This is a genomic window from Aromatoleum toluolicum, from assembly GCF_012911005.2.
GTDB classification, from domain to species: Bacteria; Pseudomonadota; Gammaproteobacteria; order Burkholderiales; family Rhodocyclaceae; genus Aromatoleum; species Aromatoleum toluolicum.
Genome location: NZ_WTVS01000006.1, coordinates 1 through 56233, shown reverse-complemented (window position 1 = coordinate 56233; position 56233 = coordinate 1). Strand labels below are relative to the sequence as shown.

At 63.6% G+C, this 56233-nt stretch carries 53 protein-coding genes and 4 pseudogenes (1 of these 57 cut by a window edge); 46 read left to right on the top strand and 11 right to left on the bottom strand.

Annotated features, from left to right (window positions below; all coding sequences use genetic code 11):
- From GPA27_RS04440 to GPA27_RS04360, 17 genes are all read left to right on the top strand, one after another.
- Positions 1 to 803 carry the 3' portion of an IS630 family transposase gene (locus GPA27_RS04440; protein ID WP_198149730.1) on the top strand. Its footprint begins 82 nt before the window's first position, so only the last 803 of its 885 coding nucleotides appear in the window; the start codon falls outside the window, past its left edge; the stop codon is at positions 801 to 803.
- A gap of 176 nt (positions 804 to 979) precedes the next feature.
- Positions 980 to 1345 carry an integrative conjugative element protein, RAQPRD family gene (locus GPA27_RS04435; RefSeq protein ID WP_050417905.1) on the top strand — a complete coding sequence of 122 codons (366 nt, stop codon included), beginning with the start codon at positions 980 to 982 and terminating at the stop codon, positions 1343 to 1345.
- Positions 1342 to 1581, top strand: coding sequence for a TIGR03758 family integrating conjugative element protein (locus tag GPA27_RS04430; protein ID WP_050417904.1), 240 nt, complete (start codon positions 1342 to 1344; stop codon positions 1579 to 1581). Before GPA27_RS04435 ends, GPA27_RS04430 begins: the two co-directional genes overlap by 4 nt.
- Positions 1582 to 1604: 23 nt before the next feature.
- Positions 1605 to 1970, top strand: coding sequence for a TIGR03745 family integrating conjugative element membrane protein (locus tag GPA27_RS04425; protein ID WP_050417903.1), 366 nt, complete (start codon positions 1605 to 1607; stop codon positions 1968 to 1970).
- Between the two features lie 12 nt (positions 1971 to 1982).
- Positions 1983 to 2420, top strand: coding sequence for a TIGR03750 family conjugal transfer protein (locus GPA27_RS04420; RefSeq protein WP_050417902.1), 438 nt, complete (start codon positions 1983 to 1985; stop codon positions 2418 to 2420).
- Positions 2417 to 3106, top strand: coding sequence for a PFL_4703 family integrating conjugative element protein (locus GPA27_RS04415; protein ID WP_050417901.1), 690 nt, complete (start codon positions 2417 to 2419; stop codon positions 3104 to 3106). The genes GPA27_RS04420 and GPA27_RS04415 overlap by 4 nt, the downstream gene beginning before the upstream one ends.
- Positions 3103 to 4020, top strand: a complete 918-nt coding sequence (locus tag GPA27_RS04410; RefSeq protein ID WP_050417900.1) for a TIGR03749 family integrating conjugative element protein — start codon at positions 3103 to 3105, stop codon at positions 4018 to 4020. The genes GPA27_RS04415 and GPA27_RS04410 overlap by 4 nt, the downstream gene beginning before the upstream one ends.
- On the top strand, positions 4010 to 5467 hold the full coding sequence (locus GPA27_RS04405) for a TIGR03752 family integrating conjugative element protein (protein WP_050417899.1): 1458 nt from the start codon (positions 4010 to 4012) through the stop codon (positions 5465 to 5467). Before GPA27_RS04410 ends, GPA27_RS04405 begins: the two co-directional genes overlap by 11 nt.
- Entirely contained in the window at positions 5448 to 5882 is a 435-nt protein-coding gene (locus tag GPA27_RS04400) for a TIGR03751 family conjugal transfer lipoprotein (RefSeq protein ID WP_050417898.1), read from the top strand. The genes GPA27_RS04405 and GPA27_RS04400 overlap by 20 nt, the downstream gene beginning before the upstream one ends.
- Positions 5882 to 8752 (top strand): conjugative transfer ATPase, encoded by a 2871-nt coding sequence (locus GPA27_RS04395; RefSeq protein WP_050417897.1) that lies wholly within the window; start codon positions 5882 to 5884, stop codon positions 8750 to 8752. Before GPA27_RS04400 ends, GPA27_RS04395 begins: the two co-directional genes overlap by 1 nt.
- 13 nt (positions 8753 to 8765) lie before the next feature.
- Positions 8766 to 9575, top strand: coding sequence for a DsbA family protein (locus GPA27_RS04390; RefSeq protein WP_050418511.1), 810 nt, complete (start codon positions 8766 to 8768; stop codon positions 9573 to 9575).
- A gap of 194 nt (positions 9576 to 9769) precedes the next feature.
- On the top strand, positions 9770 to 10264 hold the full coding sequence (gene radC, locus GPA27_RS04385) for a RadC family protein (RefSeq protein WP_050417896.1): 495 nt from the start codon (positions 9770 to 9772) through the stop codon (positions 10262 to 10264).
- A gap of 168 nt (positions 10265 to 10432) precedes the next feature.
- The gene (locus tag GPA27_RS04380; protein ID WP_083447103.1) at positions 10433 to 10885 is read left to right on the top strand and encodes a TIGR03757 family integrating conjugative element protein; all 453 of its coding nucleotides are present in this window, start codon (positions 10433 to 10435) and stop codon (positions 10883 to 10885) included.
- Complete coding sequence (locus GPA27_RS04375; protein ID WP_050417894.1) at positions 10882 to 11832, top strand: TIGR03756 family integrating conjugative element protein; 951 nt, start codon at positions 10882 to 10884, stop codon at positions 11830 to 11832. The genes GPA27_RS04380 and GPA27_RS04375 overlap by 4 nt, the downstream gene beginning before the upstream one ends.
- Positions 11833 to 11842: 10 nt before the next feature.
- Positions 11843 to 13243 (top strand): integrating conjugative element protein, encoded by a 1401-nt coding sequence (locus GPA27_RS04370; RefSeq protein ID WP_050417893.1) that lies wholly within the window; start codon positions 11843 to 11845, stop codon positions 13241 to 13243.
- Positions 13240 to 13596: a hypothetical protein gene (locus GPA27_RS04365; protein ID WP_050417892.1), complete on the top strand. Its 357-nt coding sequence runs from the start codon at positions 13240 to 13242 to the stop codon at positions 13594 to 13596. Before GPA27_RS04370 ends, GPA27_RS04365 begins: the two co-directional genes overlap by 4 nt.
- A 15-nt stretch (positions 13597 to 13611) precedes the next feature.
- Entirely contained in the window at positions 13612 to 15141 is a 1530-nt protein-coding gene (locus GPA27_RS04360; RefSeq protein ID WP_050417891.1) for a conjugal transfer protein TraG N-terminal domain-containing protein, read from the top strand.
- A gap of 25 nt (positions 15142 to 15166) precedes the next feature.
- On the opposite strand, the gene GPA27_RS04355 is transcribed toward GPA27_RS04360, so the two are convergent.
- Genes GPA27_RS04355 through GPA27_RS04345 form a run of 3 tightly spaced genes read right to left on the bottom strand, consistent with a single transcriptional unit; the run spans position 15167 to position 16405 of the window.
- A complete protein-coding gene (locus GPA27_RS04355; RefSeq protein ID WP_050417890.1) occupies positions 15167 to 15535 on the bottom strand; it encodes a DUF3742 family protein in 369 nt (122 codons plus the stop codon).
- 19 nt (positions 15536 to 15554) lie between these two features.
- Positions 15555 to 16019: a type II toxin-antitoxin system YhaV family toxin gene (locus GPA27_RS04350; protein WP_050417889.1), complete on the bottom strand. Its 465-nt coding sequence runs from the start codon at positions 16017 to 16019 to the stop codon at positions 15555 to 15557.
- Entirely contained in the window at positions 16019 to 16405 is a 387-nt protein-coding gene (locus tag GPA27_RS04345) for a type II toxin-antitoxin system PrlF family antitoxin (protein ID WP_444541836.1), read from the bottom strand. Before GPA27_RS04345 ends, GPA27_RS04350 begins: the two co-directional genes overlap by 1 nt.
- A 246-nt stretch (positions 16406 to 16651) precedes the next feature.
- Between GPA27_RS04345 and mobH the strand changes: the two genes are divergently transcribed.
- Positions 16652 to 18463 carry a MobH family relaxase gene (gene mobH / locus GPA27_RS04340; protein ID WP_050417887.1) on the top strand — a complete coding sequence of 604 codons (1812 nt, stop codon included), beginning with the start codon at positions 16652 to 16654 and terminating at the stop codon, positions 18461 to 18463.
- Positions 18464 to 18777: 314 nt separating this feature from the next.
- Here mobH and GPA27_RS04335 read toward each other — a convergent pair.
- Positions 18778 to 19907, bottom strand: a pseudogene (locus GPA27_RS04335) (ISAs1 family transposase).
- A 251-nt stretch (positions 19908 to 20158) separates the two neighbouring features.
- Between GPA27_RS04335 and GPA27_RS04330 the strand changes: the two are divergent.
- From GPA27_RS04330 to GPA27_RS04265, 14 genes and pseudogenes are all read left to right on the top strand, one after another.
- Positions 20159 to 20395: pseudogene (locus GPA27_RS04330) on the top strand (transposase); the annotation flags it as partial.
- 89 nt (positions 20396 to 20484) lie between these two features.
- Complete coding sequence (locus GPA27_RS04325) at positions 20485 to 21111, top strand: TetR/AcrR family transcriptional regulator (protein WP_050417886.1); 627 nt, start codon at positions 20485 to 20487, stop codon at positions 21109 to 21111.
- A gap of 89 nt (positions 21112 to 21200) precedes the next feature.
- Positions 21201 to 22061: a DUF2934 domain-containing protein gene (locus tag GPA27_RS04320; RefSeq protein WP_083447102.1), complete on the top strand. Its 861-nt coding sequence runs from the start codon at positions 21201 to 21203 to the stop codon at positions 22059 to 22061.
- Positions 22061 to 23731, top strand: a complete 1671-nt coding sequence (locus GPA27_RS04315; RefSeq protein ID WP_050417885.1) for an ABC1 kinase family protein — start codon at positions 22061 to 22063, stop codon at positions 23729 to 23731. Before GPA27_RS04320 ends, GPA27_RS04315 begins: the two co-directional genes overlap by 1 nt.
- A 2-nt stretch (positions 23732 to 23733) precedes the next feature.
- Complete coding sequence (locus GPA27_RS04310; RefSeq protein ID WP_050417884.1) at positions 23734 to 24681, top strand: patatin-like phospholipase family protein; 948 nt, start codon at positions 23734 to 23736, stop codon at positions 24679 to 24681.
- Positions 24674 to 25453, top strand: coding sequence for a polyprenyl synthetase family protein (locus GPA27_RS04305; protein WP_050417883.1), 780 nt, complete (start codon positions 24674 to 24676; stop codon positions 25451 to 25453). Before GPA27_RS04310 ends, GPA27_RS04305 begins: the two co-directional genes overlap by 8 nt.
- A gap of 62 nt (positions 25454 to 25515) precedes the next feature.
- Positions 25516 to 27984: an MGDG synthase family glycosyltransferase gene (locus GPA27_RS04300; protein ID WP_083447179.1), complete on the top strand. Its 2469-nt coding sequence runs from the start codon at positions 25516 to 25518 to the stop codon at positions 27982 to 27984.
- A gap of 266 nt (positions 27985 to 28250) precedes the next feature.
- A complete protein-coding gene (locus tag GPA27_RS04295; RefSeq protein WP_050417882.1) occupies positions 28251 to 29330 on the top strand; it encodes an efflux RND transporter periplasmic adaptor subunit in 1080 nt (359 codons plus the stop codon).
- Positions 29330 to 32611 carry an efflux RND transporter permease subunit gene (locus tag GPA27_RS04290; protein WP_050417881.1) on the top strand — a complete coding sequence of 1094 codons (3282 nt, stop codon included), beginning with the start codon at positions 29330 to 29332 and terminating at the stop codon, positions 32609 to 32611. The genes GPA27_RS04295 and GPA27_RS04290 overlap by 1 nt, the downstream gene beginning before the upstream one ends.
- A complete protein-coding gene (locus tag GPA27_RS04285; protein WP_050417880.1) occupies positions 32608 to 33912 on the top strand; it encodes a TolC family protein in 1305 nt (434 codons plus the stop codon). The genes GPA27_RS04290 and GPA27_RS04285 overlap by 4 nt, the downstream gene beginning before the upstream one ends.
- Before the next feature lie 13 nt (positions 33913 to 33925).
- Positions 33926 to 35035, top strand: coding sequence for an HlyD family secretion protein (locus GPA27_RS04280; RefSeq protein ID WP_050417879.1), 1110 nt, complete (start codon positions 33926 to 33928; stop codon positions 35033 to 35035).
- Positions 35014 to 36975, top strand: coding sequence for an ATP-binding cassette domain-containing protein (locus GPA27_RS04275; RefSeq protein WP_050417878.1), 1962 nt, complete (start codon positions 35014 to 35016; stop codon positions 36973 to 36975). The genes GPA27_RS04280 and GPA27_RS04275 overlap by 22 nt, the downstream gene beginning before the upstream one ends.
- Positions 36972 to 38126, top strand: a complete 1155-nt coding sequence (locus tag GPA27_RS04270) for an ABC transporter permease (protein WP_050417877.1) — start codon at positions 36972 to 36974, stop codon at positions 38124 to 38126. Before GPA27_RS04275 ends, GPA27_RS04270 begins: the two co-directional genes overlap by 4 nt.
- Before the next feature lie 38 nt (positions 38127 to 38164).
- A complete protein-coding gene (locus GPA27_RS04265) occupies positions 38165 to 39271 on the top strand; it encodes an ABC transporter permease (RefSeq protein ID WP_198149583.1) in 1107 nt (368 codons plus the stop codon).
- Positions 39272 to 39399: 128 nt separating this feature from the next.
- Here GPA27_RS04265 and GPA27_RS04260 read toward each other — a convergent pair whose 3' ends face one another.
- Positions 39400 to 40491, bottom strand: coding sequence for an alkene reductase (locus tag GPA27_RS04260; RefSeq protein WP_232299291.1), 1092 nt, complete (start codon positions 40489 to 40491; stop codon positions 39400 to 39402).
- A 10-nt stretch (positions 40492 to 40501) separates the two neighbouring features.
- Positions 40502 to 40762, bottom strand: coding sequence for a luciferase domain-containing protein (locus GPA27_RS04255; protein WP_050417874.1), 261 nt, complete (start codon positions 40760 to 40762; stop codon positions 40502 to 40504).
- A gap of 344 nt (positions 40763 to 41106) precedes the next feature.
- Between GPA27_RS04255 and GPA27_RS04250 the strand changes: the two genes are divergently transcribed.
- On the top strand, positions 41107 to 41289 hold the full coding sequence (locus GPA27_RS04250; protein WP_050417873.1) for a hypothetical protein: 183 nt from the start codon (positions 41107 to 41109) through the stop codon (positions 41287 to 41289).
- 372 nt (positions 41290 to 41661) lie between these two features.
- Here GPA27_RS04250 and GPA27_RS04245 read toward each other — a convergent pair whose 3' ends face one another.
- Positions 41662 to 42447, bottom strand: a complete 786-nt coding sequence (locus tag GPA27_RS04245) for an NAD(P)H-binding protein (protein WP_169138093.1) — start codon at positions 42445 to 42447, stop codon at positions 41662 to 41664.
- A 78-nt stretch (positions 42448 to 42525) separates the two neighbouring features.
- Between GPA27_RS04245 and GPA27_RS04240 the strand changes: the two genes are divergently transcribed.
- Complete coding sequence (locus tag GPA27_RS04240) at positions 42526 to 42936, top strand: winged helix-turn-helix transcriptional regulator (protein ID WP_076600364.1); 411 nt, start codon at positions 42526 to 42528, stop codon at positions 42934 to 42936.
- A gap of 35 nt (positions 42937 to 42971) precedes the next feature.
- Here GPA27_RS04240 and GPA27_RS04235 read toward each other — a convergent pair.
- The 4 genes and pseudogenes from GPA27_RS04235 to GPA27_RS04220 form a co-directional block, all read right to left on the bottom strand.
- Positions 42972 to 43209: pseudogene (locus tag GPA27_RS04235) on the bottom strand (transposase domain-containing protein); the annotation flags it as partial.
- Positions 43210 to 43414: 205 nt separating this feature from the next.
- Complete coding sequence (locus tag GPA27_RS04230) at positions 43415 to 43822, bottom strand: tyrosine-type recombinase/integrase (protein WP_232299460.1); 408 nt, start codon at positions 43820 to 43822, stop codon at positions 43415 to 43417.
- 146 nt (positions 43823 to 43968) lie between these two features.
- Entirely contained in the window at positions 43969 to 44325 is a 357-nt protein-coding gene (locus GPA27_RS04225; protein WP_232299290.1) for a hypothetical protein, read from the bottom strand.
- A gap of 121 nt (positions 44326 to 44446) precedes the next feature.
- Positions 44447 to 44692, bottom strand: a pseudogene (locus GPA27_RS04220) (IS66 family transposase); the annotation flags it as partial.
- A gap of 303 nt (positions 44693 to 44995) precedes the next feature.
- On the opposite strand from GPA27_RS04220, the gene GPA27_RS04215 reads away from it, so the two are divergent.
- From GPA27_RS04215 to bphD, 12 genes are all read left to right on the top strand, one after another.
- The gene (locus tag GPA27_RS04215; RefSeq protein WP_083447101.1) at positions 44996 to 45730 is read left to right on the top strand and encodes a GntR family transcriptional regulator; all 735 of its coding nucleotides are present in this window, start codon (positions 44996 to 44998) and stop codon (positions 45728 to 45730) included.
- 73 nt (positions 45731 to 45803) lie between these two features.
- Positions 45804 to 47180 (top strand): aromatic ring-hydroxylating dioxygenase subunit alpha, encoded by a 1377-nt coding sequence (locus GPA27_RS04210; RefSeq protein ID WP_050417871.1) that lies wholly within the window; start codon positions 45804 to 45806, stop codon positions 47178 to 47180.
- Positions 47181 to 47286: 106 nt separating this feature from the next.
- Entirely contained in the window at positions 47287 to 47841 is a 555-nt protein-coding gene (locus GPA27_RS04205) for an aromatic-ring-hydroxylating dioxygenase subunit beta (protein ID WP_050417870.1), read from the top strand.
- 71 nt (positions 47842 to 47912) lie between these two features.
- Entirely contained in the window at positions 47913 to 48359 is a 447-nt protein-coding gene (locus tag GPA27_RS04200; RefSeq protein ID WP_121430499.1) for a BphX family protein, read from the top strand.
- Between the two features lie 41 nt (positions 48360 to 48400).
- Positions 48401 to 48730 carry a non-heme iron oxygenase ferredoxin subunit gene (locus GPA27_RS04195; RefSeq protein ID WP_083447100.1) on the top strand — a complete coding sequence of 110 codons (330 nt, stop codon included), beginning with the start codon at positions 48401 to 48403 and terminating at the stop codon, positions 48728 to 48730.
- Positions 48727 to 49968 (top strand): NAD(P)/FAD-dependent oxidoreductase, encoded by a 1242-nt coding sequence (locus GPA27_RS04190; RefSeq protein ID WP_050417868.1) that lies wholly within the window; start codon positions 48727 to 48729, stop codon positions 49966 to 49968. The genes GPA27_RS04195 and GPA27_RS04190 overlap by 4 nt, the downstream gene beginning before the upstream one ends.
- Positions 49969 to 50026: 58 nt before the next feature.
- The gene (gene bphB / locus GPA27_RS04185) at positions 50027 to 50860 is read left to right on the top strand and encodes a cis-2,3-dihydrobiphenyl-2,3-diol dehydrogenase (protein ID WP_050417867.1); all 834 of its coding nucleotides are present in this window, start codon (positions 50027 to 50029) and stop codon (positions 50858 to 50860) included.
- 26 nt (positions 50861 to 50886) lie between these two features.
- Positions 50887 to 51822: a VOC family protein gene (locus GPA27_RS04180; RefSeq protein ID WP_174718467.1), complete on the top strand. Its 936-nt coding sequence runs from the start codon at positions 50887 to 50889 to the stop codon at positions 51820 to 51822.
- 171 nt (positions 51823 to 51993) lie between these two features.
- Positions 51994 to 52776: a 2-oxopent-4-enoate hydratase gene (gene dmpE / locus GPA27_RS04175; protein ID WP_083447177.1), complete on the top strand. Its 783-nt coding sequence runs from the start codon at positions 51994 to 51996 to the stop codon at positions 52774 to 52776.
- 191 nt (positions 52777 to 52967) lie between these two features.
- On the top strand, positions 52968 to 53918 hold the full coding sequence (locus GPA27_RS04170) for an acetaldehyde dehydrogenase (acetylating) (protein WP_269469643.1): 951 nt from the start codon (positions 52968 to 52970) through the stop codon (positions 53916 to 53918).
- Positions 53919 to 53934: 16 nt separating this feature from the next.
- A complete protein-coding gene (gene dmpG, locus GPA27_RS04165; protein ID WP_050417864.1) occupies positions 53935 to 54969 on the top strand; it encodes a 4-hydroxy-2-oxovalerate aldolase in 1035 nt (344 codons plus the stop codon).
- Between the two features lie 50 nt (positions 54970 to 55019).
- A complete protein-coding gene (gene bphD, locus GPA27_RS04160) occupies positions 55020 to 55877 on the top strand; it encodes a 2-hydroxy-6-oxo-6-phenylhexa-2,4-dienoate hydrolase (protein ID WP_050417863.1) in 858 nt (285 codons plus the stop codon).
- Positions 55878 to 56233: the final 356 nt, after the last annotated feature.

Here is a 56233-nt window from a genome sequence, read left to right as displayed (position 1 = left end):
CGCTTGATTGGCTGTACCGGACGATCACGCTGTCGAACCCGCAGCAGTTCAAGTTCGAGTTTGCGCTGTGGACACGGGCGATGGTTCGGGAGTTGATCCGCAGCCAGTTCAAGGTGGCGATGTCGGAGATCAGCGTTGGGCGCCTGCTGCGCAAGCAGGGGCTTTCGCCGCAACGTCCGCTGATGCGCGCCTATCAGCGCGATCCGGCGCTGGTGACCGACTGGATCAAACACGAATTTCCGCGCATTCGCGCCGAAGCCAAGTCGGCCGGGGCGGAGATCTTCTTCGGCGACGAGGCCGCGGTGCGCTCGGACTACCACACCGGCACGACCTGGGCGCCGGTGGGGGTCACGCCGGTGGTGAAGACGACCGGTGCCCGCTTCAAGCTCAATCTGATCTCCGCCATCAGCCCGAAGGGGCAGTTGCGGTTCATGTGTACTGAGGGGAACGTCACCGCGGACGTCTTCATCGAGTTTCTGAAGCGACTGATGCAGGGCACAACGCGGCCAATCTTCTTGGTGGTCGATGGTCATCCGGTGCATCGCAGCGCCAAAGTCCGGAAGTTCGTCGAAGGACTCGACGGACGGCTGCGCCTGTTTCGGTTGCCGGCCTACGCGCCCGATCTGAATCCCGACGAGCACGTCTGGGCGCATCTGAAAAGCCACAAGCTCGGCCGCAGCATCATCAAGGGGCCCGAGCAGATGAAGAAACTTGCGCTGCGCTTCATGCGCTCGCTGCAGAAAACCCCCGATATCGTTCGCGCATTCTTCAGGCATCCGAGCACCCGCTACGCGGCCGAATAGAATGTACGGTAACCAACGCACTTTTTAGTAGTAATAGCCCGAGCGATTCCGCATCGTCGTCGCCCCGGTGGTTTGCAGCCGGGCAAATCCGGCATAGCGCCCGTTCCGATTGTTTGCAGCAGGTCTCCGTCGGCCGCCGCAGCATTCCGCCATCCAGACGACTGCGAAACGGCGTGATGACATTCCCTAGCAATCCGACGAACGACTGCCGCCGCGCGCCGGCCCTGGCCCTGACGCTGGCCCTTGCGCTGGGCAGTGCGACGCCCGCAGCAGCGGGCGATACCGCCCCGGAGCGCGCACAGCTGGCGGCCCTGGTCCGCCAGCTCGACATGCTCGAGCGGACGGCCCAGTACGGCGCGAGCCTCGCTCGGGATGAGCGCGCCCGTTATCACTTCGACTACGCCCGCCTGCACCAGGACGTCGAGCGCATCCGCGCCGGCATCAACGACTACCTGACGCCGCAGCGCGCTCAACCGCGCGATCCGGTCCCGCTGGTCGGCGACTACCGCCGCGAAACCGCGAATGCGGAGCAAGCGCCATGACGCCCTCCGCCGATCAGGTCGCCGCCTTCCAGGCCAACGGCGGTTTCACGCCCGCGACCGTCTCCACCGTCGTCCTCGGCTTCGTCTTCGCCGTCCTTTTGCTGTGGGGCGTGTGGGCGATGCGTACCGCCTATGTCGGTTGGGCCGAGAACCGACTGACCCAGCGCCAGTTCCTCGGCGTGGTCGTGCGCTTCGTCGCAATGTACCTGGTGCTGAGCTTCTTCCTCCTGTCCTGACCCCCACGAAAGGTTGAATCGCTATGAATCCTTCCTCGACTTCTCATCGCACCGGGCGCATTGCCGCCGTGCTCGTTCCGCCGGTCTTCGCGGCCACGCCGCTGGCTTCAGTCGCGGCGGGCCTGCCGACCATGGAGGACCCATCGCGCGGCGCGGGCAGCGGCATCATGCAGACGCTGCAGAACTACGGCTACGACATCGTGCTGCTGATTGCGCTGCTCGTGGTCGCCTCGATGTTCGTCGGGGTCTGCTACCACGCCTATACACGCTATTCGGAGATCCACACCGGCCGCGCCACCTGGGGCCAGTTCGGCCTCACAGTGGCGGTGGGCGCCATCCTGCTGGTCGTCGGCATCTGGCTGCTGACCAAGGCCACCGGCGTGCTGTAAGGGCCGGCACCGATGGCCGGCTACCCGGAGAGTCCGCGGGAGACACCGCGCGATGGGCTCGTGACCTTCTTGCCGCATCGCCTGAACCGCCATCCGGTGGTCGTGCGCGGGTTGACCGCCGACGAGCTGTGGGTCTGCGCCGGTTTGTCGGCCGCGGCAGGTTTCCTGGTCGGGGTGCCGCTGGCCTGGCTGACCCGCAGCATCGCCATGTTGCCCACGTTGATCGTCGTCGGCGTCGGGATCGGCGTCTTCGCGGGCGGCGGCTTCATGCGCCGGCAGAAGCGCGGCCGGCCCGACACCTGGCTGTACCGTCAGCTCCAGTGGTGGCTCGCGCTGCGCTATCCCGCGCTGGCGGCCCATATGGGCGGGCAGTCCCAGATCACCCGCTCGGGCTGGTGGACCACGCGGCGTCAGCACTCTTTCACGTCCATCCATCGAGGTGCGGCATGAGCCGGTTCAAGAACGAAGTCACGCACCTGCAGGCGCACGTCAAGACCTTGCGCTTCGGCGCCACCGCGCTCTTCGTTGTGGCCTTGCTGCTCGGTTTCGGCTGGTGGAGCGCACCGAAGAGCCTGACCATCCACGTGCCCCCGGACCTGCGTTCGGGCAGTACCCGCAAGTGGTGGGACGTCCCTCCGGAGAGCGTCTACGCCTTTACCTTCTACATCTGGCAGCAGGCCCAACGCTGGCCGACCAACGGCGAGGAGGACTACCCGCGCAACCTCAAGGCGCTGTCCGCCTACCTCACGCCGAGTTGCCGGTCCTTCCTGCAGCAGGACTACGAATTCCGGCGTGGCAACGGCGAGCTGCGTCAGCGCGTGCGCGGCATCTACGAGATTCCCGGCCGGGGCTACGGGGACGATCCCACTTCGCGCGTCCGGGCCGCATCGGCGAACGACTGGATCGTCACGCTGGACGTAAGTGCCGACGAGTACCTGGGTTCCGAGCAGGTCAAGCGTGCGCTGGTGCGCTATGCGCTGAAGGTCGTGCGCATGGACGTCGACCCGGAGCGCAACCCCTTCGGTCTCGCCCTGGATTGCTACGCGAGCGCGCCGCAGCGTATTGAACCGTTGCCGGCACCGGCGTCGGCCAGCCAACCGGCAGTCGCCACCAAACTGCAAGGAGGAGCCCCATGAAGCGCCTTGTCCTGCCGGCCCTGGCCGGCCTCCTGCTCAGCATGGGGCTCGTCTCAACCGGTGAGGCCGTGGAGGTCCTGCGTTGGGAGCGTCTACCCCTGGCCGTGCCCCTCGTGGTCGGACAGGAACGCGTGATCTTCATCGACCGCAACGTGCGCATCGGCGTGCCGGAAAGCGTCGGTGCGCACCTGCGTGTGCAGAGCGCGGGCGGCGCGATCTACCTGCGCGCGAGCGAACCGATCCCGCCTTCGCGGCTGCAACTGCAGGACGTGGAGTCCGGCGCGCTGATCCTGCTCGACGTCGCGGCCGAGCCGGCCAAAGCCGGCCAAACACCGCTGGAGCCCGTGCGCATCGTCGAAGGCGATGGATTGCCGTCGCGTGGCACCGGCCAGGCCAGTGCCACCGCAAATGAGGAGGAACCCCGCGACACGGCCAGCGCAGCCACGCGACGCGCGACCCCGGTGCCCGTGGTACTGACGCGCCATGCGGCGCAGAACCTCTATGCCCCCCTGCGGGCGGTCGAGCCCGTGCCCGGTATCGACCGCGTCAACCTACGCCGCGATCTGCCGCTGGACACTTTGCTGCCTACGCTCCCGGTGCGCGCACGGGCGCTGGCCGCGTGGCGGCTTGAAGACCAGTGGGTGACGGCCGTGAAGCTCACCAACACCTCCGCACGCAGGCTGGACCTCGATCCGCGCGCCCTGCAGGGCGATTTCCTCGCGGCGACCTTCCAGCACACGACCCTGGGGCCCGCCGGCCGCTCGACCGACACCACCGTGGTCTTCCTCGTCACGCGCGGCCATGGCCTGGCCGAGTCGCTACTGCCGGCAGTGGCACCCATCGACGCGATGGTGAACCTGCCGCCGGAAGCCGCTGCCGGCCAGCCCGAAGGAGGGGCGCGCGATGAAGAGTAATCCGCTGCTCAAGTGGCTGCTGATCCCGATGGTGCTGCTGCTGGTGTTCGTCGGCGTCAAGCTCGCATCAAACGAGCGCGGCACCAAGTCCGCGCCGCCCGGCACCGCCAGCCAGCTCACGCCGGAAGAGATGAAGGCCCTGGGCATCGAGGGCGACACGCCGCGCGATACCGTCGCCACGCTGGTGGCCCAGGTCAAGCAGTTGCGCAACGAACTGCAGACCTCCCTCAACGACAACAAGAACCAGAAGGCCGAAAATGAGCGCCTGCGCGCACGCGAGAGCGCGATCGACCAGCGCATCCAGACTGCGCTGGACGGCGAGCGTGGCCGCCTGCAGCAGGACCGCGATCAAGCAGCTGGCGACCGCCAGCAGACTCAGAATCTGCTGCAGGAACTTCAGCGGCGCCTCGACGGCCTCTCCGGCAAGGGCGGCCAACCCGATCTACCCGTCGGGCTTGGCCTGGAGGAGGGTGACGGCAAGAATTTCGTCGGCGGCCAGGGTAGCGGGATTCATGGGAGCGGCAGTGGCACGCGTTGGCTCGAACCCGACGACGCCAAGCCCCAGGCCAAGAACAGCGGCGCCGGCAGCACGCCGAGCTTCCCGACGAGTTTCGGGCCGGCCCAGAAAACCCTGTCCAGTGCTGCGGATACTATCGCCGACGCCGGCAGCCGCACCGTGGGCGCCTCCACCAGGCCTGTCTACACGGTGCCGTCGAACTCGACGCTGATGGGGTCGATTGCCATGACGGCGCTGATCGGGCGCGTGCCGATCGACGGCACGGTGAACGACCCATACCCGTTCAAGGTGTTGATCGGCCCAGACAATCTGACCGCCAACGGCATCGACATTCCCGACGTGGCTGGCGCCGTCGTCAGCGGCACGGCTTCGGGCGACTGGACGCTCTCGTGCGTGCGCGGCCAGATCCGCAGCGTGACCTTCGTGTTCCAGGACGGGACGATCCGCACCGTGCCGGAGAACGGCGCGCGCAGCCAGGGCGGCAACAGCAGCGCGGGCGGCAGCGCCACCCAGGGCGGCCTGGGCTGGATCAGCGATCCCTACGGCATCCCATGCGTCTCCGGCGAGCGGCGCAGCAACGCCCAGCAGTACCTCGGCTCGCAGGCGCTGATCACCGCGGCAGGTGCGGGCGCCGCTTCGCTCATCAAGTCCGACAACGGCAGCGTGGCCGTCGTCTCCAACAGCAACGGCTCGCTCGGCACGGTCGGCATCTCGGGCAACGAGGCCATGGGCCGCATCCTGGCCGGTGGCGTGCGCGACATGGCCGATTGGGTCAACAAGCTCTACGGCCAGGCCTTCGCCGCCATCTACGTGCAGCCAGGCGCGAAGGTCGCCGTCCACCTGGAGCAACCCCTCAACATCGACTACGACGCCAAGGGGCGCCGGGTCAATCACCGCATCGGAGAAGCCCATGCGTCGGAACTGGACTGATACGGTCGTGGCCATGCTCGTGGCCACGGCGCTGGGCGGCTGTGCCACCAGCAAGGACAAGGTGCTGCCGCATGGCGATCACACCATGCTAGATGTCTGGAACCAGGAGACCGGCGGCAGCGCGGGCGGGGGCCAGCCGGCCCGGCAACTGCTCGATGCGCGCCAGGGCCTGCGCCGGCCGCTGACCGAGGCCGACGTGCAGGCCGTCCCCGCGAACAACGCGGCCTACACCCGCACGGCGGCCAACGAAATCCACCGCCAGTTCCACCGGCTGCCGAACCCGGACCTGGTGATGTACGTCTTCCCGCACCTGGCCGGCAGCGACCCCGTGCCGGTACCCGGCTACACCACGGTGTTTCCGCTCTACCAACGGGTGCAGTACGCCATGCCGGGCGAGCGTCTGGAGGACTACTGATGGCCTGGACCGTTCCCTTCCTGCGGGCACGTCAGGCTGAAACGCCAGCCGACGACGCCTGGACGCGGCACGTGTCGATGCTGACCGAGCATGGCATCAGCGAGCCCGGCAGTGCGCTGGCCGTCCGCCGCCGCAAGCCGGCCACCGAGGCGGACGCCCAGGCGCTCTACGACGTGGCTCCGTCCTTCGCCGATCTGTTGCCCTGGGCCGAGTACCTGCCCGGCTCGAAGAGCATGCTGCTCGAGGATGGCCTGTCGGTGGCGGCTTTCTTCGAGCTGGCTCCGGTCGGCACCGAAGGCCGCGAGCTGGCCTGGCTGTGGCAGGCGCGAGACGCGCTGGAGAACGCGCTGCAGGACTCCTTCGACGAACTCGACGAGAACCCCTGGGTGGTCCAGCTCTATGCCCAGGACGAGGCGAACTGGGACGGTTATCTGCGCGGGCTGGCCAGCTACGTGCGGCCGCGCGCCCAAGGCAGCGCTTTCAGCGAGTTTTACCTGCGCTTCTTCGCCCACCACCTGCGCGCGATCACCAAGCCCGGTGGCCTGTTCGAAGACACCACGGTGACGCGCCTGCCATGGCGCGGCCAGATCCGGCGGGTGCGCATGGTGGTCTATCGGCGCACGCCCATGTCTGCGTCGTCCGGCCGCGGCCAGTCGCCCGAGCAGGCGCTGACGACGATCTGCGACCGGCTCGTGGGCGGCCTCGCGAACGCGGGTGTGAAGGCACGTCGCATGGACGCCGCCGACATCCAAGACTGGCTGCTGCGCTGGTTCAACCCCCATCCGACTTGTCTCGGCCCGAACGTCGAGGACCGGGAACGCTTCTACGCGCTGACCCGCTATCCAACGGAGCATGAGGAGGGTGAAATCGAGCTGGCCAGCGGAGATTTCGCCCAGCGCCTGTTCTTCGGACAGCCGCGCTCGGATGTGGAGAATGGCGTCTGGTTCCTCGACGGCCTGCCGCACCGGGTCATCGTCATGGACCGCCTGCGCATGCCACCGCCGACGGGACACCTCACCGGGGAGACCCGCAAGGGTGGCGATGCGGTCAATGCGCTGTTCGACCAGATGCCGGAAGACACGGTGATGTGCCTGACGCTCGTGGCCACGCCTCAGGACGTGCTGGAAGCGTACCTGAACCACCTGAGCAGGAAGTCGGTCGGCGAGACCCTCGCTTCGGAGCAGACCCGCCAGGACGTCCAGCAGGCGCGCAGCCTGATCGGCAGTGCGCACAAGCTCTATCGCGGCGCGCTGGCATTTTACCTGCGCGGTCGCGATCTGGCGCAGCTCGACGCCCGCGGCTTGCAACTGGTCAACGTCATGCTCAATGCCGGCCTGCAGCCGGTGCGCGAGGAAGACGAGGTGGCGCCGCTCAACAGCTACCTGCGCTGGCTGCCCTGTGTGTTCGACCCGGCCCTCGACAAGCGCCAGTGGTACACCCAGCTCATGTTCGCGCAACACGCCGCGAACCTCGCGCCGGTCTGGGGCCGCAGCCAGGGGACGGGGCATCCGGGTATCACCTTCTTCAACCGCGGCGGCGGTCCGATCACCTTCGATCCCTTGAATCGCCTCGACCGGCAGATGAACGCGCACCTGTTCCTGTTCGGCCCGACGGGTTCAGGCAAGAGCGCGACCCTCAACAATATCCTGAACCAGGTCACGGCGATCTACCGGCCGCGCCTTTTCATCGTCGAGGCGGGCAACTCGTTCGGCCTGTTTGGCGACTTCGCGGCGCGGCTGGGGCTGACGGTGCATCGCGTGAAGCTCGCACCCGGCGCAGGGGTCAGTCTCGCTCCGTTCGCCGATGCACACCGCCTGGTGGAGACGCCCAGCCAGGTGCAGACCCTCGACGCCGACGCCCTGGACGAGGACCGCGAGGAAGCAGCGCAGGTCGCCGATGCCGACGAGCAGCGCGATGTGCTGGGCGAACTGGAGATCACCGCGCGGCTGATGATCACCGGCGGCGAGGACAAGGAAGAGGCCCGCATGACGCGCGCCGACCGCAGCCTGATCCGCCAGTGCATCCTCGACGCGGCTCAGCGCTGCGTGGCGGAGAAACGCACGGTGCTCACGCGCGACGTGCGCGATGCGCTGCGCGAACGCGCCCGCGATGCGACGCTACCGGAGGCACGGCGCACCCGGTTGCTGGAGATGGCCGACGCCATGGACATGTTCTGCCAAGGCGTCGACGGCGAGATGTTCGACCGCCCCGGAACGCCCTGGCCCGAGGCCGACATCACCATCGTCGATCTGGCGACCTTCGCCCGCGAGGGCTACAACGCCCAGCTCTCGATCGCCTACATCAGCCTCATCAACACGGTGAACAACATCGCCGAGCGCGATCAGTTTCTCGGGCGGCCCATCATCAACGTCACCGACGAGGGCCACATCATCACCAAGAACCCGCTGCTCGCTCCCTACGTGGTCAAGATCACCAAGATGTGGCGCAAGCTCGGCGCCTGGTACTGGCTGGCGACCCAGAACATCGACGATCTGCCGAAGGCGGCCGAACCGATGCTCAACATGATCGAGTGGTGGATCTGCCTCTCCATGCCGCCGGATGAGGTGGAAAAGATCGCGCGCTTCCGCGAGCTGAGCCCGGCGCAGAAAGCGCTGATGCTGTCGGCGCGCAAGGAGGCCGGCAAGTTCAGCGAGGGCGTGATCCTGTCCAAGTCGATGGAAGTGCTGTTCCGCGCGGTGCCGCCCAGCCTATACCTGGCGCTGGCCCAGACCGAGCCGGAAGAGAAGGCCGAGCGCTTCCAGTTGATCCAGCAATACGGCATCGGTGAGCTGGATGCGGCCTTCAAGGTCGCCGAGAAGATCGACCGTGCCCGCGGCATCGAGCCGCTGGCGCTCGATGCGTTGGCGTGACGGGGAGGCGACGATGCACCTGCCCGGATTCGTTCGATCCCGCCGTTTCGTTCTGCTCGCGTTGCTGATGGTCGCCTTGCTTCTGGGCTCTGTCGCTTGGACGTTCCTGCGCCCACATGCCGCGGCACAAGTTGAAGCTCGCCCCCCGAGCCACGCAGAGACGCCACCATCGACGCCTTCACCACCAGCGACGCCTTCAACACCAGCGACGCCTTCAACACCAGCGACGCCTTCCGGGCCGCCCTGGCGCCATGGTCGGCCCGACGCACGTTTCACGGTGGTCGAGTACGCGGATCTGGAATGCCCGTTCTGCCGGACGTACTTCCCTGTGCTCAAGCGCTGGATCGACGAGCATCCCGAGGTGAACTGGCAATGGCATCACCTGCCGCTGGCCATGCACGAGCCGGCGGCCTCCGCCGAAGCACGCCTGGTCGAGTGCATCGGTGAGGCCAGGGGCGCCGCCGCGTTCTGGCAGGCCGTGGATTGGGTCTACGCTCACACGCGCGGCGACGGGCAGGGCCTGCCCGAAGGACTGCGCTATCCCGACCTCACGCCTGCTGTGCAGCACTGTCTCGCCAGCGACCGGCCCGACGCGGTGGTCCGCGCCCAAGCTGCGGAAGCGGAAAAGAACGGCATCACCGCCACGCCGATACTGCAACTGCGCGACCGCGAGACCGACAAGGTGATCCTGCTGCACGGCCCCGTCGAAGGCGACGCGCTGCTATCGGCCCTCGATCTGCTCGCCGCTGGTGACAAGACCGGCGTGGAGTCGTCACAAACCCGAGACATGCCCGCCGCGTCCGTCGGCGACATGCCTAGGTAGCCCCCGATCTTCAAGGCTACGGCGCGTCGTTACCGCGCTGATCGAACCCGTTCGCTTCGCATCCTTGCCCGCGAACAGCTGCCACGCCTGTGGTGGTGGATGCCCGTTCGTCCACTGTCCCATCCCCATCGTCCCCTGGAGGGTTTGCCCTCCCGGGGCAGGCGCCCTCCGATCTCATCCATTGGAGGTTCGCCATGTCTTGTGTCGTCGCCGACTCCCGCCCGGAGTCGCTCACCCTGATCGTCGCCCAGCACGAGGACTGGATCATCCAGCAGGCCATCACTTTGCTGGAGAAGCGCGTCTTCAAAGCTGGCCCGTCTCTGGGCAGTCCCGCCGCCGTGCGCGACTATCTGCGTCTGAAATTGGTCGTGGAGCCCAACGAAGTCTTCGCCGTCGTGTTCCTCGACAGCCAGCACCAGGTGCTCGCCTTCGAGCCGCTGTTCAGGGGCTCGGTCGACCAGACCTCGGTGTATCCGCGGGTGGTCGTCCAGCGTGCCTTGGCCCTCAACGCCTCGGCGCTGATCCTGGCGCACCAACACCCCTCGGGGGTGACAGAGCCCTCGATCGCCGATCGTGCGCTCACGGAGCGGTTGAAAGCCGCCCTGGCCATGGTCGACGTGCGTGTGGTGGATCACTTCATCGTCGGCAAGGGCAACCCATACTCCTTCGCCGAAGCCGGCCTGCTGTAGCTCTCCGCTATCCCGGTATGTGCCGTTCATCCCCATGGGAGCCCTCGGGCTCCCTTTCTTTCGGCAGCGCCCCTGCAAAACGGGGATTTCCCGGCGTCGGATTCTTTGTCGCTCCACGAGCGTCATTGGATTCGACTATGACCTGCATCGACACCACTGAGGCGCCACATGCAGTTTTCACCTTATGGCTTTCTTCCTGACCTTGCTTCGTGGAAATCCATGGCTGTCGCGGTGGCTGCGTGGTCGTGCATGGCCTTGTTCAGCCCGCTCGCAGCAGCCGATGTGCTGGTCGTCACCGACAGCCATCACCCGATCAAGACCATGGGTGGCGAGCGAATCATCGAGCTGGACCTGCCGGCCCGGATCGAGGCCGAACTCTCCGCCGGCCTGCCGGCCGATCCAGGCCAGGCCGAGGCCATCGTGCAGCAGCGGTTGCGTGAGGGGAAAGAGACACTGCAGCGCCGGATCGGGCGTGCCTACCAAGATGTCGCCGATGCCTGGGGCCTGGGCATTGCCGCGATTCCCGCGGTGGTGGTCGATCGCCGCTACGTCGTCTATGGCGAGCCCGACGTGGCACGCGCCGTCGCTCGTATCGATGCCCACCGGAGCGCACGGCCATGACCCGCCTGCCGACCGCGCCGTCCGGGCGCCTGCGGACAGCCATGGCCTCGCTGCTGCTCTGCGGCGCCACGTCGACCTTCGCCCTGGACACGGCGACCATCATTTCCTCGGCCGTGTCGCCGAATTGCCTGGAGTACCGCGTCGTCGGCATCTGCTACTGGTTGTTCTGCACCATGTTCGGTTGCTCGGTACGCACCTCGGTCAAGGTGCGCCACTACGTACCCGATGCCGTGGTGTCCAGCTACTCGAACACCGGCGAAAACCCATGGGTGGAAGTGCGGGCGATGAGCATGCCCAATCCCACAGCACGGGCCGGCGGTGATGGCACGACCAACCACGACAACGAGAACAACCTGGCCAAGTTCAAGAACGCGGACGTGATCGGGCATCCCGCGGGCTCGGTGTTCAGCCAGTTCGCCAGTGCATCCGGGTACACCTGCCAGGGCGCCGGCACCGCCTTCATGCCGTACCTTTTGAGCACGCTCGACACGCTGGCCTGGCGCTACAACATCCCCGAGATGGTGTACCCGGAAGCGCTGATCCCCGGCATGCGCGAGATCGGCGGCCGCACGACGCTGAACCTGTGGGGCAACGTCTATCCGCGCGGCGGCTTCCTGCACCAGACCGACGACTACAAGAGCGGCGCCGTGGTGGCGCAGCGCGCGGGCGACGTCGTGACGCGGCGCGCCCAGCCCCACGTCTACCAGCCGCTGCTCGCGACCGCGCGCGCCGGCTACTGGCCCGCCGGTGCCCTGGTGGAAGGCGATGCCTCCACCGGCAAATGGCAGGAACTGACGCCGACCCTCTCGAACACCTGCGCGGTGTTCCCGCACACCAACACGCGCGTGCAAGCCCGGCAAGGCGACTACGCCTGGGCACTGTGGCGGCCCTATGCCTGCTGCCGACGCCGGGGGCAGGTCTTCCTCGGCAGCGTTGATTTCCAGTGAGGTGTCTCCGATGAAAGCACTCATTTCCCGCTTCACTCAGCGTGCCAAGCCCTACACCCTGGCCGTCGCGCTCGCCTGTGCCGTAACGGCGGCCGGTGTCGCCTGGGCGCAGACCCGCATCGACCGCAGCAGCGTCAGCGTGAATGGCAGCGTCATCGGCGATGACGTGCTCTACAGCATCGGTGGCGGCAGGGCCGTGTCCATGGGCGGTGCTGGGAACATGCAGAGCATCGGCGTGGGGATCGGCTGGAACAGCAACCTGATCTGCGGAAACATGAGCATCACGACCACGCTGCAGAACCAGCTCAACGGCATCACCAACGGCTTCCAAGCGATCATGAGCACCGTGATCCAGAACGCCACCAGTGCGGTGGCGTCGCTGCCGGCGCTGATCATCCAGCGCGCCGATCCGGGCCTCTACAACCTGCTCACCAACGGCGTCCTGCAGGCTCGCCTGGACTTCGACCGCTCGAAGATGACCTGCCGGGCCATCGCCAACCGCCTGGCGGACATGGCGGGTGGGCAGGCCGGGTGGGACCAGCTCGCCGAGGGCATGGCACTGCGCGATGCGGTGAGCAGCACCGATGCCGTGTCGGCCGTCGAGCAGGCCGAGTCGAACAGGGGCAACAACGGCGTGCCCTGGGTCGGCGGCGGCAACGCGGGCGGATCGGGCCAGAGTGCGATCAAGGTGGTGGGCGACATGACGCGCGCGGGCTACAACCTGCTCAACGGGCGCAGCGCGACGGACACCTCGTCGATCCCGCGCACTTCCTGCGGCAACCGGCTGACCTGCCAGACCTGGTCCTCGCCTGGTGCGGCTGCAGCCTGGGCGACGCGCGTGCTGGGCGAACGTGAGCAGCGCACCTGCGATAGCTGCACCAAGACCCAGACCACTCCCGGGGTCGGGCTCACGCCGGTGATCCAGGAGGAGTACGAGACCAAGCTGCAGGCGTTGCAGGAACTGGTGACCGGTGCGAAGCCGACGACGGTAGCGAACCTGGAAGCGGCCGGCAGCAATTCGCTGCCGATCACCCGCGGCGTGATCGAGGCCTTGCGCGACGAGCCCGACCAGGACCTGCTGGGCAAGCGCCTGGCGTCGGAGGCGGCGCTGTCCAGCGTGCTGGAGAAGGCACTGCTGTTGCAGCGGACGCTGCTGACCGGCAAGAAAGAGCCGAACGTCGCGGCCAACGAGCTGGCCGTGAAGGCGGTCGACCAGGAGAACAGCGCGCTGGAGCAGGAGATCAACAACCTCAAGACCGAGCTGGAGCTGCGGCGCACGCTGGCGGGCAACTCCGCGATGGCCATCGTCCAGCGCCACGGCACCCGCGCCGGTGGCTCGCGCGGCATCTTCGAGGGCGACACCACGCGCGACCGGCTCAAGGAAGTCCAGAAGCCCCGGAGCACGCCATGACCGGCCGCACGTGGCTGCGGTGGCCTACGTGGCTGTTCAACCGTCGCGTGGGCGTCGCACTGCTATGGACGCTGCTGGTGGCCGGAATCGCGGTGGCCGTGAATGTAGTCGGCATTCACATCGTCGGCGGCATCGACGGCTGGGAGCAGTGGCTGCGTGCGCATTCCGCCCTCTTCCACGTCTGGCGGTTGCTTCTCTACGCAGCGACGGCCTATGGCTGGTGGTGGATGCGTCGGCGCCTGCTGCAACGCGAGCCGTCGGCCGAAGCGCATCACCGCCTGCTGCGCGTCGAGATCGCGGCCGTGACGACCATCGTGCTGCTCGAAGCCAGTCAGCTGCTGCGCCATGGCTGAGGCGGGGAGGATGCCATGACCCTCTACACGACCGACTACCTGGAGTATTACCTGACCCTGGTGGGCTGGCTGGTCAACAACGGCATCTGGAACATCCTCGTCGCCAGCGGCGTGTTCGCGCTGCCGTTCGTCGCCATCGTCATCCAGGAGTGGCTGCGGGCGCGCGCGGAAGGCGCGGACGAGGGCAACAAAGGTGTGCTGTCCTCGATGCGCATCGAGAACCGCGTCTGGGTGGCGATCGTGGTCATCATGTTCGCCGGCATCCCCTTCATTCCGGTGGATCTGAGCACGATCCGCTTCGATACGACCCGCTCCGCCCAGTGCCAGGTCAGCGTTCCGCAGCCGAAGGACACCGGCTGGTCCAACGCCTACACCACGCTCAACAACCAGAGCGCGCTGGTGCCGGTGTGGTGGTTCTTCATGCACGCCATCTCCAAGGCCGTCACGGGCGCCGCGGTGGCAGCGATTCCCTGCGGGACCGATCTGCGGCAGATGCGCATGGACGTCGATTCCACCCGCATCAACGACCCGGTGCTGGCGCAGGAGGTCGGTGATTTCGTGCACGACTGCTATGGACCTTCGCGCGCCAAGCTGTTCATGAGCCGGCCGACGCTCTCCGACGAGCAGATGAACGACGTGACCTGGATCGGCTCGAGCTACTTCCTCGACACAGCCGGCTTCTACGACACCTACCACTCGAGCACCCCGCGCACGGCCTGGCCTTACGACGCCACCCGCGACGCGGGGCTGGCCCAAGTGGACAGCGGCGGCGGCTATCCGAGCTGCCGGCAGTGGTGGTCGGACGGCAACAGCGGGCTGCGCGCCCGCCTGCTGGCCCAAGTCGATCCCGATCTGCTCTCTCGCATCGGCCGCTGGGCGGGGTTCCTGTCGCAGAACGAGGTCAACGACTCGGTGATCCGCGCCGTCGTCTCTCCCCGGCAGCAGAAGATGAACCAAGGCGCCGTCTATACCGACTACGGCGGACAGATCGAGAAGACGCTGCCCAACATCGTGACCCGCGGTGCCGGCGACCTCGGGATGACCGTAGGCTCGCTGGGCTTCTTTCCGGCCATGGACGTGGTCCGCCAGGCGTTGCCGATGGTGCTGTCGCTGCTCAAGATGGCGCTGGTCATCTGCATCCCGCTGGTGCTGGTGGTCGGTACCTACGAGCTGAAGGCCCTGGTCGCGGTGAGCTGCGCGGAATTCGCGCTGTTCTTCGTGGACTTCTGGTTCCAGCTCGCGCGCTGGCTCGACAGTACGATCCTCGATGCGCTCTATGGCTGGGGCTTCGGCGCGAGCCGGCCGCATTCGAACTTCGATCCCCTGATCGGCCTGAACAATGCCTTCGGGGATATGCTGCTGAACTTCGTCATGGCGACGATGTTCATCGTGCTGCCGGGATTCTGGGTGGCTGCGCTGGGATGGGTTGGCGTTCGGGCCGGCAATGTCCTGAACGGGCTTGCCGTTGCAACCGGCGACGCGAAATCAGCAGGAGGGAGCGGTTCGCGGCTCGCGATCTCGTCTGCCAAGGGATCCGCCAAGTGAAGGTGATCCCGATTCAGTCGCTAGCCTAAGGATTGTCGGGATCACCCATGTCGCGGCGCCACTCGCTTTTGTCATACAAGCCAAAGCCGCCGTGCCCCTCGCGCCATTCCGGCTTGCTCTCGTCCTCCGCGTTCCAAGCTGCTGGGTCGCGCACGCTCCAACCAGCAAGAGCCAGCAGGGCAAGCAGCGCCGCCAGCCAGAGTGAGGCGTAGGCCAGCACACCGAGCACAACCAGCTTGATGACGAGCAGCACCGCCGAGGCCACACCAGGCGCCCATCCTTGCACAATCAGCAGGCCGTGCGCCTTCCGGTCAAGTCGCACAATTCCCCGCCACATCCGACCCAGCGTCCGGCCGGCGCGTTCCGCGAAGTTGGTGTGTGCAGTGGGTTTCATGGTGGCTACCAAGTACGTTTCAAGGATTCTCCGGTGCACGCCAATCCGTCTGGCTCGCCGCCACCAGCGCCGCCCAATCGTTCGGCGGGTTGCCTCGGCCCAGCATTTTCTCGAACACCGCATAGGGGTCGGATCTGCTGCCCGCCGCCCGCAGGGTCTGCTCGTCGTTGACCCAGGCGAACACGATCGCCTTCACCTTGGAGTCGTAGCGGAAAAACAGGCGGAATCGCCGCCCGATCTTCGCGCGCCGCCAGTGGCGATAGGCCGGCCCCAGGGTGTTGCCCTGGCGGTACTCGTCCCGCGCGGGATCGCTCGGCACGACCTCCATGATCAACTGGCTCAACGCCCGAAACAGCTTGACGTTGGCGTTGCCCTCGAATCCTTGCGGGTCGCTCTGTTCGGCCCGCTCCGCGGCCACCTGCAGCTTGCGCAACTGCTCGATCACGCCCTCGTGGAACAAGAGCGTCCAGCCGTGCCGCTGCATCAGAGCGCCACTTCGCCGTCGATGTCTTCATCGAGATTGACCGCGTGGCCGGCATTCGCCAACATGGCTCGGGCCAGATCATCCGGCAGGGACTGGACGTGCCGACCGGCCCGGATGTCGGCCTCCAGCAGGCCCAGGAAGGCCTCGATGGCCGGGTCTTCGTGTTCGGCGTCCGCGCGGGTCACGATAATTTCGCCTCCGCGCAGGTCGAAGGCCACTTTTCCGCCGGCGTCCACGCCCAGTGCCTGCCGAATGGGCTTGGGCAGTGTGATCTGGCCCTTGGAGGTCAGCGTGGCGACTTCATGGATCTCAGGCATGGCTGTTCTCCTGATGACAATACTTGCATGGTAAGGAATATTCCTTACATCGTCAATCTGCTTGAGCATGGGACCTCCGTCCAGTTGAAAGAGAAGGCCCCATCGTAGGCCCGGCACAGGCCGCCTTCCCGCCAGAATCCGATTTGGGCCAGTCCCCCATTGGCTGTGGCTCGGCTGCCTTCGCTGCCCTATACCAAAGGCTTTCCGACAAAGGACAAAGGGCTGGGAAGGGGCAAGGGAACGGGGTCAAGGGGAAAGGCCCTACCCGAAAGGGCCAAGAGGCTCCCCCGAACAGCCCGCCATCCAGGATTCGCCATGCTCTCGCTGTTCCAACGCAAACGGATGCCACCTGCCACCGCAGTCACGCCCACTCCCTCCGCCGAGCCCCCCAAAGGGCTGACGCGGACGGAATCGGCCGCATCACTGCTGGCGACACCGCGCCGGCAGAAGCTGCTGGAACACATCTGGCAGCGCACGTCCGTCTCCCGTGACCAGTTCGCCACGCTGTATCGGGCGCCACTGGAGCGCTACGCCGAGCTGGTCCAGAATTTCCCAGCCTCGGAAAGCCACCACCACGCCTACCCGGGCGGCATGCTGGACCACGGCCTGGAAATCGTGGCCTACGCGCTGAAGCTGCGACAGCCCCATCTCCTGCCGGCCGGTGCCACGCCGGAAACCCAGGCCGCCCAGGCCGAGGCCTGGACCGCCGGCATCGCCTACGCAGCACTGCTGCACGACGTCGGCAAGGTCGCCGTCGACCTGCATGTCGAGTATGCCGACGGCACGATCTGGCATCCCTGGCATGGTCCGCTCCGGAAGCCGTACCGCTTCCGCTACCACAAGGCGCGCGAATACCGGCTGCACAGCGCAGCCACCGGGCTGCTCTACGCCCGACTGCTCGACGCCGGTATCTTCGACTGGCTCAGCGGATATCCCGACCTGTGGTCGGCACTCCTGTACGTGCTGGCCGGCCAGTACGAGCATGCCGGCATGCTCGGGGAACTGGTCGTGCAGGCCGATCAGGCCTCGGTCGCCCAGGCGCTGGGCGGTGATCCGGCCAAGGCGCTGGCGGCCCCCCGCCATGCGCTCCAACGCAAGCTCCTCGACGGATTGCGCTACCTGCTCAAGGAAGAGTTCAAGCTGAACCAGCCCCAGGCCTCGGACGGATGGCTGACCCAGGACGCGCTGTGGCTGGTCAGCAAAACGGTCTCGGACAAGCTGCGCGCCCATCTGTTGGTCCAGGGCGTCGATGGCATTCCGTCCAGCAACACCGCCGTCTTCAACGTGCTGCAGGATCATGGCATTGCGCAGCCGACGCCGGAGGGAAAGGCTATCTGGAAGGCCACCATCACCAGCGACGCGGGCTGGTCTCACACCTTCACGCTCCTGCGCCTCGCGCCATCCCTGATCTGGGAAGGTAATCAGCGGCCCACACCGTTCGCCGGCACAGTGACGGTGGTGCAGGAAGAGGGGGAACCAACAGTTTCCGCGTCGTTGCCCGCCGTACCGGACTCGGCCGCCTCCGAGCCTCTGTCGGCGCAGCCAGCCGGCGAAGGCGTCGAGGCGCTTCTGGATCTGCTCGACACTCCAGATATCGCATCGGCCGTTCTCTCGTCGACCTCCGAAATGTTTTCTCCAACCCTGGAAGAGCCGCCTCTTGAGTCAGGTGAATCAAGGTTACCGGCCGACTCGGCGGCGTCTGCGTCGACTCCAGGATTGGAGGAAACGCCGTCAGGCGAGCATTTCGTCGCCTGGCTGCGCCGGCATATCGAAGAGCGCAAGCTCATCATCAACGACACCAAGGCATTGGTGCATACGGTCGCCGATACCGTCTATCTGGTCAGCCCTGGCGTGTTCCAGCGTTACGCTCAGGAACATCCAAGAACTGCCTTCCTTGCCAAGCAAGACCAACTGGCCGATTGGCAATGGGTGCAAAAACGCTTCGAGAAGCTGCAATTGCACCGCAAGCAGCAGAATGGTCTGAACATCTGGATATGCGCAGTCACAGGGCCGCGGAAATCGCGGAGACTCCACGGCTACCTGCTGGAAGACCCGCGAGTCCTGTTCAGCGATATGCCACCGAACAACCCTTACCTGTCGGTATCTGCTGCCGCCGATCCTGTGTAGGAAGGCACCTATCGGCAACCCACCCATGAATCACGGAGCGAGTCCAACGTACGAGATCGTCCAAAGGAAGGTCACCACGATGATACAGCCGCCAGTGACGCATGGTCTCCCGCATCGCTTTCGCCGCTCTGTCACTCACGGCAGGAGAGAAACTGACAAAGAGCCCGCCCCTGCAAGCCGACTTCGAGGGGACTCCCCTCATCTTTGGTAAAGCATCGCTTCCACCTCGTCATTGGCGGTTGCGTTCGTAGCACACGATGCCCTGGTACTTGGCAATGAGCACCTGTTCGCCCAGGGCAATCGCATGAATGCGGCTACTCCAGACCGAAGAGGTGAGCGCGGTATTCGTCGGATGTTGCGGCAATAAGCCTGCGCAGCTTGATTCCGCCTTTGCGGGGGATGGGATCGAGGCGAATGAGGTTCAGCGTGATGTGCTTGAGCACAGCCAAGTTGTGAGCGGCGTGGCCCGTGCGGGCGCGCATCTGGTCGTCGCCGAAGACGACGTCCATGCACCAGTGCAGACGGTTCTCGACGGCCCAGTGCGAGCGGACGGCGTGGGCTAGGCGCTGCGCATCGGGCGGCAGGCTGCTGATGTAGCAGCGCCGCTCGGAGGTGGTCTTGCCTTTGATCGTGCGCTCGGATTCGATGACGACGAAGGATTTGAGATCAGGCCACTGTGCCGGATTGTGCAGGCAGTCGAGCTGATCGAAGGCAAAGCAGCGGCGATGCTCGATGCGTCCGTGGTTCTTGTCGATGTCCTGGTAGAAACTGTGGGGCGTCTTGGCAGGCGCAGTTGCCTTGAACTGGGTAAAAAAATCGCCGATCGCCTCGGCGAGCGTCGGATGGTTGTCCTTGACCGCCAGGACATAGTCGGCGTTCTTGTTGCGAATTGCCTGCGCAATGTTGGCCTGCGTGCCCATCGCATCGATCGTCACGATACAGCCTTCGAGGGCCAGCGTTTGCAGCAGCGTCGGAATCGCCATCTTCTCGTTGGATTTTTGCGCCGTGGCCGTCTGCCCCAGCACCAGCCCTGCACCGGCCGCAAAGGCGCTCACCAAATGCAACGCGGTCGCATCGACCTTGCCCGTGCGCCGACTGGTCTTGCCGTCGATGGCGACCACCGCATCAGGCCCCAGTGCGGGCAGGATGCTGCTGACCCAGCGCCGGAAGGCGGCTTCGAATTCGCTCGGATCGATCAGCCCGAACAGCCGGCCAAACGTGTCATGCGACGGAATGCCGTGTTCGAGCTTCAGGTAACGCCGAAACCACGCGAGCTTCTCGTTTGCCCACCCTTCGATCTCGACGAAGGTATCGGCTCCGGCAAGGACGCCATTGACCGCCACTACCAGCACCTCCACCAGATCGTGCGCGTCTTCCTCGCCTGACGCGGGTCGCTGATCGACACAAACACGTCCGCCAACCGCAACCGGCCTTCCGTCTCCATGAGTCGCCCCAAAAAGACAGAAAACTACACAAAACAAACGCTTGTGAACAGCCCCTTCGTAACATCATGATTGTCAACGACAATTCTCACGGGGCGCCACCGCGGATTCATGCGATTGCCCTGCCTGTTCGCCGGGCTCGGCGCGGGATGCCAACGTCCATAGTCCATAGTGTCCACCATCGAACTTGGTGGACACGATCTTCAGCGGATGACCGCGCCATGGGACAGGTGAGTTTTCCGGGCGCTTACGCTATGTCGGCCAGCCATTCGCTCATGCCGTTGAGGAATGGCTTGGCGCTGAAGTCCAAATCGCCAAGCACAGCGAGTTGCATTCCTTTGCCGTCATGCCTCAGCTATGGGTCGTCGAGCGGTCATTCGCCTGGATCGAGAAATGCCGCCGCCACTGGAAAAACTGCGAGCGGAAACTCAACACCAGCTTGCAGTTCGTCCACTTGGCCTTCATCGCACTACTGCTCAAAGGATTGTGAACAGGTTCTCAGTAGGCTGGATGGTGCAAACCACATCTGACAGCGATATACTGATCGTTCGTTAAGTTTATCGGAAGGGCCACCAATCTATGATCCGCCAGCCGATTAGGATCATTCGCAAGCGAAAAACGCGGGAAGAGATTCTTGAGCTATCGACGCCTTTGTTTGCGCGGCACGGTTATGACGGCGTCTCGATGCGCGATATCGCTGCCGCCGTCGGCCTCACCCAGGCGGCGCTTTACTACCACTTCGCCGACAAGAACCAGCTCTATCTCGATACAGTGGCCTACGAATTCCGGGAAAGAGTGGCCGCACTGAAAGACATGCTGGCCGGCAACGGCACCCCATGGAAACGGCTTGAATGCTTTGTTGCGGGGCTCGCCCGGATGATGGCCTCGGACAAGGACTTTCTGCGGCTGGTGCAGTGGGTACTGCTGGACACCAACGAGGCGCGTCAGAGTACCTTGGCCAAACAGGTATTCAGGGACATGTTCGTTGCCGTCCACGATCTCGCCAGCGAGTTGGACCCACATGTGGATGCCCACCTGCTCGCGATGTCGATCTTTGGCCTGGTGATCTTCCATTTCCAAGCCGGTGCAACCCGTAAGTTCATGCCAGGACGCCGGCCCCAGCAGGACAACCCCGAGGTATTGGCACGCCACGTATGCGATCTGCTGCGAGGGAGGCTGGCCTCAGCCGATGGGGAGGCACGCTGAGGATGGGGCGCCTGGACAAGCTCATACCGATACCCGGCCCCGCACACGCCGGATTTTCCACACTCTCACTTTGAAAAGGAGCAGCGACCATGGCCAAATCCACTTCCACTTCGAATGCGGCGCAGGAATCCGTTGCGGAGAAGAATCCGCCCGTCACCGCCGAGGAACGCTATCGAATGATCGCGGAGGCCGCCTATTTTCGCGCGGAAAAGAGCGGCTTTGTGGGCGGCAACGTGGCAGAGGACTGGCTGGAGGCCGAGGCCGAGATCGACCGGATGCTCAAGGAGCAGGGACGTCTTCCCTCCATGACGCCAGAGGAACTCGAGCAACGCGTACAAGGCGCACTTGCCACCGACCCGGCCGCGGTCGCCTCTCAGGTGCGTGCGATCACGCTCGATGCTCTCACGCGCGGGCATCTTGATGCCGATGCACTCAAACGCGTGACGGCGGCCGTGGTCAGAGGCGCCCGCGAAGGCGCCGTGCCGCTCGGGGAACGCGGCGGACAAGCGCTGAAAGAGGCGATGCGCGGTCTGGACGAGGCGCTGGCCGGCGCAGCGGAGGCCGCACAATTGGCCATTCAGGAGGCCACGGGTCGCACCAGTGAGTTCTCCCGGCAGGGGCTGAAGCAGGCGGCGGACGAACTGGCCACGCTGCAGACGCTGTTCATCGAAACGCTGCAGGACGCAGCGCGCGATACCCGGGGCACTGTCCAGGCCACCTTCACCGAGCTTGCCGAACATGCCCGCAGCAGTGGCTCGGCCGTCGGCCAACGTACCCGGATCGCGCTCGAGCAACTGACCCAGGCCGTTACGGCAGGTGCGCGCGAACAGGCCAAGAAAGGGGCGGAGGTCGTGCGCCATGAAGCCGCGCTGCTGGCCGGTCTGGCCGCCGGCCTGCTCCAAGGCATCGCTGCCCGCCTGGAATCGAAAGAGACCGGCAAGGACGTTTGATGCTATGGCAAGCGATCGGCGCCGTCTGCGACCTGGGCCGCCTGCATGACATCGCCTCAGTCCTGATCCGCTACGGCTTCGGCGATCTGGTGCGGCGGATCGGCATGGCGGGCGCCCTGGAACGTGCCGGCCGCGCCCTGCACTGGCACGAACCGGAGGAACTGGCGCGGCTGGAGCCGCCGGCCCGCTTGCGCCGGGCGCTGGAGGAGCTGGGGCCGAGCTTCGTCAAGCTGGGGCAGATCCTCGCCACCCGCGTAGATCTGTTCCCGCCGGAATGGATCGCCGAGTTCAGCAAGCTGCAGGACGCGGCGCCCGCCATCCCTTTCGCCGAGCTGCTGCCGCAACTGACGGAGGACCTGGGCGAGCCGCCCGAGGCCATCTTTCCGCGCCTGGAGATGCAGGCGCTTGCGGCGGCCTCGCTGGCCCAGGTGCATCGCGCCTGGCTTGCTGACGGCACGGCGGTCATCCTCAAGGTGCGGCGCCCCGGCATCCGGCCGATCGTGGAGGCTGACCTGCGCCTGCTGGCCCGTCTCGCCGAGATCGTCGAGGCGGAAGCGCCCGAGTTGCGCCGCTACCGGCCGCGGGAGGTGGTGCGCCATTTCACCCTGTCGCTGCGCCGCGAACTGGATTTTTCCGCCGAGGGCCGCAGCGCCGAGCGCATCGCCGCCCACTTCGCGGATCACCCCGAGATCGTCGTTCCCCGCATCCACTGGCCGTGGACCGGCGGGCGGCTCAATGTGCAGGACTATGTCGATGGCATTGCCGGCCGCGACCTGGCCGCCGTGGACGCGGCCGGCCTCGACCGCAGGCTGCTGGCCCGTCGCGGTGCCCGGGCCGTGCTCAAGATGATGCTCGAAGATGGCTTCTTCCACGCCGACCCGCATCCCGGTAACGTTTTCTACCTGCCGGACAACCGCATCGCCTTCATTGACTTCGGCATGGTCGGGCGCCTTTCCGAGGAGCGCCGCTATCAGCTGGCCGTGCTGTTGCACGGTCTCGTCAGCCACGATGCGGAGAAGGTGGCCGAAGTGCTGCTGGACTGGAGCGGCGGCGCCGAGATCGACAGCGAGACCTTGCAGCCCGAGATCGACGCCTTCGCCGACCAGTATCACGGCGTGCCGCTCAAGAACCTCGATCTGGGCGCCATGCTCTCCGACCTGGTCGCCATCCTGCGCGAGCACGGCCTCACCCTGCCGCCCGACCTGGCGCTGCTGATCAAGGCCTTCATCGCCCTGGAGGGACTGGGGCGCCAGCTCGACCCCGACTTCGACATGGCGGGCGAGGCTACGCCGTTTCTCGAACGGGTGCTGCTCGCCCACGCCGCGCCCGGCGCCCTGGTCTGGCGCGGCTGGCGCGCCTTGCGCGACACGCTTGCCCTCGTCGCCGGGCTGCCGCAAGACCTGCGCCAGCTCCTGCGCGCCGCGCGGCGCGGCAAGCTCCTGGTGCAAGTCGAGGTCCTGCCCCTCAAGCATTTCGGCGACCGTCTCGACCGCGCCGCCAGCCGCCTGGCGATCAGCGTCGTCACCGCCGCCCTGATCATCGGCTCGGCCATCGTCATGACCGTCGAGCGCGAGCCCGGCCTGCCATCTTTCGGCTTGCTCGGCTTCATCGCCGCCGTCATCGGCGGCATCTGGGTGCTGTTCTCCATCTGGCGTGGCGGCAAGGGCTAGAGATGGCGAAACCCGCACCCGAAACCGTTCCCAATCCGCCCGCGCGCAAGGTCGGCCTGGCGCTGGGCAGCGGTTCAGCGCGCGGGCTGGCGCACATCGGCGTGCTGCGCGCCATCGAGGAGGCCGGGATCAAGGTCGATCTGGTCGCCGGCACCAGCATAGGCGCGGTGGTGGGCGCGGTATATGCCGCCGGCAAGATCGGGGGCTTGGCCGATCGTTTTCGCGCCTTCGATTGGCGCCAGATCGCCGGTCTGCTCGACCCCGTTCTCCCCCGCTCGGGCCTGATCGACGGGCAAAGAATCGCGGACTTCGTGCGCGCCCATGTGGCAGCGGCAAACATCGAGGACCTGCCGATTCCCTTCCGCGCCGTGGCCACCTGCATCATGAGCGGCGAGGAGGTGGCGTGCGCCTCGGGCGACCTGATCGATGCGGTGCGTGCCAGCATCTCGGTGCCCGGCATCTTCACGCCGGTGCGCAGCAATGGCCGCATTCTCGTCGACGGCGGTCTGGTCAACCCGGTGCCGGTGAGCGTGGTGCGTGCCATGGGCGCTGGCCTGGTCATCGCCGTCGACCTCAACCACGACATCGTGGCGAGCCGGGTATCCCGCCAAGATTCGAACTCACAGGGAACATTCCATACCCAGGCCATGGCGCGCCTGATGGCAAGCCTGCGAACAAACCCCGGCTTGGCCCAGTTCGAAGCCTGGCTGCACAAGGAGCCGGAACCGCTGCCGGGCATCTTCGACGTGCTGCTGAGCTCGATCTACATCATGCAGGCGCGCATGACCCAGGCCAGCCTGCGGCAGGACAAGTCGGACATCCTCATCCGCCCGCCGCTGGGCGCGGTGCGTTTCATGGAGTTCGACCGCGCCGAGGAAATCATCGAGATCGGCTACCGCAGCGCGGCGCAGCAATTGGCCCGCTGGGCAGGAGCGCCCACTGATGACTGACAGGCATCCCATGAACTTCCCCGAGGCTGTGATGACGGGCGTCCGCGCCGCCATTACAGGCGCCCTGACCTGCGAGGCCGCCCCCGTCCAGCTTGCCTTGCGCCTGTTGCTGTCAGGCCAGCAGATTCCGATCCGGGCGCTGGTGACCAGCAGCTTCCATCCCGGGCAGGCGGGCATCGATGCCGGCACGGCCCTGGACCTGATCCATCTCAGCCTGCAGCAATTGCATGCCCACGTCGATGCGGCGAGCGGCCCATCCGCGCATCTCGGCAACGCCGCCACCGTGCTGGCGGGCGACTACTTGACCACCGGGGCCTTCCGCCTGCTGGTGCGCTGCGCTGACCTGCAAGTCCTCGCCCTGGTTTCTAATGCGGTCAACCGTGCCGCGGAATTGGAGGCCGCCAATCTGAGCCCGGCGCGAGATGGCGTCGATGACCCGACGCAGCGGGTGCGAACCCGTCAACGGTTGGCGGCGCCGCTGGGCGGGGCGGCCGGTGCCACAGGGGCTGCGCTCGCGGGCTACCCGGAACCGCTCGCCGGCGTCGCTCGGCGCTACGGCGAAACCCTCGTGGCGAGCCACGTGTTGCTGCAAGAAGCCAATGCCATGGAGCGCTGCGAGGCACGCACCGCCCTCCTGTGCGCCGCGCGCGACCTGTGCCGTCAGGCGACGCAGGAGGCGCGCACCCTTGCGACGGCCACAGGGAACGGCCGTCCACTCGAACTGGCTGAACGGATCGCTGCCAGCATCGAGGCTGGAGGCAGTGAAAAGTAATCATGAATTTAATGAGCCCCAACCCTCAGCCGGCCCGCGTGACAAGCCAGCAGGGAATGAAAATGGACGCGTCCTTGCCACCGAAGAAGATCGTCATTTTCTATTCGTCGATCGGCTACGGGCACATCAGCGCTGCTCAAGCCATAAGGGCTGAAATACATCGACAATCCCGGCGCACCGAGGTGGTTCTACAGGACATTCGCGCCTTCATGCACCCGGTTTGGCGGAGAGTCGACGAACGCCTGTACTGGTTCGTCGCCAGCAACTTGCCCGAGTGCTTCGAGAGCCTGTTCGACGCGACGCAAACCGGAGGCAACCGCATTCCCTCGCTGTCGATGCTGCCCACTGACTACCCTGAGGGGAAAGTTAACGCCTACCTGACCCAAGAGGCGCCGGACGTCATCCTGTCGACCCACTACGGCGCCGCCCAGGTGCTGGGAACGCTGCGCGAAAAGGGGTTCCTGGCCAATCGAAGAATCGGATGGCTGCATACGGACTTTTTCGAGGGCTACTTTCCACGTATCTCCAAGCTGATTGATCGCACCTTTCTGGCGCACCCGGAACTGGAATCGCGCTGGCTGGCGGCAGGCGTGCCACCGGACAAGGTAATCACCAGCGGGATGCCGGTGCAGTTTGAGGCGGTGTCCGCAGTCGCTCGCCAGGACATCCGCGCGCGTATCGGGTTATCGCCGGACATTCCCACCCTGACGCTCGCGGGCGGCAAGGAAGGCCAGGGGGACTATGCGGGCATCATCGACGGCGTGATGCGTCATGTTCCCGGCAGCCTGCAGATCATCGCCGCCTGTGGCGCGAATGCGCGCCTGCGCGCCAGGCTGGAGGAGCTGCGCGGAAGCCTGCCGTCGCGGCTAACACTGAAGGTCGTGGGACTGGTGCCACGATCCGACATGACTGCGTACATGGGTGCCGCCGACGTCCTGATCACCAAGGCGGGAGGACTGACGCCGGCGGAAGCGTTCACGATCGGCGTGCCGACTATCCTCCTCGATGTCATCAGCGGCCACGAGCGCGAGAACGCCGCCCTGTTCGTGCGCCAAGGGCTGGCCAGTTTTGCTGGCAATGCGGAAGACGCGGGAAGACTGGTCGAGGAAATCCTCTCCGATCCGGTCCGACGGGAAGAAATCCTCACCGCCCAACGGCAGTACAGAGAGCGGACGAACATCGTCAGCATCGCCCGGTTCGCACTGGACGACGCGGAGGATCCCGTACATCCATTGCCGACTTACGGGGTCGAAGATGGCGCGCCGGTGCTCGGTATCGACGCAGCGCTCGCACGACTCGACGCCGAGTCACCGGCCGAGGTCGAGTTGCTGCTTTCCTACGCGACCTCGCAGACGCCGGAGCGGCTCGTCCGCGAAAATCCGTTCGGACACCTTGCCATCCGTATCGAGGGCGTCGTTTATAGCGCGAACTACATCGCGGACCCTTCCGTCGATCCAAATTTTCTCCAGCACGTGAGCCTTGCGGACTATTTGTACGGTGTCACTCGTCCGTCCCCATCGCAAGTTCATACCAACACCTATGGCATGGCCTACGGCCGCGAGACGCTCGGTTTGCGCGTCCGGGGCGTTCCCCCCGAAAGCCGCGCCGCGATGGTGGCCGAGGCGCGCCGCCAGGAAGGCGCGTTCCGGGATGGCAGCCTGCAATGGCACCGGAGCGATTTCAATTGCGCGGACGTCGTGGCGCAGATGCTTGCGGCCGGTGGCTATGGCCGCCGCTCCCTCGGCAACCGGATAGGGCTGCCGAGCATGCCTTTGGACGTGTTCGAGGGCATCCGAGCACGGTTCGAAGAAGACCCGTCGTTGCAGGAGGAATTGATCGCCTACCGTTTGCTGCCTGGAACTCAGGCGCCTTATCGCTTTTCCCGTTTTCCGCTCTCGATGTGGCAGCCATTGCGCTCGATGGCGCGCGTGCTCAGCGACGCGTCTCGCGACGAGCTTGAGCAGGCAACAACCCGACAGGTCACTGGGTATTTCAGCGATTCCCGGCTTTATGTCGAGGACTTGCGGGCCTGCCGGTCGGCATCGGGAACCGAGGATATCCCGCTTGTCGAGCGTCCTCCCCTGGCACTGGAGGAGGCGATCCTCGCCGACTTGCGGCGTGTGCTCGCGGTGTACTTGGAACTTCCGTTCCAGCGGATCGGGCGCTTGGAGGGTCGCCCTGCCATCAAGGGGTTTGACGCGCTCGTCAATCGGGGACTCGAACTCGCCCGGCTGGCGACGGAGCATGCCGAAGACGGTCTGCTCCGTCTTCGCGCGGACCGGCTGCGCGCGCTATTCAACCGGCTCGTGGAAGACTACGGGCAGATCGACCCGCAGCGCTTCGAATTGCGTCACGTCCAGGTCTACTTGGCGCAGCTACGGGCGTTCGAGTCGGTGCTGGGACGGGAGCTGTTGCCCCCGGGCGCTTCGTGGACCGACAGAGTGCGGACATCGCTGCATGTTTGGTGGCGTCAAAAGGTGGTGTTTGCTCGCCGCGTTGCCCAGGTGTATTTCCGCAAAAGAGAGAAGTAACTTGCCTTCACCACGCCCCCATTCAATGTGGCTCTCGCACGTTCTGTCCGGCGCTCTTCTGTCTTTCGGCAGCACACCGGCATTCGGTGCCGATCAGCTCGGCAAACAGTTTCAGATGCGGATGCCCCAGCCGGAGCGCGCTGCCTACGAGGCCGCTCCGCACCGGCCGCCGCAACACTCGCGGCACCGACAAGGCCGCGTCCGCAGAATGGCTGGCCCGCGTCCTGCTAATCACCATTTAAAGTCCAATCGGAAAAACCCGCCCCATGAAAAGAAAAAACCTGCTCACACACATGGCGCCGCTGGCGCTCTACGCTCTCTTGACCGGATGCGGTAAAGCGCCGGAGGCCCCGACTCAAATCGACGCCAAGACCTGGAATCTTCCGGTCATGACGGCGACCGCCAGTGCACCGGTCGAGTACACTACGGTCGGCTCGGTGGTGTCCGATCAGCGCGTCGAGGTCGCCTCGCGGCTGAGCGGTTATATCCGCGAGATCCGGGTGCAGGAGGGTGAACGGGTGCGGCGCGGCCAGGTGCTTGCCCGCCTCGATGCCGCGGACGTGGAAGGCGGCATCCGCCAAACGCGCGCGGCCCAAGGCGCAGCCGAGGCCGCCTTCCGGGATGCGCAGACCGACCGCGAGCGATTCGAGCGCCTGTTCGAACGCGGCAGCGTCTCGGAAAACGAGATGCGCAAGGTGCGCCTGAAGTTTGACGCCGCCCGCGAGGTCCTGAACCAGGCGCGCGCCGGTCTCGACACGGCGCTGGCCCAGCGCGCCTATGCCGAAATCGTCAGCCCCGTGGCCGGCACGGTGGTGGCCCGCCTGAAACGGGCCGGCGATCTCGCTGTGCCCGGCATGCCGTTGTTGACCGTGGAGTCGGGGCGTGGCCTGCTGTTCGAGACCTTCGTGGCGGAAGGCCAGGTCGCCGCCATGGGCGAGGGCAAGCCGGCGGTGGTCAGCCTTGACCGCCTGCCCACGCCCTTGGAAGGCACGGTGACCCGGGTGGTTCCCTCCGGCGATCCTGTTACTCGCAGCTACCAGGTCAAGATCGCGCTGCCAGAGACGGTAGGGCTGATGCCGGGGATGTTCGGCCGCGCAGTCTTCACGGTCGGGGAAAGCCCCTCGCCGGTGGTGCCGCGGCGGGCGCTGGCCGAGCGCGGCGGGCTCACCGGCGTTTTCGTGCTGGACGGCGAGGGCCGGGCGCTGTTCCGCTGGCTGCGCACCGGCCGCGAATGGCCCGACCGGGTCGAGGTGAGCGCCGGTCTGGCAGCCGACGAGCGCTTGGTGGCAGCGGTCGAGCCCGCCCTGCGCGACGGCGACCGCGTCATGCCGGCGGAGGCGCCGTGATGACCGACCGCAGACTCAACAGCGCCGGACGCCTGGCCGAGATATTCGTTTCCTCCAAACTGACCGTGCTGTTCATGCTCGCCTGTGCGCTGCTGGGCCTGCTGGCAATGGCGCTCACCCCGCGCGAGGAAAACCCGCAGATCGTGGTGCCCGGCGCCGAGGTGCGGGTGGCCCTGCCCGGCGCCTCCCCCGAAGAGGTGGAGGAACTAGTGATCCGGCCACTGGAGGGTATCGTCAAGCAGATCCCGGGGGTGGACCACACCTACGCCACGGCAATGAACTCGCTGGGCGTGCTGATGGTGCAGTTCAAGGTAGGGGAGAACAAGGAGAAATCCCTGGTCAAGCTCTACGACCGCGTGCTCGGCCAGCGCGACCGCCTGCCCCTCGGGGCGATGGAGCCGCTCATCCGCAGTGTGGACGTAGACGACGTGCCCATCGTCACGGTCACTCTGGCCTCGGAGCGCTATGACGACTATGCGCTGAAGCGGCTGGCCGACCGCATGCTGGAGGGGCTGCGCAGCCTGGAGGCGGTATCCACCACTTTCGTGCAGGGTGGCCGCGACCGGGAGATGCGCATCGAACTAGACCCGCAGCGCCTGCAGTCCTTTGGCGTGACGCTGGACCAGGTGCGCGCCTTCCTGAGCGCGGGCAACGTCGCCGCTCCCCTGGGCACGGTGGTGCAGCAGGGCGAGAACCGCCAGGTGTACCTGGACGGCTTCCTCGCCTCGGCGGAGGAGCTCGGGCGCCTGATCGTCGGCAACCACGCCGGCCGCCCCATCTACCTGGGCGAGGTGGCGCGCGTCGTCGACGGCCCCCCCGAAGAGCGGGATAAACTGAGCCGCATGGCCTTCGGTCCGGCCGATGCGCGCTTCGGCAAGGTGCAGCAGGCGGAGATGCCGGCGGTGACACTGGCTGTGGCCAAGAAGGCCGGCACCAATGCCGTGGTCGTTGCTGATGAGGTGCTCGCCCGCATCGAGCGGATGCGGGTGCAATTCGTACCGGCCGACGTCGAGCTCGTGGTGACCCGCAACGACGGCCAGAAGGCGGACGCCGCCGTCAACGGCCTGATCGAGCACCTGGGCATCGCCGTGCTGGCCGTGTTCCTGGTGACCGCCGTCTTCCTGGGGCTGAAGGAGGCGCTGATCGTGGGCGTGACGGTGCCGCTGATTCTGGCGCTCACCCTGGGCGCGGCCTATTTCGGGAGCCTGACCATCAACCGCGTCTCCCTGTTCGCGCTGATCCTATCGCTCGGGCTGCTGGTCGATGCCGCGATCGTCGTCATCGAGAACATCCACCGCCGCTACGCCCGCCTCGGCCAGGAGGACAAGGCGCGGGCCACGGTGCAGGCGGTCAACGAGATCGGCTCCCCCACCAACCTGGCGACGCTGGCGGTGATGCTGGTGTTCGGCTCGCTGCTGATCGTCTCCGGCATGACGGGGCAGTATTTCTATCCGGTCGCCTTCAACGTCCCCGTCGCCATGGCCGCCTCCCTGCTGGTGGCCTATGCCGTCGTGCCCTGGGCGGCCAACCGCTGGCTCAAACCGGGCGAGGGGCACGACCTGGAAGACCACGACACCGGGGACCGCCTGCACCGCTTCTACCACGCGCTCATGGCGCCCTTGGTGGACCGCCCGCCCAGACGGCGGGGCGTCTTTCTGCTGGCCGCCCTGGCGATCGTGCTCTCCCTGTTCCAGGCCGCCTGGCAGTTCGTGCGCCCGGCGGGTCTGAGCGGGCCGCAGACCTGGTTCGGCGTCGAGATGGCGATGATGCCCAAGGACGACAAGAATACCTTCAACATCACCTTCGACCTGCCGGAGACCACCCCGGTAGAAACCACCGATCGCCTCGCCCGTGAGATCGGTGCCCTGTTGCGCCAGAACCCCGACGTGAGCGATTACCAGAGCTGGATCGGCCAGGCCGGTGTGATCGACTTCAATGGCCTGCTGCGCGGCGCCGGCAGCAAGCAGGGACCGCATGTGGGGGAAGTCCGCGTCAACCTCCGGGACAAAACGGCGCGCGACAAGACCTCAATCGATATCGTTCGCGAGCTGCGTCCCGCGGTGCAGGCCATCGCCGCGCGCTTCCCCGGCAGTACCGTGCAGCTGGTGGAAGACCCGCCGGGGCCGCCGGTGCGCGCCACGGTGCTGGCCGAAATCTACGGCACCGACCCGCAGCAACTGCGCGCGCTCTCCGGGCAGGTCAAAGCGGCCTTCGGGCAAACCTACGACATGGTCGAAGTCACCGACACCGAGGTCGAGGATGTGTACCAACACCGCCTGACCGTCGACCGGGAAAAGGCCGCGCTCTCCGGGCTGACCGTCGCCGAGGTGGCCGTCGCGCTGCGCCGCTTGATCGACGGCGAGGCATTGGGGCGCGCCCATGTTCAAGGCGAAAAGAACCCCGTGCCCATCCGCTTGCAAATCCCGCGCAGCCACCAAATCGACCCCGAACTGCTGACACGGGTGTCGCTGACCAATCGGCAGGGCCAGCGGGTGCCGTTGTCGGAACTGGTGCAGGTGGCGCCCGCCCGGGCCGACCGGCCCATCCTGCACAAGGATGGCGAGCGCGTCACCTTCGTGGGCGGCGAGCTCGAATCCACCGCCCCCGTCTACGCGGTGCTCGATCTCGACCGGCGCCTGGACGGCCTGGCGCTGGCCGACGGCAGCCGCCTTGTGACCGGCAACCTGCGCTTCAAGCCGGTGGCGCCCGACACCCTGGACGGCCCCCGCCTGCTCTGGGATGGCGAACTGCGCATGACGCTCGATACCTACCGCGACATGCTGGGTGCCCTGGGGCTGGCGATCACCTTCATCTTCCTGGTGCTGGTGGCCTATTACCAGTCCTTCAGCCTGCCGCTGGTCGCTATGGCGGCGATCCCCCTGGGGCTGGCCGGTGTCTTTCCGGGACACTGGCTCATGGGGCAGCCGTTCAACGCCACCTCCATGATCGGCATCATCGCCCTGGCCGGCGTGGTGGTGCGCAACTCGCTGCTCATCATCGACTTCGTGCTCGACTACCGGCGCCAGGGCATGGACCTGCGCGAAGCCATCCTCGAAGCCGGTGCGGTGCGCCTGCGTCCCATCCTGCTGACGGCGCTGGCCATCGTCCTGGGCAGCGCCGTGATGCTCGCCGACCCGGTGTTCGGCGGCCTGGCCATCTCGCTGATCTTCGGCACGCTGGTCTCCACCGTGCTCACCCTGATCGTCGTGCCCCTGCTGCTCTATCTGCTGCTGCGCCACAAACAGCGCAAAGAAGCGGCCACAAAAGAAGGAACAACATGAATTCCGCTCATCACCCAAAAAGACTCCGCGGCCTGCTGCCGCTGGCAGGCCTGGCCGCCGCGCTGCTCGCGGGCAACGCCGCTGCCGAATCCCTGCCGCAGGCATGGGACACCGCCCTGGGCGTGGACCGCGGCCTGAAGGCGGCGCGCGAAAACACCGGCGCCGCCGAGAGCCTGCTGGAGGCTGCCCGATCCAGCAGCCTGCCCAGCGTGAGTCTGGAGGCAGGCTATATCGCCCTCGACAAGACGCCGGCGTTCAGGGCCGACCTGCTCGGCCAGTCGCTGCAGATGCCGATGGCCCAGCAAGACAGCGCCGCCTACAAGGCCATGGCGACCCTGCCGCTCTACACCGGGGGCCGCATCGAGCGCGGCATCGATGCGGCGGCGGCGGGCCTGGAGGCGGCGAGGCTGGGCGAGACGGCCGACGTGCAGAACCTCAAGCTGCGCGTGGCCGATGCCTACGTCAACGGGCTGCGCGCCGGCCGGATGCTGAAGGTCGCCGAAAGCCATGTCGAGAGTCTGTCGGCCCATGCTCGCGATGTGGGAAACCTGCACGAGCAGGGCATGGTGGCCAGGAGCGACCTGCTCTCCGTGCGGGTCGCCCTGGCCGATGCACGGCAAAAGGCCCTGCAGGCGGCCAATGCCCTGGATCTGGCCCGCGCGGCCTACAACCGGCTGCTGGGGCGACCGCTTGACCAGGCCGTCAGCTTGGATGAACTGGCCCCCGATGCGGGTCGGGTACCCTTGGCGCGCTTGACCGAGCGGGCGCTCGTCCAGCGCAGCGAATTGGCCGCGCTGGCCGGACAGATCGAGGCCTTACGCCATCAGGCGGCAGCCGTGCGCGGAGAAAATCGTCCGCAGATTGCGCTGTCCGGCGGCTATGGCTACCAGCAAAACCGCTATCAGGTGCATGAAGGGCAGTGGATGGTCACCCTGGGAGCCCGATGGAACGTGTTCGATGGCGGTGTGGCCGGTCACCGCGCCGGCGCGGTCGAGCGCCAGGCGGCAGCGTTGACGGAGCAGCGCGAGGAGCTCGCCTCGGTGGTCGCCCTGCAGGTGCGCCAGACTTGGCTCGACGTGGAGGAAACGGGAAAGCGCATCGAGGTCACCCGCTCGGCCATCGACCAGGCCGAGGAAAACCTGCGCGTGGTGCGCGACCGCTATGCCAACGGCCTGTCCACCCATACCGAGGTGCTGGACGCCGAAACCCTGCGCGTCAACAGCGAGGCCAATCACGCCGCCGCGCACTATGACGCCGCGCTGGCTGGACTGCGACTGAAGCGTGCCGTGGGCGATCTTTAGAGAGGGAGCCAGCGTGAAGAAAAACATCCCGTCCGTTGGGCTCGTTTCCGGATTGACCGTGCTGGCCCTGCTCGCCGTCGCGGGTTGGTGGTTCTGGCTGCGCACGCCGCCGCTGCCTGATGGACTGATCCAAGCCAACGGCCGTATCGAGGGCGATCACTATGCCGTCGCCGGCAAGATGCCGGGTAAGGTGGCTGATCTCCCTGCCCGCGAAGGGGATAGCACGCAGAAGGGCAAGGTGCTCGCCCGCCTGGACGATGCCCAGGTCCGCGCCAGACTCGATCAGGCCCGCCAGGCGGCAAGCGCCATGGAGGCGCAATGGCGGGCTGCGCAGACGGCGCTCGCAGTCGCGCGCAAGGACCTGCCCCTGGCGATCCAAACCGCCGAGGCCAACCTCGCCCATGCCCGCGCGCAGCTCGCCTCGGCCCACTCCAGCGCGGAGCAGGCGGCGCGGGATGCCGAGCGCTTCCGCAGGCTGGCCGAGGCGGGAACGGTGGATCGGCACCGTTACGAGCAGATGGCGCTGGCCGCCGAGGTTGCGGCCAACCAGGCGCGCTCGGCCGAAGAGGCCGTGCGCGTGGCGGAAAGGCAGCTTGCCCAGGCGCGTCTGGGCGATGAACGGCTGCGCGCCAGGGAGGATGAAGTCAAGGCCCTGGCCGCCCAGCTCGATCAGGCGCGGGCCGCGCTGAAAGAGGCCGAGAGCGTGCTCGCCGATCTCGCCATTGTCGCGCCTGCCGACGGCATCATCACCCAGCGTCTGGTGAATGCGGGCGAGGTGGTCGGCGCGGGTGCGCCGCTTTTCGACATCGTCGATCTCGACCGCCTCTATCTCAAGGCCTATGTGCCGGAGAAGGACATCGGCAAGGTGCGCCTGGGGCTGCCGGCGCGGGTGTACACCGACGCCTTCCCCGACCGGCCGTTCCCCGCCACGGTGCGCTACATCGCCGCGCGGGCGGAGTTCACGCCGAAGGAGGTGCAAACACCGGACGAGCGGGTCAAGCTGGTCTATGCGGTCAAGCTGTATCTGGATGTAAACCCGGAGCACCGCCTCACGCCGGGGCTGCCGGCCGATGCCATCATCCGTTGGCGCGAGGACACCCCATGGGCGAAGCCGCGCCGCTAACGCCCGCGCCGGCCGTCCGGGTGCAGGGTTTCGGCAAGCGCTATCGCCGGCAGGCGGCGGTCGCCGGGGTCGATCTCGAGGTGCGGCGCGGTGAAATCTACGGCCTCATCGGGCCGGACGGCGCCGGCAAGTCCAGCCTCATGAAGGCCGTCGCCGGGGTGCTCGCCTTCGAGGAGGGCTCGATCGAAATGTTCGGCATCCGCATCGATTCGGAGGCGGCGGCCGAGCGGGTGAAGGGCCGGCTCGGCTTCATGCCCCAGGGCCTGGGCCTCAACCTCTATCCCGAGCTGTCGGTGGAAGAAAACATCGACTTTTTCGCCCGCCTGCGCGGCGTGCCGGCCGCAGAGATTGCCGCGCGCAAGGCGAAGCTCCTGGCCATGACGCGGCTCGACCGCTTCACCGGCCGGCCGATGAAACACCTCTCCGGCGGCATGAAGCAGAAGCTCGGCCTCGTCTGCACCCTGATCCACGAGCCGGAGCTCATCGTCCTGGACGAGCCCACCACCGGTGTCGATCCGGTCTCGCGCCGGGATTTCTGGGCCATCCTCGCCGAGCTGTTGCGCGAGAATGGCATCACCGCCCTGATCTCCACCGCCTACATGGACGAGGCCGAGCGCTTCCACCGCCTGTCCCTGATGCACGGCGGGCGCGTGCTTGCGAGCGGCGAACCCGATGCGATCCGGGCCCGGACGCCGGGCAGCGTGGTGGAACTCGAGGCCGAGCCGCAGGTGGAGGCGCTGGACCGCATCCAGGCCAGCCTTGCGCAGGCGGAGTCGGTGGGGCCGCGGCTGCGGGTGTTCGTGGACGACGCGGAGCCCGAAGCCGCCGTCGGCACGGTAGCCGGGCTCCTCAAGGGACTGTCTCTGCGGGACCTGCACGCCACCACGCCCGATCTCGAGGACGCCTTCGTCGCCCTCCTGCGCCGGCAGCGGCTGGTCGAGGAGAGGGCCGTTGCCAAACCTCGGGCCGGCGACGGCGATCCGCCTGGCGACGATGTCGCCATCCTCGCCAAGGATCTGACGCGGGATTTCGACGGCTTCCGTGCCGTGGATCGCGCGAGCTTCACCGTCCATCAGGGCGATATCTTCGGTCTGGTGGGCGCCAACGGTGCCGGCAAGACCACGCTGATCAAGATGCTCACCGGCATTCTGCCGCCCAGCGATGGCGAGGGGCGGGTGGCCGGGGCCGACATGCACTTTGCCGCGCAGGCGATCAAGGCGCGCATCGGCTACACCTCCCAGGCGTTTTCCCTGTATCAGGACCTGAGCGTGCTGGAGAACCTGCGCCTCTATGCCCGCATCTACGGCGTAGCGCGGCACGCGGCTGGCGAGCGCATCGAACAGGTGGCGGAGCTGACCGGGCTTACGGGCCGCGAGCGGCAGCTGGCGGGCCGCCTGCCGCTGGGCATCCGCCAGCGCCTGGCGCTCGCCTGCGCCCTGGTGCATCGGCCGCGCATCCTGTTCCTGGACGAACCCACCTCCGGCGTGGACCCGATCGGCCGGCGCCGCTTCTGGGACATCCTCGTCCATCTCGCCCGCGTGGAGCAGGTCGCCATCCTCATCACCACCCACTACATGAGCGAGGCCGAGCATTGCGACCGCCTGGCCCTGATGCACGCCGGACGGATCGTCGCCGACGACCCGCCCGCGGCATTGAAGCAGGCCCTGCGCGAGGAGGCCGGCGAGCTGCTGGAGGTCGCCACCGACCGGCCGCTGGCCGCCATGGCGCTGCTGGAGCAGGCGGGCTTCGCGGGGGTGGCGCTGTTCGGCCGGCACATCCATCTGTTTGCCCGCGATGCGCACACCGCGACGCGCGAGATTCAGACCATCCTCGCCGGCCGCGGCATCGGGCTCGCCGGCGTGACACCGCGCCCGCCCTCGCTGGAGGATGTGTTCGTCTACCGGATCACGGCCTTGGAACAGGGGGAGCAGCGGCTATGAACCTCGCACGCATCGCGGCGCTGGCCCACAAGGAGTGGCGCGAGATCGTGCGCGACCGCCTGTTTCTCGCGCTGGCCTTCGTGGTGCCCGCTGCGCTGATGCTGGTCTTCGGCTACGGCCTGTCGCTCGACGTGGAGCATATCCCGTTCGCGGTGGTGGACCATGACCGCAGCGCCCTCTCGCGCGACTACACCCACCGCTTCATCGACTCGCGCTACTTCGACTACCGGGGCCATGTGAAGAGCGAACGCGAGCTCGACCCCCTGCTCGCCGACAGCCGCATCCGCTTCGCCATCGTGGTTCCGCCAAAATTCGAGGAGAACCTCATGGCGGGGCGGCCCGCGGCGGTGCAGAGCCTGATCGACGGCACCTTCCCGTTTCGCGCCTCGACCAGCAAGGCCTACGTCATCGCCATCAACGCGGCCTTCAACGGCGAACTGCTGGCCGCCTATATCAGCCGCCGCTTCGGCGTCGCGCCGGAACGGGCGGCGGCGCTCGCCCAGCCGGTGCGGGTGCAGCTGCGCTATCTCTACAACCAGGAGCTCAAGAGCACCTGGTCGATCGCCACGGCGCTGGTCATGCTGGTGCTGATGGTGGCGCCTCCATTCCTCACCGCGCTGGGGGTGGTGCGCGAGAAGGAGAGCGGCTCCATCTACAACATCTATGCCTCCACCGTCACCCGCGGCGAATTCCTGGCCGGCAAGCTCCTGCCCTACGTGGGTATCTCCATCGTCAACAGCCTCATTCTGTGGGCGCTCGCCACCGGTCTGTTCGGCGTGCCGTTCAAGGGCGATCCGCTGTTCTTCTTCCTCTCCTCGGTGATCTATGTCACCTGCACCACGGGCATCGGCCTGCTCGCCTCGCTCATCGTGCGCACCCAGGTGGCGGCGATGATGCTGACCGTAGTCATGACCATCATCCCCTCCGTGCTGTACTCGGGCCTGCTGGTGCCCATCGCCTCCATGGACCCGCAGGGGCAATTCGAGGCGCACCTGTTTCCCGCCATGTATTTCACCGACATCGCCTTGGGCAGCTTCCTCAAGGGGGTGGGCCTGGAACAGCTCTGGGGCAAGGCATTGGCGCTGGCCATTTACGCGGCCGTGCTGTGGCTGATCAGCTTCGCGCTCTTTCACAAAAGACCGCGCACATGAACTCAAGGTTGACACTCTGGTGGTCGCGGCTGGCAGCGATGACAGTCAAGGAGCTGCTGCAGCTCTTTCGCGACGGCTTTCTGATGTTCGCCATCGTCTTCCTGTTCACCGCCGACATCTACATGACCCGCAATGTGCGCCTGGAGCTCAACCATGCCACGGTGGTGGTGCACGATGCCGATCACAGCGCCGCCTCCCGCGAGCTGATCTACCGCTTCCGTCCGCCTTATTTCCAGCTGGGCGGCGAGATCCAGGACAGCCGCGAAGGGCAGGCGCTGCTGGACCAGGGGCAGGCGCTGGCGGTGCTGGACATCCCTCCCTACTTTCAGCGTGACCTGCAGAGCGGCCGGCCCACGGACGTGCAGGTTCTGGTGGACACCAGCAACACCGTGCTGGGGACGCTGGCCGCCAGCTACAGTGGCCAGATCATCGGTCGCTACGGCTTCGAGGCGGCGCTGGCGCGCATGGGGGCGAGCGAGGCGAGCCTCGACACTGTCCCCATGATCCAGGACCAGCACCGCGTCTGGTACAACCCGAACCAGAACGATGCCTGGTTCATCCCCATCTCGGAGCTGCTGACCGTCATCACCGTCATGGCCATCATGCTGCCGGCCGCCGCCGCGGTGCGCGAGAAGGAGCGCGGCACCATCGAGCAACTGCTGGTTTCGCCGCTGACCCCGGCGCTGATCCTGCTGCCCAAGGTGATCTCCATGACCCTGGTGATCCTCGCGGGCACCGCAATCTCCCTGTTCCTGGTCCTGGTGCCGGTCTTCGGCGTGCCCATCAAGGGCAGCCTGCCGCTGTTTTTCGCCGTGACCACCCTCTACACCGTCGCCACCTCCGGGCTCGGTCTCTACATCGCCACCCTGAGCCGCAACCTGGCCCAGGCGGCGATGCTGGCCATTTTCATCCTCATGCCCATGGTCTTCCTGTCCGGCGCCTGGACCCCGCCCGAGGCCATGCCCGCCGGACTGCGCGAGACAATGTACCTCTCGCCGCTTTATTACTTCATCGAGATGGGCTACGGCATCCTGCTCAAGGGCGCGGGGCTCGACGTGCTGTGGGATTCGCTGCTGGGATTGACGCTGCTGGGGGTGGGGATCTTCGGTATTGGCGTGCGCAGGTTCAGGCGGCAGTTTGGCTAGGCCATGACGTGAACCGGGTGACGAGCACCCTCTGTTCATCGGGCCACGTGATGTAGATCAGCTTCTGCCGCGCCGCCATGCGATGACCGATCGTCCCTGTCGATCACCGCGGCGTGCGAGGTGGCCGGCTAAGCGGCGCGGGTAGGGTAGTCCGTGTAGCCTTTCTCGCCGGGAGTGTAGAAAGTGTCGAAGTCCGGCGCGTTGAGCGCCAACCCCTGTTGCCACCGGTCGGGCAGGTCCGGGTTGGCGAGAAAATCACGCCCGACCGCGATCAGATCCGCGCGGCCGGCGTTCAGATCGTCCTGGGCGCGCTGCGCGTCATAAGCGCCGACCAGGATGACGGGGCCGCCGAAGGCCGCGCGCATGGCCTGCTTGATCTGCTCCGGCACTGCAGGCGCGCCCATGGCGGAATGATCCACGATGTGTAGATACGCCAGCCCCAGCTTGCCCAATTGCTCGGCCAGGTAGGTGTAGTCGGCCTCCATTTCCGCGTAAGGCGGCATGTCGTTGAACACGCCGTAGGGCGAGAGGCGAATGCCCACCCTGGAGGCGCCGATGGCCTCTGCCGTGGCCCTGGCCACTTCCAGCACGAAACGGGCGCGGTTTTCGATCGGGCCGCCGTAGTCGTCGCTGCGCTGGTTGCTGGTGGGGCGGATGAACTGCTCCAGCAGGTAGCCGTTGGCGCCGTGCAGCTCGACCCCGTCGAAACCGGCAGCAATGGCGTTTTGGGCCGCCTTGACGAAATCCTGCCGGGTGCGGGCGATGTCGTCGAGGCTCATCGCCCGGGGCGCCGGGTGCGGCTGCATGCCGGCGCGGTCGGTGTAGATCTCGCCGGCGGCGGCGATGGCCGAGGGAGCCAGTACCTGCGCGCCCTGCGGCAGATTGTGCGGATGGCCAATACGTCCGGTGTGCATGAACTGGACGAAGATCTTGGCGCCGCGGCTGTGAACCGCGCCGGTGACGCCCTTCCAGCCGGCCACCTGGGCCTCTGAGAACAGCCCTGGAATGCGCGGATAACCCAGGCCTTCGGGCGAGGGGCTGGTGCCTTCGGTGATGATCAGCCCGGCCAAGGCGCGCTGCGCATAATACTCGGCCATCAGCGCGTTGGGCAGATTCTCGATGGCGCGGTTGCGCGTCATCGGCGCCATGACGATGCGGTTCTGTAGCCGGTGGCCGGCGACGGTGGCCGGTGAGTACAAATCACGGTTGTTTTGAGTCACTGCTTTCTCCTCATTCATGGATGACGATGGTTGAAGGTAGATTTATATGGCCGCAGGCAAAGTCCCAGGAGGTGCGCAGGATGCCCAGCAGGATGTCGATCTCGGCGATGTCCCGGGGCGCGTAGGCCATCACGGCATTGGCCGGGATGTAGCCCGCCTCGGCCATGGGATGTGGCTCGCCCCAGCCTTTGCTGACCAGCTCCAGGGGCAGAATCAGGTGCATCGAACCGTCATCAGCCGGATGCACATGGGCGAACTCGCGACCGACCATGAAGGCTTGGGGCGGACCACATGCGCGCTCATGGGATAGCACCAGAGCCTCGGCCCCGGGGACCGAGATTCTCGATGGCTCGCTGCGCACGAAGGCAACTCGATGCGTGTACCTTGAAGGTCCGGTGCACCTCCGGAGCGCTGTTCTGGCTGATCTGGGTGTGCGGTGCACAAGGCGTGGTCCGCGGACGTTCGCCCGGGCGTGGCGGAAATTCGAAGCTCATGGCCTGCCTCCATACCTCCATATTCAAAGGCACTCTCCACGGTGCCCATGACGTGATCTTCCAGCATCTTGCGGCGTGGCTCGCCAGCGGCGGCGCCAGCCACCACATGCAGGGGTAACAGATGTTCCTCACGCGTGTCGGCGGCGACCGCCTCCAGCCAGGCATCGAATTCACGGCTCGCACCCGGCTGCGCCCGTGCATACCCGCTATCATCTCCTGCATGTTGTGGAAGCTGTTGTCCGAGCCGATGATCAGCACCCCTTCCTCGCGCAACGGGGCGAGCGCCGCGCCTGCGGTCAAGTGAACGTCGAGGCCGAGGCCGGCTTTGAGCGACGTCTGCGCGCATGGAAATCTTGCTTTGGGAGGGGCGATCTTCAGTGGCACGAACACCCCGTGGTCGAAGCCCTGTCCGTCGAAGGCGGTGGCGATGGCTGCGGCCTCGAGCAGCCCGCTCGCTCGGCCAGCCATGGCGCACCCGGCGCCGGCCAGGTGAGTTCGTAAGTGTCGGGTGGATCCAGCCCATGAAAAAACGGGGCCCGCCGCAGTGAGGGAGGTAGCGCGTGGGCTGGCGGCGCATGGGCTCAGCTTGTCAGGGCCGTGCGGTTCACCGCCAGCCAGTCGCCCAGGCTTTGCGGTTCACGGCCAGCGAAGTATGTCACCGCATCGGTGACCACGTTCATGTGCCCTGCGCGCACGTTGGCATCAAAGGCGACCATGAGCTCAACGAATGGGTGGGGACCCCTGCGTCGCGCATCCCGGCCGCGAGCGCGTCGTCGGAGACCTGGACCACCTCGATGGGCTTGCCCAGTTGCTTGCTGGTCGCGGTTGCCAGCGCGTCAACGGTCAAGGCCACAGGGCCGGTGATGTCCTGGATCGATGACTGGTCCTCTGTGAGCAGGGCGCCTGTGGCCGCTGCCGCGCAGTCGAGGCGCGTCACATAGCCCACTGTCCCATCGCCGGCCGCGGTGTACCAGCGCCCCGACGCAAGCACCGAGGGCATCGTGAACAGCAGGTTGTCGAAATACCAGTTGTTACGCAGAATGGTGTAAGGGATGCCGGTGGCGATGACCGCCTCCTCACTGCTGCGATGGTCCGGCGCGAAGGGGATCAGACTTTCAGGTCCAGGGTTGGTCATCGAGGTGTAGAGGATATGCCCGACGCCAGCCTTGGCGGCCGCCTCGATCGCCGCCTTCTGCTGGCGGGCGAGCTTGCCAGGTTCACCCAAAGCATCGGTGGCAACGATCAGCAATCGATCGATACCCTCGAAGGCTTCGTCCAGGCTGACTGGGTCGTCGAAATCCACCCTGATTTTTGACTCGGCGAGCCCGCTGATCCGCACCGGGAACCGGCTCCCTGCGGTCACGTACCGGGCGCCTTGGGCGTTGAGCGCCCGCAGCACCTGAGTGGCAAACTTGCCCGAAGCGCCGGTGATGAAAATCCGTGCGTCGCGAAAATGGGGCATAGCATTACCTTTCAGGTTACAATAAAGAACTTGGTGCATTCTAGGAACTGTCGTCAAACTGCACAAGAAGGCACGCGTATGTCGCAAGGTAATCATAAGGGAACCACTCCACTGCCTTTGCCCACCCACGGCGAAAGTTGCCCGGTGCGTGATGTGCTTGATCGGCTGGGGGACAAGTGGTCGGTCTTGATTTTGATCACCCTTGCCAACAACTCCATGCGCTTCAATGAACTCCTCCGCGCCGTACCCGACATCTCCCGTCGAATGCTCGCCGAAACCTTGCGTCATCTCGAACGCGACGGGCTCGTCTGGCGCGAGGTGACCTCCACCACGCCGCCAGCGGTGCGTTACGGACTCACGGCGCTCGGCACCTCGCTCATGCCCCCGCTCACCGCACTCATCGCTTGGGCGGAGCACCACCAGCCGGCGATCGCCGTCGCACGTGCCAGATTTCAGGCGCAAGTGCCGACGCAAGCGTCAGTCAGGTAGGCCAAGCGTAACCGGTAACTGCCCGGCGTACTTGCCTACGCCTGTGGATTTTGCAAAGGCGATCGGAGAGGATTGCTAGCGAAGAGTTGCTTCCACATGCGTGGCGTCAGTTCGTGGACCTGACTGGCCGGATGCTGACCAACTCGCTGCAGGACATCGACCAGATAGTCATACGAATCGATTTCGTGCAGGCGGCAAGTGACGATCAGGCATCTGCATGATGCCGACCTGCCTGGCGCCGAGTTCGGTCCAGCAGAACAGCCAGTTCCGGCGCTTATCGAAATATTTCGATAAGCGCCGTTATCCTCGGTCAACTATTAGGCAAGCTACGCCGTCGCGAGCGTTCTCCTGTACGGTGGTCCGCATGCACAGGTTTGCATAATTCAGAGGCTTTCGAGGAATTTGAGGACGGCGTCGCTTGGGCGATAGCGTTTGCGTTTGGTCTCCGGGGGCGCGAGGGTCGCGAGGGCACGTTCCTTCATTGCCAGATCAGCCTCGACATAGCCATGGGTCGTGACCGGGCTCTCGTGACCCAGCCACAAGGCGATGACCGTGATGTCGACACCGGCCTGCACAGATGCATGGCCGTCGTGTGCCTCCAGGAATGGGGCGATATTCTGCGCCCCGCCAGCCGCGGACACTGCGTCGTCGCGGCCGTGATCGCGAGGGCAAGTCGGTCGGCCACATTCGTGCGAGTCATCGGTCGCCCGCTGCGGTTGGGGACCAGGGGCTGGTCTGCACGCAAGTCTGCATACTTCAACCAGTGACCGATTTCGGCCGCCGTCTCCTTCCACAGCGGCACGGTTCGTTGCTTGCGCCCCTTGCCCTGCAAGCGCACCGAGGACGTCGTGGCGAGCGTGACATCGGCCACCCGGATGCCGATCATTTCGGAAACTCGCGCGCCGGTGTTGTAGAGCAACGCGAACATGACCCGATCACGGTGACCACATCAGGTGCTCGTGTCGGGGGCGGCGAGAACGGCTTGAACCTCATCGCGGGAGAGATACTCGAGCAGGGGCCGCTCGAAGCGTTTCATGGGTATCGCCAGGACCTGCTGTGCGTGTAGATGTGCGGGACGAGGCGCCGGTGCGCCGGGCCGAAGAGCCCCTGCGGCGGCATCTCCGTCGCCGGATCGTCGCGCAGGCAGAAACGTGCGAAGCCACGCAGAACCTCGTTACGACTCGCCCACATGAGCGGATTCCGCCGCCGCGACGAGCGGGCCCATGCGATGGCCAGCGCCACCGTCAGGTGATCTGCCGTGCCGGCTTCGTCAGCAAAGCGGGCAAACGATTGAAGCTGCGTGGCATCGATGCTGAGCTTGAATCCGTGACGACGCCGATACGCCAGATACGTCTCGACCCGAGTCATCCATGAAACCAGGGCGTTCATGGCAGACTCCCGGGCCACAGCAGGGCCACGGTCCACAACCCTTCCAGATCGACGCGGGCGTAGGTGTTGGCCGTGTCGAGGCTTTGGTGGCGCAGAAGATCGGCGATCTCTTTGACGGAAGGCCGAGCGCCTGTTCGACGTGCTCGATCCTTCGACTCTCGAAGAACGGGAAACAGATTTCGTCGAGTTCGCCGTAGACCGGCCAGAAGTACGCCGCTTTCAACTTCCCCGGCCCCGCACGCCGGGCCTTGATCGGCGTCTCGTCCATCGCCTTGACGCACGAGGCGCGAATCGAGTCGAACTGCGTGGTGTAGATCGGCTCGAGCAACCCGATGCCTTGTTGCCCGATTCTAGGCCTTGCAGTTCGACGCGCTTGAAAGGCGGGGCCGGCGCGTCAGTGTTGAGCTGAGCGTGCTTCCAGATGTACGCCCCTGAGCAGGGTTCGTCTTCCCAAAAGATCATCGCTTGGGCCAGTCGTTCGTACCAGAGCACTTAGTGGTGCTCTTGCAATGCTGCGCTGCAGCGTGCGAACCTCCAAAAAATCGATTATCGTTAATCGACACTCGTGACAAGTACGTCGCCAGTCGAGCAGCAGCGCCGCCACAAGTGCGATGTGCTGTCTCTAGGCGCTTTCGAAGGTCAATTTCAGAAAAGATAGGTGAGAAGAGCGATGAATCAGCCAGCGTTGGGTAAAGAAGCAATTGGCATTGACCTTTTTGCGGCCGGCGTTGCGTCGCCTAAAGGAAAGCCGCGCAGTCTGATTGAGTCAGTTATGCACAGGCTTCGATGCGAAATTGTGCAAGGAGTCTTGTCGGCAGGATCGAGACTGCTGATTGATGACCTTCAGAGGCGTTTCGATGTAAGTGGCGGGACAGTGCGTGAAGCCCTGAGCCTCCTGGTTTCTGATGGCTTGGTGCATGCCAAGACCCAGCGAGGCTTTTTCGTGGCGCCAATGTCGTTGCAAGACTTGGAGGGGCTCACTCGAACCCGCATAGCGCTTGAGTGTGAATCTGTTCGCGAAAGTGTGAAGTGTGGTGGCTCTGAATGGGAAAGCAATTTGGTTGCCGCATATAGCGAACTCGCTCGGTCCGATGAGCACGTAATGCGTAACCCTGATGACGAGTTTGACCAATGGGAGATAGCGAATCGCAATTTCCACCGTTCACTTATTAGCGCCTGTTCGTCCGATTGGACCTTCAGATTCTTGGCTGTTCTGAATATTCACCTCGAGCGCTACCGGCGCCTTACGTCGCCCCACACTTTGCCCGAGAGAAATGTCCACGCGGAGCACGAGCTCATTTTTCAAAGTGCGCTTGCGCGTGACGCCGAACAATGTTCCCTGCTGCTGCGTCAGCACATTGAGTCGTCGGTCAGTGTAGTTCGGCAGTTTGCATTGCTGCGGTGAAGCACCTACGCCGCAAGCTAAATTTATAGGTGCGTTTAACAGCTCTTCACCAAGGGCAATTGAGGAGATAAATATGAGTTCGTCAATGAACGAAGTTTCACAAGCCACGATTAGGCTTTCTCGAAAGTGGAGTCCCGAGGAGATTCGTGGCCTCGTCGACGAAGAACTAGGGCTGCTTGACCCACGTATCTACAGTGACCAGGATCTGTATGAACTGGAACTAGAACGGATTTTCGCTCGTTCGTGGCTGCTGGTTTGCCACGAGGGGCATATTCCAAATCCAGGTGACTACATCACGACGTATATGGGCGAAGACCCGGTTATCGTGGTTCGCCAAAGGGATCGCTCCATCAAAGTGTTTCTGAATCAGTGCCGTCACCGTGGGATGGTCATTGAGCGCTCAACTTATGGTAATGCAAAGTCCTTTACTTGCACCTATCACGGCTGGGCCTACGACATCGCAGGCAATCTTGTCAATGTTCCGTTTGAAAAGGAAGCCTTCTGTGACAAGAAAGAAGGGGACTGTGGTTTCGAAAAAGCCGACTGGGGTCCGCTGCAGGCGCGGGTAGATACCTACAAGGGCTTGGTATTTGCCAACTGGGATGCAAAAGCGCCGCCCTTGATTGACTATCTCAGTGACGCCACTCCATACATGGATGTGATGTTTGATCGCACCGAAGCTGGCACCGAAGTGATTACCGGGATGCAGCGGACCGTCATTCCATGCAATTGGAAATTTGCCGCGGAACAGTTTTGTAGCGACATGTATCACGCGTGCACCATGTCGCATGTGGCCGGGGTCGTTTCCAGCCTACGTCCCGATCAAGACCTATCCGACGTAAAGCTGCCTGTTACTGGGAACCAATTCCGCGCGGCGTGGGGTGGCCATGGAACGGGATGGTTCAATGACGACTTCTCCCTGCTGTACGCAATTATGGGGCCAAAAGTTGTGGACTATTGGACAAAGGGTCCGGCCGCTGAACGCGCACAGGTGCGGCTTGGCAACAAACTGCCAGCTAACCGCATGGTTGCGCAACACATGACAATTTTCCCGACCTGTTCATTCCTGCCGGGCATCAATACTGTTCGTACTTGGCATCCACGTGGACCGAACGAACTCGAAGTCTGGTCGTTCATTGTTGTTGATGCTGATGCCCCCGCAGAAATCAAGGACGAATATCGCCGAATGAACATCATGACCTTCAACCAGGGCGGAACCTACGAGCAGGACGATGGTGAAAACTGGGTTGAAGTACAGCGTGTCTTGCGGGGGCATATGGCCCGCAGTCGACCGTTCTGCGCCTCAATGGGGGTCGGTAAGCCTAATGCAAACAATCCGGATTTCCCCGGGAAGACCAGTTATGTCTATGGTGAGGAGGCTGCGCGCGGTATGTATCACCACTGGAGCCGCATGATGTCCGAGCCGAGCTGGGAAACCCTCAGGCCGTAATTAACCGCCGCCCAAGTCGTTATCCCTGCCGCACTAACCAAATAGATCTACTCGTCAGGCCAGACCTGCCGAAACGTCGATCCAAACGAAATAATGGAGACGTTCCATGTCCATAGAATTGACACAACCGTTTAATTATCTCGAAAAGCCTGTGAGTCTTGAGCTCCAAAACGCAGTCGAACAGTTTTACTATCGGGAAGCGCAACTTCTTGATCATCGTAAATATCAAGAATGGTTAACCCTGCTCACTGAGGACATCCATTATTGGGTTCCAATTCGGACCACTCAGACCACAAAGAATTCGAACCTGGAATACTACGGTCCGGGATGTAACGCCCACTTCGACGAAGACCACAGTCGATTGACTGCCCGTATCCGTGGCAGGTTGTCAGGCCTTAACTGGACCGAAGACCCCCCTTCCCGATCCCGTCACATGATCACTAATGTGATTGTGCGCGAAGTGTCAGCTGAGAAGCTCGAAGTGAGTTCCGCCTTCTTGTGCTATCGCAATCGTCTTGAACGAATGACTGACATTTACGTCGGGGAGCGTCGCGATATTCTCCTGCGGGTAAATGATGGTCTGGGTTTCAAGATCGACAAGCGCACAGTATTGCTCGATCAAGGCACGATCACGGCCAACAATCTGAGCATGTTCTTCTAAGGCTGGGGTATCGGAGAACCGACGACAGGGTTCGCACCTGGGGTGTGAATCCTGTCGTTCAGGAGGAAGCAATGAACGATAAAGCAATCCGCCGTTTCCTGGCTGCAATCGGCATCTTTTATTTACTAAATTTTTTGGGACTGCTTCCTGCCCGTAGTGCTGCCGTCCTGATGCTGATGTACCCCTCTGTCGCGAATGGCTTTCAAGGGGAACTCATGATGCTGCTTCAGGATGCATGGCTCGTGGTCGGGATGCAGCTTGGCGCTGTGGGTGTGCTTGCCCTTTGGGCCCTGCGCGAACCCATTCGCTATGCAGGCATTATTCCTGTCGTTGTGCTCATCGAGATTTTTGACGCAATGTGGGATGTCTATAGCATAGTCTTAAGTGGCGAGACCCTGTGGTTTGGGCTTACTACACTTGCTATTCATTTGGTGTGGATCATATGGGGAATCAGCCTCTGGCGCCAGGTAGGCGACCGCTTGAACCAAGCCCATGCTGTTGATGCAGAAAAAAATTGAGCGGATTCAAAAGTTAAGTCCAATCTACGAGGTGAAGAATTATGAGTTTTGAGAAAGTTTGTGAGGTTAGTGATATCCCTGTCGGCGAAGCGCTCAAAATTTCCGGCGAAGAATTCGATGTCGCGATCTTCAATGTGGACGGAGAGCTATTTGCAACACAAGATCGTTGCACTCACGGCGATTGGTCTCTGTCCGAGGGAGGGTACTTGGACGGGGATGTCGTTGAGTGTTCGCTGCACTGCGGGAAATTCTGCGTTCGGACAGGAAAAGTCAAAGCATATCCACCGACTAAACCGCTGAAAGTCTTTCCGATACATGTAGAAGGAAATGCTGTGTACATCGATTTTAGCGCCGGAGATATTGTCCAATGATCAAGAGTATCGTCATTGTTGGCGCGGGACACGCCGGGACAACGGCTGCGCGCGCCATTCGCGCAAGGGGATATGCCGGACGGATTCATCTGATCGGCAACGAATCCCGGCTGCCCTATGATCGCCCATCATTGTCAAAAGGGGTTCTAGGGGGGGCGCAGGAGACTCCGCCTCTGCTGATGGAGGCCGCTTGGTTTGAGAGCGAAGGGATTGAACTGCATCTGGGCGACCCCGTATTTGCGATCAACGCCAAGGAGCGCCTTGTAACCCTGCACTCAGGTTTGAGCCTGGACTTCGACCGGCTTTTGTTCGCCACCGGAATGCGACCGCGCAAGCTGTCTATTCCTGGCGGCAATCTGGAAGGCGTGTTCAGCCTTCGCAACTTCGCGGATTGCGCCGCGTTACGCCAGGCCTTCACGGCGGCGAAATCCCTCGTAATTATCGGTGGGGGTCTGATCGGCTGTGAAGTGGCTACCTCCGCGCGCAAAGCGGGACTTGAAGTCACGATCCTGGAATGCGCCGATGAGTTACTGACGCGCGTTCTAGGCCGGCAAGTTGGCGCGTGGTGCCGCGAGCAACTCGAGGCAATGGGCGTTCGAATCGAATTGAATGCGCATATTTCGCATCTTAGCGGTGAACGCAGTGTGCGTTCGCTGGTGTTTGCTGATGGCAGAGAGTTGGAAGCCGAACTCGTATTGGCCAGCATTGGCGGCGATCCGGAAGATACCCTGTTGAAGGCAGCTGGCGTCGCCTGCAATCAAGGCGTAGTGGTCGATGCGTGCGGACAAACATCATCGCCCGATATTTACGCCGCTGGCGACGTAGCTGTGTGGCCCCTAAGGCACGGGGGCCGCCGCGCGCTAGAGACCTATATCAACTCGCAGCAACAGGCGGAAGCGGCGGTAGCCGCGATGCTAGGCGAATACAATCCGGTGCCCCAAGTCGCTACATCGTGGACCGAGATCGCAGGGCACCGCATCCAGATGATTGGGGATATGCAGGGACCCGGTGAATATGTGCAGCGTGGCGAGTTCGAACCCAATCAGCAAACCGTGCTGTTCCGGGTCTTGGACGGCAAGGCGCTGGCTGCGGTGGCGATTAATGCGACCAAGGACTTCGGTGGCGTAAGCCGTTTAGTGATGTCCGAAATAGAGATAGTGCCTGACCACCTCGCTGATACGGAAATAAGCATCCGCGAACTACTCAAGGGGAATGCGGCGCGAACCGTAACCGCCTAGATGATGACTACGGACAAAATATGGAATGTATGTCGCGCTTCAATTTGGAGATAGCAAGATGAATCTGAAAGATCAGGTTGTCTTTATTACAGGCGGTGCATCTGGGCTTGGTCGTGCGCTCGTCGAACGCTTCGTTACGGAAGGTGCAAAGGTGGGGGTGCTCGACAGATGCGAGAAAGGCATCCAAGAGCTAGAGTCGATGCATCCAGGGCGGGTGATCGGAGTCGCGGGTGATGCCCGCTTGCTGGCTGACAATAAAACCGCAGTCCAGCGGTGCGTGGATTCCTTTGGAAAGATCAATACTCTGATTCCCAATGTTGGAATCTGGGATTACAACACCCCGTTGGTGGATATCCCAGACGAAAGGATCGATGAGTCTTTCGACGAAATCTTTCATATCAATGTCAAATCCGGTCTCCTCGCGGTGAAGGCTGCTCTTCCTTATCTCGTTTCGAGTCGGGGGGGGGTCATATTCACGATTTCAAATGCTGGCTTTTATCCCAATGGCGGCGGCCCGCTATATACCGCATCGAAGCATGCACTGATTGGTGTTGTAAAAGAGCTTGCTTATGAACTGGCTCCCTATGTCCGCGTCAATGGTGTAGCGCCTGGAGGCATGGCAACGGATTTACGCGGCCCGCAATCGTTGGGCATGGGGGATCGTTCCATTTCGAGTATTCCGCTTAGCGAATTACTTGAATCCGTCCTCCCAATTGGTCGAATGCCCGATGTGAGGGAGTACACCGGAGCGTATGTATTTTTTGCCAACCACGGAGATGCAGCTCCAGCCACCGGCGCTGTTCTCAACTACGACGGTGGGATGGGCGTTCGCGGCCTCTTCTCTGCAGTTGGTGGCAAAGATCTTGAAGAGAAACTGAAACTACAGAAGTGATTCATAACCAACCAAGGAGAAATAGGATGGAGATCAAGGCATTGGGTTATATGGGGTTTTCCGTAAACGATGTTCCGGAATGGCGGCGGTATCTCACCAAGCTGGCCGGTTTGATGGAAACGCCATGCTCAACAGATGAACAGGCCCGTTTTCGAATGGATTCGAGAAGCTGGCGTATTGGCGTAGAACAAGGCGACTTGGATGATCTGGCATTCGCAGGATTTGAAGTTGCTAATCCTAGCGCTCTAGAAAAAATGCGTGTCCGACTTCAGGAAGCTGGAGTAAAAATCATAAGCGATGTTGGCGATCTCGCGAAAAAGCGCGATGTGCTTGATCTGATTGCCTTCAAAGACCCGTTCGGCATGCAAATAGAAATCTTCTATGGCGCGGGGGATTCCTACGAAAAACCCTTTGTTTCGCCAACGGGCGTAACAGGCTTTCAAACGGGAGAGCAAGGGTTGGGGCACTATTTTTATGCCGTTCCAGATGTTGTCAAGGGTTTGTCATTTTACGTTGACGTGCTTGGCTTCAAATTGTCGGACGTAATCGATATTCCTTTAGGTCCGGATATGACGGTACGTGGCCACTTTCTGCATTGTAATGGACGTCACCATACCATGGCAATCGCTGAAGCCCCCATGCCTAAGCGCATCCACCATTTCATGCTCCAAGCCGCCACGCTGGATGACGTTGGGCATGCATGTGATCGTTTGGACGGTTTTGATGACCAAACTACCGATTCCAATCTTGGAGTTGCAGAAGAAAAGCCCAATAGCTACCTGACCACCACTATTGGCAGACATGTAAACGACCATATGGTTTCATTTTATGCCCGGACGCCATCAGGATTCGAAATGGAATTTGGTTGGGGCGCTCGTGCTGTTGACGATTGCAACTGGACAATGACCCGCCACAGTCGCACAGCCATGTGGGGGCACAAGTCGCTCCGGAAACAAAAATAGCGTGTGATCAAACTATTCTTCCCAAACGGTGGATTTTCAGATGTTTGGGGGGGATAGGAAAACGCCTTTAGGACAAAGTGAGAGCTGTGTGATTTTCTAAACAAAAGCTAGCGGTCTATGACGGCAGACGGTGGATTTACTAAAGTTCCGAATAGGAGATTGAATGGCATGATGGATGAAGATATTGTCACCAAGCTGGGAGACGAGCTTTACGACGCATTATGTGCAAAAAGAATGCTCGAGCCTTTGAGCAACCGTTATCCCAGTATCTCAATTGATGACGCTTACAGGATTCAGTTACGGATGATTTCCTGCCGCCAAAAAGCAGGAGAGAGAATTGTTGGAAAGAAAATTGGAATCACAAGTCGGCCTGTAATGGATCTGCTCAAGGTCTATCAGCCTGATTTCGGGTATTTGCTCGATGGAATGTCTATCAGTGACGGAGCGCGCATTCCAATTGAATCGCTTATTCAGCCAAAAATTGAAGGCGAAATTGCCTTTGTGTTAAAGCGCGACTTGATGGGGCCAGGAATCAGCGCAGCCGAAGTCCTTGCGGCTACCGATTTTGTTATGCCTTGCTTTGAAATTGTCGATTCGCGTATTCGGGACTGGAAAATCCAGATACAGGATACGGTCGCAGACAACGCTTCCTGCGGCCTATTCGTGCTCGGAAACACCATGGCCGATCCGAGGAAGCTTGATCTAACAACTTGTGGCATGGTCTTGGAAAAGAATGGTGAGATTGTGGCGACAGGAGCAGGGGCGGCGGCGTTGGGGTCTCCTATCAATGCTGTAGTTTGGTTGGGGAATACACTTGGTGGCCTGGGAATTCCACTTAAGGCAGGAGAAATTATTCTTTCTGGGGCGCTTGCGAGTATGTTTAGTGTTCATGCAGGCGACCATTATCGTGTGGCAATTGGAGGTATCGGTAGTTGTTCCGTCTCCTTTGTCTGACTGGATAGCCATTGACGTGGGGTTATTGGATGCCACTAAGTCACTATGCCGCTCCTTGTGTTGCGGTATTCCTCAGCAATACTGATTTCCAATAGGCTAAGTTTGCAGAGGGACGTGCCATGCAAATAACGCCACCCCCAAAAGAATTGTGTATATGTGCATGTTAAATCTATGCTTTATGAATTGGAGTTTTGATGAACAAGATTAAGTGCGCCCTGATCGGCCCGGGCAACATCGGCACCGATCTTCTGTACAAACTTAAGCGCAGCCCCTTCCTCGAACCGGTGTGGATGATCGGCATCGACCCCGAATCCGAAGGCCTCAAGCGCGCCGCCGACATGGGCCTCAAGACCTGTGCCACCGGCGTCGATGGCTTCCTGCCGCATGTCCTCGCCGATAGCATCCAGATCGCCTTCGATGCGACCAGCGCCTACGTCCATGCCGAGAATAGTCGTAAGCTCAATGAGCTCGGCGTCCTGATGATCGACCTGACGCCGGCGGCCATCGGCCCCTACTGCGTGCCGCCGGTCAACCTCGTCGAGCACGTCGGCAAGCGCGAAATGAACGTCAATATGGTCACCTGCGGCGGACAAGCCACCATCCCGATGGTTGCAGCCGTCTCCCGTGTCCAGCCGGTCGCTTACGGCGAAATCGTCGCCACTGTCTCTTCGAAGAGCGCCGGCCCCGGCACCCGCAAGAATATCGACGAATTCACCCGCACGACCGCCAGTGCTGTCGAAAAGGTTGGCGGCGCCAAAAAAGGCAAGGCCATCATCATCATCAACCCGGCCGAACCACCGCTTGTCATGCGCGACACCGTGCATTGCCTGACCGAAACCGCGCCTGATCAGGAAAAAATAACTGAATCCATCCACGCCATGATCAAGGAAGTCCAGAAATACGTGCCGGGCTATCGCCTGGTCAACGGTCCAGTATTCGACGGCAACCGTGTGTCCGTCTACATGGAAGTCACCGGACTCGGGGATTTCCTCCCGACCTACGCCGGTAACCTCGACATCATGACTGCTGCCGGTGCCCGTACCGCCGAAATGTTCGCCGAAGAAATTATTGCTGGTCGCCTCACCCTCGAACCCAGGGTTGCTACCGGTTCCCCCAAACTGGCCGGTTGCGGTTCCAACTGATACGGAGAAAATAATCATGACCGCCAAAGGCAAGACCGTTACCGTCCACGACATGACCCTGCGGGATGGCATGCATCCCAAGCGTCACCTGATGACCCTCGACCAGATGGTCAGCATCGCCACCGGCCTCGACGAAGCCGGCATCCCGCTGATCGAAGTCACCCACGGCGACGGCCTCGGTGGTTCCTCGGTCAACTACGGCTTCCCGGCCCATACCGACGAAGAATACCTCGGCACCGTCATTCCCAAGATGAAGAAGGCCAAGGTCTCGGCCCTGCTGCTGCCTGGCATTGGCACCGTCGATCACCTCAAGATGGCGCGCGAACTCGGCGTCAACACCATCCGTGTCGCCACCCACTGCACCGAGGCCGATGTCTCCGAGCAGCACATCACCATGGCCCGCAAGCTCGACATGGATACCGTCGGCTTCCTCATGATGAGCCACATGAACAGCGCCGAAGGTCTCGTCAAGCAAGCCAAGCTCATGGAAGGCTACGGCGCCAACTGCATCTACGTCACCGACTCGGCCGGTCATCTGCTTCCGGAAGGCGTCAAGGAACGTCTCGGTGCTGTGCGCGCTGCCCTCAAGCCGGAAACCGAACTCGGCTTCCACGGCCACCACAACCTGGCCATGGGCGTCGCCAACTCCATCGCCGCCATTGAAGTCGGCGCCAACCGCATCGATGCTGCTGCGGCCGGCCTCGGTGCCGGTGCCGGTAATACGCCGATGGAAGTCCTGATCGCCGTGTGCAGCCTGATGGGCATCGAAACCGGTGTCGATGTCGCCAAGATCACCGACGTTGCCGAAGACCTCGTGGTGCCAATGATGGACTTCCCGATCCGCATCGACCGTGATGCGCTGACCCTGGGTTATGCCGGGGTCTATGGCTCCTTCCTGCTCTTTGCCAAGCGGGCATCCGCCAAGTACGGCGTGCCGGCCCGCGACATTCTGGTCGAGCTGGGCCGCCGCGGTATGGTCGGCGGGCAGGAGGACATGATCGAGGATACCGCCATCACCATGGCTAAGGATCGCTCTATTGCCTCCGCATAATGCCCCTTGGCGCTGAGCGTTTTATATATTTAACAGGGGGAGAGATGCAAATGAATCAATATACGGAATCTACAACCAGCAGGTTTGCCAAGATCAACGAGAAGGGATTTGAAGACTTCCAGGTTCATTTCAACGAAGCTGGCGACGGCGAGGCCGTCATCATGTTGCACGGTGGTGGGCCCGGGGCAGGTGGATGGAGTAACTATAGCCGCAATCTGGGCCCGCTGGTTCAAGCCGGTTATCGCGTGATTTTGAAGGACTCGCCAGGATTTAATAAATCCGACCCCGTCGTAATGGACGAACAGCGAGGTCTCGTGAACGCACGCGCCGTCAAGGGTTTGATGGATGCCCTAAACATCGGAAAAGCGCACCTGGTGGGCAACTCGATGGGGGGGGCCACCGCACTGAATTTTGCCATCGAATATCCGGAGCGCATCGGTAAGCTCATTCTGATGGGGCCGGGGGGGCTTGGCTCGAGTCTGTTTTCCGCGATGCCCATGGAAGGCATCAAATTGCTTTTCAAGCTGTATGCCGAGCCTACGCTTGAAAATTTGAAGCAAATGCTATCGGTATTTGTTTTTGATCAGACCCAGATCACCGATGAACTGATTGAGGGCCGCTGGCGGGCTATTCAGCATAATCAAGTACACCTTCGAAATTTTCTTGTCAGTACGCAACGCGTGCCATTGAGCGCTTGGGACGTTACATCGAGATTAGGAGAGATCAAGGCAGAAACGCTTGTCATCTGGGGGCGCGACGACCGCTTCGTACCTCTTGACCATGGATTGAAGTTGGCTTGGCACATCCATGATGCGCGCTTGCATGTCTTGCCTCGGTGCGGTCACTGGGCGCAATGGGAACATGCTGAAGAGTTTAATCGATTGTTGATCGATTTCTTACAACATTGACACCAAAGGGGCTCGATAGACCACTTTACTACGTAACCACCGGTTACGAACGAGAAGTAAGAATTCCGGATTTTCGAGATGAATAATCAGAAGCAATTAAACGGAACAGGAAGTAAGCCCCCCCCCCTTAGAAAAAACGGGGTTGATTTATTTAATTAACATATAAAAATGGAGGAGGCTGTATGCAATTCAATCTTAAGTCTAGTGTAATGGGCGTTGCTCTAGCAGGGTAAGCGGTAACTGACGAGCGTCCTTGACTACTTCGAGATTTCGAAGAGATCGGATCGCAGGGGGTTGGCCGCGAAGTGCTGCTTCCACAGACGGGGGGTGAGTTGCGCGACGTCGGCAGCGGGGTG

Coding starts and splice junctions, on each gene's coding strand:
- GPA27_RS04435 (WP_050417905.1), top strand. CDS start 980: ATGACATTCCCTAGCAATCCGACGAACGACTGCCGCCGCGCGCCGGCC.
- GPA27_RS04430 (WP_050417904.1), top strand. CDS start 1,342: ATGACGCCCTCCGCCGATCAGGTCGCCGCCTTCCAGGCCAACGGCGGT.
- GPA27_RS04425 (WP_050417903.1), top strand. CDS start 1,605: ATGAATCCTTCCTCGACTTCTCATCGCACCGGGCGCATTGCCGCCGTG.
- GPA27_RS04420 (WP_050417902.1), top strand. CDS start 1,983: ATGGCCGGCTACCCGGAGAGTCCGCGGGAGACACCGCGCGATGGGCTC.
- GPA27_RS04415 (WP_050417901.1), top strand. CDS start 2,417: ATGAGCCGGTTCAAGAACGAAGTCACGCACCTGCAGGCGCACGTCAAG.
- GPA27_RS04410 (WP_050417900.1), top strand. CDS start 3,103: ATGAAGCGCCTTGTCCTGCCGGCCCTGGCCGGCCTCCTGCTCAGCATG.
- GPA27_RS04405 (WP_050417899.1), top strand. CDS start 4,010: ATGAAGAGTAATCCGCTGCTCAAGTGGCTGCTGATCCCGATGGTGCTG.
- GPA27_RS04400 (WP_050417898.1), top strand. CDS start 5,448: ATGCGTCGGAACTGGACTGATACGGTCGTGGCCATGCTCGTGGCCACG.
- GPA27_RS04395 (WP_050417897.1), top strand. CDS start 5,882: ATGGCCTGGACCGTTCCCTTCCTGCGGGCACGTCAGGCTGAAACGCCA.
- GPA27_RS04390 (WP_050418511.1), top strand. CDS start 8,766: ATGCACCTGCCCGGATTCGTTCGATCCCGCCGTTTCGTTCTGCTCGCG.
- radC (WP_050417896.1), top strand. CDS start 9,770: ATGTCTTGTGTCGTCGCCGACTCCCGCCCGGAGTCGCTCACCCTGATC.
- GPA27_RS04380 (WP_083447103.1), top strand. CDS start 10,433: ATGCAGTTTTCACCTTATGGCTTTCTTCCTGACCTTGCTTCGTGGAAA.
- GPA27_RS04375 (WP_050417894.1), top strand. CDS start 10,882: ATGACCCGCCTGCCGACCGCGCCGTCCGGGCGCCTGCGGACAGCCATG.
- GPA27_RS04370 (WP_050417893.1), top strand. CDS start 11,843: ATGAAAGCACTCATTTCCCGCTTCACTCAGCGTGCCAAGCCCTACACC.
- GPA27_RS04365 (WP_050417892.1), top strand. CDS start 13,240: ATGACCGGCCGCACGTGGCTGCGGTGGCCTACGTGGCTGTTCAACCGT.
- GPA27_RS04360 (WP_050417891.1), top strand. CDS start 13,612: ATGACCCTCTACACGACCGACTACCTGGAGTATTACCTGACCCTGGTG.
- GPA27_RS04355 (WP_050417890.1), bottom strand. CDS start 15,535: ATGAAACCCACTGCACACACCAACTTCGCGGAACGCGCCGGCCGGACG.
- GPA27_RS04350 (WP_050417889.1), bottom strand. CDS start 16,019: ATGCAGCGGCACGGCTGGACGCTCTTGTTCCACGAGGGCGTGATCGAG.
- GPA27_RS04345 (WP_444541836.1), bottom strand. CDS start 16,405: ATGCTCAAGCAGATTGACGATGTAAGGAATATTCCTTACCATGCAAGT.
- mobH (WP_050417887.1), top strand. CDS start 16,652: ATGCTCTCGCTGTTCCAACGCAAACGGATGCCACCTGCCACCGCAGTC.
- GPA27_RS04325 (WP_050417886.1), top strand. CDS start 20,485: ATGATCCGCCAGCCGATTAGGATCATTCGCAAGCGAAAAACGCGGGAA.
- GPA27_RS04320 (WP_083447102.1), top strand. CDS start 21,201: ATGGCCAAATCCACTTCCACTTCGAATGCGGCGCAGGAATCCGTTGCG.
- GPA27_RS04315 (WP_050417885.1), top strand. CDS start 22,061: ATGCTATGGCAAGCGATCGGCGCCGTCTGCGACCTGGGCCGCCTGCAT.
- GPA27_RS04310 (WP_050417884.1), top strand. CDS start 23,734: ATGGCGAAACCCGCACCCGAAACCGTTCCCAATCCGCCCGCGCGCAAG.
- GPA27_RS04305 (WP_050417883.1), top strand. CDS start 24,674: ATGACTGACAGGCATCCCATGAACTTCCCCGAGGCTGTGATGACGGGC.
- GPA27_RS04300 (WP_083447179.1), top strand. CDS start 25,516: ATGGACGCGTCCTTGCCACCGAAGAAGATCGTCATTTTCTATTCGTCG.
- GPA27_RS04295 (WP_050417882.1), top strand. CDS start 28,251: ATGAAAAGAAAAAACCTGCTCACACACATGGCGCCGCTGGCGCTCTAC.
- GPA27_RS04290 (WP_050417881.1), top strand. CDS start 29,330: ATGACCGACCGCAGACTCAACAGCGCCGGACGCCTGGCCGAGATATTC.
- GPA27_RS04285 (WP_050417880.1), top strand. CDS start 32,608: ATGAATTCCGCTCATCACCCAAAAAGACTCCGCGGCCTGCTGCCGCTG.
- GPA27_RS04275 (WP_050417878.1), top strand. CDS start 35,014: ATGGGCGAAGCCGCGCCGCTAACGCCCGCGCCGGCCGTCCGGGTGCAG.
- GPA27_RS04270 (WP_050417877.1), top strand. CDS start 36,972: ATGAACCTCGCACGCATCGCGGCGCTGGCCCACAAGGAGTGGCGCGAG.
- GPA27_RS04265 (WP_198149583.1), top strand. CDS start 38,165: ATGACAGTCAAGGAGCTGCTGCAGCTCTTTCGCGACGGCTTTCTGATG.
- GPA27_RS04255 (WP_050417874.1), bottom strand. CDS start 40,762: ATGGTCGGTCGCGAGTTCGCCCATGTGCATCCGGCTGATGACGGTTCG.
- GPA27_RS04250 (WP_050417873.1), top strand. CDS start 41,107: ATGTTCCTCACGCGTGTCGGCGGCGACCGCCTCCAGCCAGGCATCGAA.
- GPA27_RS04245 (WP_169138093.1), bottom strand. CDS start 42,447: ATGCCCCATTTTCGCGACGCACGGATTTTCATCACCGGCGCTTCGGGC.
- GPA27_RS04240 (WP_076600364.1), top strand. CDS start 42,526: ATGTCGCAAGGTAATCATAAGGGAACCACTCCACTGCCTTTGCCCACC.
- GPA27_RS04230 (WP_232299460.1), bottom strand. CDS start 43,822: ATGATCGGCATCCGGGTGGCCGATGTCACGCTCGCCACGACGTCCTCG.
- GPA27_RS04225 (WP_232299290.1), bottom strand. CDS start 44,325: ATGAACGCCCTGGTTTCATGGATGACTCGGGTCGAGACGTATCTGGCG.
- GPA27_RS04215 (WP_083447101.1), top strand. CDS start 44,996: ATGAATCAGCCAGCGTTGGGTAAAGAAGCAATTGGCATTGACCTTTTT.
- GPA27_RS04210 (WP_050417871.1), top strand. CDS start 45,804: ATGAGTTCGTCAATGAACGAAGTTTCACAAGCCACGATTAGGCTTTCT.
- GPA27_RS04205 (WP_050417870.1), top strand. CDS start 47,287: ATGTCCATAGAATTGACACAACCGTTTAATTATCTCGAAAAGCCTGTG.
- GPA27_RS04200 (WP_121430499.1), top strand. CDS start 47,913: ATGAACGATAAAGCAATCCGCCGTTTCCTGGCTGCAATCGGCATCTTT.
- GPA27_RS04195 (WP_083447100.1), top strand. CDS start 48,401: ATGAGTTTTGAGAAAGTTTGTGAGGTTAGTGATATCCCTGTCGGCGAA.
- GPA27_RS04190 (WP_050417868.1), top strand. CDS start 48,727: ATGATCAAGAGTATCGTCATTGTTGGCGCGGGACACGCCGGGACAACG.
- bphB (WP_050417867.1), top strand. CDS start 50,027: ATGAATCTGAAAGATCAGGTTGTCTTTATTACAGGCGGTGCATCTGGG.
- GPA27_RS04180 (WP_174718467.1), top strand. CDS start 50,887: ATGGAGATCAAGGCATTGGGTTATATGGGGTTTTCCGTAAACGATGTT.
- dmpE (WP_083447177.1), top strand. CDS start 51,994: ATGGATGAAGATATTGTCACCAAGCTGGGAGACGAGCTTTACGACGCA.
- dmpG (WP_050417864.1), top strand. CDS start 53,935: ATGACCGCCAAAGGCAAGACCGTTACCGTCCACGACATGACCCTGCGG.
- bphD (WP_050417863.1), top strand. CDS start 55,020: ATGAATCAATATACGGAATCTACAACCAGCAGGTTTGCCAAGATCAAC.